Genomic DNA, 55525 nt, shown 5'->3' on the forward strand with positions numbered 1-55525 from the left:
GCGGTAGCCTTCACGCTGCACACGCGTGCGCACGCGTGCGGCGACCCCTTTCAAATGGTCTCACCGGCCCGCATCTGGAGGAGCCACGGCGATGGCGGAACACACCAGCTCGAGCATCACGATCGAGGCGGCCCCGGCCGACGTCATGGCGGTCATCGCCGACTTCGCCCGCTACCCGGACTGGACCGGCGAGGTGAAGGAGGCGGAGGTCCTGAAGGCCGACGCCCGGGGCCGCGCCGAGCAGGTCCGGCTGGTCATGGACGCCGGTGCGATCAAGGACGACCAGACGCTGGGGTACACCTGGACCGGCGACAACGAGGTCTCCTGGACGCTCGTGAAGTCCCAGATGCTGCGCTCCCTGGACGGCTCGTACCTGCTGAAGCCGGCGGGGGCGGGCGCGACCGAGGTCACCTACTCGCTGACGGTCGACGTCAAGATCCCCATGCTCGGGATGATCAAGCGCAAGGCCGAGAAGGTCATCATCGACCGGGCACTGGCGGGACTGAAGAAGCGGGTGGAGGCGGGCGCGTAGTCGTCCGGCCGCGGGTGGGCCAGGGCTCACCTGGACGTCCGTTACGGTTCACCCTCATGCGCACCCTCCTGATCACCGGCCCCGGCGGCAGCGGTCGTACGACCGTCGCCGCGGCGACCGCACTGCGCGCCGCGGGCGAGGGCATCCCGACCCTCGTGCTGAGCGCCGACCGCACGGACACCCTCGGCGCGGCCCTGGGTACGGCGACAGGACCGGTGCCGGCCCGCGTGACCGGCACCCTCACGGCCTGGCGGCCCGACGCGGCCGCCCGCTTCCGCGAGGACCTCACCGCCTTCCAGTCCCGCGCCGCGAACGTCCTCGACCTCCTCGGCGCCTCCCGCCTGGACGCCGAGGAGCTCACCCCCCTCCCCGGCGCCGAGGAACTCTCCCTGCTCCGCGCGCTGCGCGACGCAGCCCTCTCCGAGCGCTACGAACTGCTCGTCGTGGACCTCCCGCCGGTCTCCCAGGCCCTCGCCCTGCTCGCCCTCCCCGAGGAACTCCGCCGCTATCTGCGCCGGCTGCTCCCGCCCGAACGACAGGCAGCCCGCGCCCTGCGCCCCGTCCTCGGCAGGCTCGCCGGCGTGCCCATGCCCGCCGACTGGCTCTACGAGACGGCCGCCCGCTGGGACGTGGAGCTGGCCGCCGTCGAGGCCGTCCTCGCCGACCGTCGTACCGTCGTACGCCTGGTCGCCGAACCCGGTCCGGCCGGCGCCGACGCCGTGCGCACCGCCCGCCTCGGCCTCGCCCTGCGCGGACTGCGCACCGAGACCGTGGTCGCCAACCGGGTGCTGCCCGAGGCCACCCCGCTGCACGGTCTCGTCGCCCAGCAGCGCAAGACCCTCGCCGAGTGGGGCGAGGAGCAGGACGTCACGGCCGTCGCCCACCTCGGCCACGACCCGCGCGGCACCGACGACCTCGCCGCGCTCGCCGTGCCCGGGGCACCCGGCGTCAACACCGCGCCCGACCCGGTCGAGTGGCCCGTCGCCGACCTGGTCGAGGGGGACGGCGTCCTGGTCTGGCACATCCCGCTGCCCGGCGCGATACGGGACGACCTCGACCTCGTCCGGCGCGGCGACGAGGTGGTGATCACGGTGGGCGGCTTCCGCCGCATCGTCTCGCTGCCCTCGGCCCTGCGCCGCTGCACGGTCGCCGGGGCGGCGCTGCGCGACGGCGAGCTGAGGCTGCGCTTCGCGCCGGACCCGGATCTGTGGCCGCGCTGACGGTGAAACCGGTACGCCCGTTCGGGTAACGTCGTAGAGACGAACCGTAGTCAGGAGTCCGTCATGAGCGAAGAGCGCCCCACAGCTGACGCCTCCGAGGCCGCGGACGAGGTACGGGCGACGGACGACGACGCCTGGGCCACGGCCTGTGCCGAGGACCTCGCCGCGGAGAAGGCCCGCCGCCGCACCCAGTACGGCCCGCCCCCGGGCTCGGCCGCCGAGGAACTGCGCAAGCTCGTCGACACCGTCGCCGACAAGCTCTCCGGCCTGCAGACCCCGCTCCTCGGCGCGGTCGCCGGACCCGCCGCCCAGCAGGTGGTCCGGCAGGTCGTCCAGCAGGCGAAGAACGCGGTCGAGCCCGTCATAGAGCGCAACCCGGACGTCTTCGACCACCTGGCCGCCGCCGGCAGCGAGCTCCTCGCCGCCTACCGCTCCGCGGTCCAGGCCCAGGAGACCCGCTGGACCTCCGGCAGCCCCGACAAGGGCGAGGGCACCGGCCCGGGCGAGCGCATCGATCTCGACTGACAGCCCCCTCGGGTACGGTTGGCCGTAGCGGGGCTCGACCGAAACTGAGGGATTCATGGGACTCACCATCGGCGTCGACATCGGCGGCACGAAGATCGCGGCCGGCGTGGTCGATGAGGAAGGCAACATCCTCTCGACCCACAAGGTGCCGACCCCGGGTACGCCCGAGGGCATCGTGGACGCCATTGCTTCCGCCGTAGAGGGCGCCCGTGCCGGGCACGAGATCGTCGGCGTGGGCATCGGGGCGGCCGGTTACGTGAACCGGCAGCGCTCCACGGTCTACTTCGCGCCCAACATCGACTGGCGCCAGGAGCCGCTGAAGGAGAAGGTCGAGGCCCGCGTCGGCCTTCCCGTGGTCGTGGAGAACGACGCCAACGCGGCCGCCTGGGGCGAGTACAGGTTCGGCGCCGGCAAGGGCCACCGCAACGTCATCTGCATCACCCTCGGCACCGGCCTCGGTGGCGGCATCATCATCGGAAACAAGCTGCGCCGCGGCCACTTCGGGGTCGCCGCCGAGTTCGGTCACATCCGCATGGTCCCGGACGGCCTGCTCTGCGGCTGCGGCTCGCAGGGCTGCTGGGAGCAGTACGCCTCCGGCCGCGCCCTCGTCCGCTACGCCAAGCAGCGCGCCAACGCCACCCCGGAAGCCGCCGAGATCCTGCTCGGCCTCGGTGACGGCACCCCCGAGGGCATCGAGGGCAAGCACATCTCCATGGCCGCCCGCCAGGGCGACCTGGTCGCCGTCGACTCCTACCGCGAGCTCGCCCGCTGGGCCGGCGCAGGCCTCGCCGACCTCGCCTCCCTCTTCGACCCCTCCGCCTTCATCGTCGGCGGTGGCCTCTCGGACGAGGGCGAACTGGTCCTCGACCCGATCCGCAAGTCCTACAAGCGCTGGCTGGTAGGCGGCAACTGGCGCCCGGTCGCCGAGGTCATCGCCGCCCAACTGGGCAACGAGGCAGGCCTGGTCGGCGCCGCCGACCTGGCGAGAGAGCCCGACCCGATCATGTGATGCCCCGGACCCTTTGAGGTGCGGCAACTGCACTTCCCTAAGGGGCGCGGGGCTGTGTTTGATGTGCGGCTGCCGCCGCGTGGGCGCGACAAGCCACGACGCACCGGCAGCCGCGCACGCACCTCGCGCCCCACCCCATTGGGCGCACAGCTCCCGCACCCGGCGTAGATTGATCACATGGCGCCGCTCCCCAACTCCCACACAGAGCCCGACGGTTCCGCCGTCATCCGCGTCCTCAGCTACAACATTCGCTCCATGCGGGACGACACCGACGCCCTCGCCCGCGTCATCAAGGCCTGCGCCCCCGACCTGGTCCTCGTCCAGGAAGCCCCCCGCTTCTTCCGCTGGCGCAAGAAGCTCGCCCGGCTGGCCTCCGCCGCCGATCTGGTGATCCTCACCGGCGGGGCGACCGCGGCGGGCCCGGCGATCCTCTGCGACCTGCGCGCCACCGTCGAGCGCACCGAGGACGTCCTGCTCCCGCTCACCCCCGGCCTGCACCGCCGCGGCCTCGCGACCGCCGTCGTCCGCTTCGGTGCCGTCCGCCTGGGCGTCGCCAGCTTCCACCTCAGCCTTCAGCAGGACGAGCGCCACGAGCAGGGCGGCATGCTCCTCGACCGCCTCGCCGGCCTGGGCGTGGAACACGCCATCGCGGGCGGCGACCTCAACGACCGCCCCGACGGCCGCACCTTCCGCCGCCTGGCCGACACCCTCCAGGACTGCCGCACCACCGCACCCTGGGGCGGCGAGTTCACCTCCGACTCCACCGACCCGCACCAGCGCATCGACGCCATCTTCGCCACCAAGGGCATCGAGGTACTCGCCAGCGGCGTCCCGACAGCCCTCCCCGGCATCACCGACACAGACCTGAGGACGGCCACGGACCACCTCCCGGTCCTGGCCGCCCTCCGGATTCCCGCCGCGTAAAGACGGCTGTCAGACCACGGCACCCCGGCCCGGGTCGCCGTCCTCGTCGTCGTCCGTCTTCATGCGGGTCACCAGGGTGACGAAGCCGCCGAGGAAGCCGCCGATGCCCAGGGTCGCCAGCCACCAGGTCATGTCCCAGCCGAGCAGCACCGCGAGCAGCAGCAGGATCGGCCCGCCGACCACGCCCAGCCAGGCGAACCTGGCCGTCGTGTCGGCGGACGGCAGCGGCGGCGGCTCGGGCGGCACGAAGTGGCCCTCGTCGTCCTCGTCGAAGTCGTCCTCGGACGCCTCCGGCGCCGTGTAGTCACGCGGGCCCACCCCGGGCGCGAAGGAGACGGAACTGCCCAGCGGCTTCGCGGGCACCTGCCCCTCGGCCGCCCCGGAGTCCGGCTCGGCGTCGTCGTCCTCCTCCATCGCCGGCAGCGCGAGGTCCTCCACCGGCTTGAAGGGCTTCGCGCCCGGCGGGTCCGGTGGTTCGTCGCCGTACCCCGCGACGATCGCCGCCCAGGCGGCCGCCTCGTCGAAGGGCACCCCTTTCTCGTCCGGCTCGCGGTCCTCGCGGTCGGAGTCGTGCTCAGCCAACTGCGGCCGTCCCTTCCTTGCCGACACTGGGTGCGAGCCGGCCGATGAAGGCGAGGCTCTCCTCGAAGATCCGGTCCGCATCGTGGTCCAACGTCGCCACGTGGTAACTCTGTTCCAGCACGACCTCGGTTACGTCCGTGGAGGACACCCGGCTCAGGATCCGGGCGGAATCGGCCGGCGGCACCACATGGTCCTGGACGCTGTGCAGAAGCAGCAGCGGCTGGGTCACCTGCGGAAGCTCACCGTCCACCCGGCGGAAGAAGTTCCGCAGCGAGTGCGCGCTGTGCAGCGGCACCCGGTCGTACCCCACCTCCGCCGCACCCGGCTTGGCGATGTCGCTGGCGATGCCCGGCGTCGTCCGCACGAGATGGCGGGCCACCGGAAGGGCGTACGCCGACAGGCCGTGCACCTTGTTCGCCGGGTTGACGATCACCACGCCGTCCACACCCGTCCCGTTCTTGGCGGCCAGCCGCAGCGCCAGCGTGCCGCCCATCGACAGGCCCGCCACGAACACCTGGGAGCAGCGCTCGCGCAGCAGCCGCAGCTCGCGGTCCACCTCCGCGTACCAGTCCTGCCAGCCGGTGACCTGCATGTCCTCCCAGCGGGTGCCGTGCCCGGGCAGCAGGGGCAGGGACACGGTCAGGCCGTGTGCCGCGTGGTGCTCCGCCCAGGGGCGCAGCGACTGGGGCGAGCCGGTGAAACCATGACAGAGGAGGACGCCGACCTCCCCGCCGTCATGGCGGTACGGCTCGGCTCCGGGGAGAACCGGCACCTTCGGTCTCCAATTCATGAGTGGGGGCGGGAACTGCGCGGGGCCCGAACGACGACTTCGGATGTGCTTCACCGTACGCGACGGCACTGACACCGACCAGGGTCGTCGGGCCCATTCCCGGCGCTCCGGGTTAAGGTCTCATCGACAGAAACAGGAGGCACTGGGTTGTTGTACGGCGCGATGAAGGTCGCCATCGGGGGACCGCTGAAGGTCACCTTCAGGCCCTGGGTGGAGGGCCTGGAGAACATCCCGGCCGAGGGCGCGGCCATCCTGGCCAGTAACCACCTGTCCTTCTCGGACTCGTTCTTCCTGCCCGCGGTGCTGGACCGCAAGGTCACCTTCATCGCGAAGGCCGAGTACTTCACCACACCCGGGGTGAAGGGCCGGCTGACGGCCGCCTTCTTCAAGGGTGTCGGCCAGCTCCCGGTGGACCGTTCCGGCGCGCGCGGCGCCGGCGAGGCGGCGATCAGGAGCGGCCTGGAGGTGCTGGAGCGCGGCGAGTTGTTCGGCATCTACCCGGAGGGCACCCGCTCGCCCGACGGCCGTCTCTACCGGGGCAAGCCCGGCGGCCTCGCGCGCGTGGCGCTCGCGAGCGGCGCCCCGGTGATCCCGGTCGCCATGATCGACACCGAGAAGATCCAGCCGCCGGGGCAGGTGATGCCCAAGCTGATGCGTCCGGGCATCCGGATCGGCAGGCCGCTGGACTTCAGCCGCTACCAGGGCATGGAGCACGACCGGTTCGTGCTGCGCGCGGTGACCGACGAGGTCATGTACGAGATCATGAAGCTCTCGGGCCAGGAGTACGTCGACATCTACGCGACCGCCGCCAAGCGGCAGATCGCCGAGGCCGCCAAGGCCGGCAAGGACGCCGCGAAGGCGGAGAAGAAGGCCGCCGAGTCCTGACGGTGCGGCGCACGGGGGACCGAGGGGCCGGGGACCGAGGGCCCGGCCCGGGGATGGGGGACTGGGGGGCATGACCAAGCGGGAACGGGTCGTACGGATGTCGGTCGAGCAGCCGCTGTGGCGCGCGCTCACCGGCTACCGCGTGCTGACCCTGCTGTACGCGATAGGCCTGTTCGCCTCCGCCTACGAGGACTACGACCGGCCGGGCGTCGCCATCGGCTACTACGCCGTCCTGACCGTCTGGACCCTGGCGACCCTGCCCCGTGTGCAGAACGCGGCGGCCTGCACCAAGCGCTTCCTCGCCGTCGACCTCGCGATCGCGATCACCGGCATCGTGCTGACCCCCTGGGTGGTCACCCAGGGCCACATCGACCGCGGCGGCCCCACCCTGCCGTCGATATGGACCGCCGGCTCGGTCCTCGCCTTCGCCATCAAGGGCGGCTGGCGCTGGGCCGCGTTCGCCTCCACCCCGGTGGCCGCCGCCAACCTGATCGAGCGCGGCCACCCGGCCCGCGACACCGTCCACAGCGTGGTCCTGGTCTGGGTGGCGTCCATCGCCATCGGGTACGTCGTGGAGGTCGCCCGTGCCTCCGAGCGCACCCTCGCCCGCGCCCTGGAGATCGAGGCCGCCACCCGGGAACGCGAGCGGCTGGCCCGGGACATCCACGACAGCGTGCTCCAGGTGCTCGCCATGGTGCAGCGGCGCGGGGCGGTCCTCGGCGGCGAGGCGGCCGAACTCGGGCGGCTGGCCGGGGAGCAGGAGGTGGCCCTGCGCACGCTCGTCTCCGGCGGCCTGGTGCCGCTCTCGCGGGCCTCCGAGGACGCCGCCGACGGGGCGGTCGTACGCCTCGTCGAGGAACCGGACGACTCCGGTCCCGTCGATCTGCGGACGCTGCTCGCGCCGTACGCCGGGTCCCGGGTGAGCCTGGCCGAGCCCGGCGCTCCGGTGACGCTGGCGCCGCACGCGGCCCGTGAACTGGCCGCCGCCGTCGGCGCCGCCCTGGAGAACGTGCGCCGGCACGCGGGGGAGACGGCGCGGGCCTGGATCCTGGTCGAGGACGAGCCGGACGGGATCGTGGTGACCGTACGGGACGACGGCCCCGGCATCCCGGAGGGGCGGCTCGCCCAGGCCGAGGGGGAGGGGCGGCTCGGGGTGGCCCAGTCGATCCGCGGACGGCTGCGCGACCTCGGCGGCAGCGCCGAGCTGTTCTCGACTCCCGGGCAGGGCACGGAAGTGGAGCTGAAGGTACCGAAGGTCTCCCCGGGGAAGGCGGAGCGGCGATGAGCATCAAGGTGATGGTGGTCGACGACCACCCGATGTGGCGCGACGCGGTCGCCCGGGACCTGGCCGAGTCCGGGTTCGAGGTGGTCGCCACCGCCGGGGACGGCGACCAGGCGGTGCGCCGGGCCAAGGCCGCCGCGCCCGACGTCCTCGTCCTGGACCTCAACCTGCCCGCCAAGCCCGGCGTCCAGGTCTGCAAGGAACTCGTCGGGCACAACCCGGCGTTGCGGGTCCTGGTCCTCTCGGCCAGCGGGGAGCACGCCGACGTCCTGGAGGCGGTGAAGTCCGGCGCGACCGGCTATCTGCTGAAGTCGGCCTCGACCGAGGAACTCCTGGACGCGGTGCGCCGTACCGCCGTCGGCGACCCGGTGTTCACGCCCGGTCTCGCCGGGCTGGTCCTCGGCGAGTACCGCCGGCTCGCCTCCGAACCGGCCCCGGCCGCGGATGCCGAGCGGCCCGACGCGCCCCGGCTCACCGACCGCGAGACCGAGGTGCTGCGGCTGGTCGCCAAGGGCCTGAGCTACAAGCAGATCGCCGAGCGCCTGGTCATCTCGCACCGCACGGTGCAGAACCACGTCCAGAACACCCTCGGCAAACTCCAGCTGCACAACAGGGTGGAGCTGGTCCGTTATGCGATAGAGCGCGGCCTCGACGACGAATGATCCACAGGTGATGTGATCTTCGCCCTTGACGGCAAGTAAACCAACCGCCCACCGATTCACCGGAATTGCCCTTCCCGCCCATCCCTGTGTGACCTGGATCACCACTAGCGTGACCCTCACCAGGCAACCGCGGCGAAGGGACATTTCCATGCGGGTCGGAGTACTGACCGGAGGCGGCGACTGCCCCGGGCTCAACGCCGTCATCCGGGGCGTCGTCCGCAAGGGCGTGCAGGAGTACGGCTACGACTTCGTCGGTTTCCGGGACGGCTGGCGCGGACCCCTCGAAGGCGACACCGTCCGCCTCGACATCCCCGCCGTGCGCGGCATCCTGCCCCGCGGCGGCACCATCCTCGGCTCCTCGCGCACCAACCCCCTCAAGCAGGAGAACGGCATCCGCCGGATCAAGGACAACCTCGCCAAGCTGGAGGTCGAGGCGCTCATCGCGATCGGCGGCGAGGACACCCTCGGCGTCGCCGCCCGCCTCACCGACGAGTACGGCGTGCCCGTCGTCGGCGTCCCGAAGACCATCGACAACGACCTGTCCGCCACCGACTACACCTTCGGCTTCGACACCGCCGTCGGCATCGCGACGGAGGCCATCGACCGGCTGCACACCACCGCCGAGTCCCATATGCGGGTCCTGGTCTGCGAGGTGATGGGCCGGCACGCCGGGTGGATCGCCATCCACTCCGGCCTCGCCGGCGGCGCCAACGTCATCCTCATCCCCGAGCAGCGCTTCGACGTCGACCAGGTCTGCGCCTGGGTGACCTCGCGTTTCAAGGCGTCCTACGCCCCGATCGTGGTCGTCGCTGAGGGCGCCATGCCCAAGGACGGCGAGGCCGTCCTCAAGGACGGCACCCTCGACTCCTTCGGGCACGTCCGCCTCTCCGGGGTCGGCGAGTGGCTCGCCAAGGAGATCGAGAAGCGCACCGGCAAGGAGGCCCGCACCACGGTCCTCGGGCACATCCAGCGTGGCGGCACCCCGAGCGCCTTCGACCGCTGGCTCGCCACCCGCTTCGGCCTGCACGCCATCGAGGCCGTCCGCGACGGCGACTTCGGCAAGATGGTCGCCCTGCGCGGCACCGACATCGTCCGGGTACCGATCGCCGAGGCCACGGCCAAACTGAAGACCGTCGACCTGAAGCTCTACGAAGAGGTCGGGGTGTTCTTCGGCTGACCGGCGCGCCGGGCCGTGGGCCGGATCCCGCCCACGGCCCGGCGCGTCCGCCCGGTCACGGCCGGCGGAGAGGAGCTCCGCTCAGCAGTTCCGCCACGATCGTCTGGCCGTTCAGCGTCAGGATCGACTCCGGGTGGAACTGGACCGAGGTGAAGCGGGCGGCGCGCAGCGCGTGCACCTCGCCGTTCGCCGCCCGGCTCACCTCCACCCCGTGCGCCGCCAGCTCCCGTGCCGCCTCCTCGTCGCAGCGGGCCACGAAGCTGTTGTAGAAGCCGACGGTCTCCGGCCGCCCGAACAGGTCCACGGTCGTCTGCGCCCCCTGGTACGGCACCTCCTTGCGGACGATCTCCAGGCCCAGTTCCGCCGCGATCAGCTCGTGCCCGAGGCAGACGCCCAGCACCCCGTGCCGGTGCTCGCGAAGCACCGTCGCCGTCAGCTTCCGCAGGAACCGCATCTTCGGATCGTCCAGGTCGGACGGGTCACCGGGGCCCGGGCCCAGCACCACCGGACCCTCGTGCGCGCGCACCGCGTCCCGCAGCCCGGGCTCGTCGTACCGCCGGACGGTGACGTCCAGCCCCCCGGCCCGCAGCACATGCGCGAGCATCGCCGTGAACGTGTCCTCGGCGTCCACCACGAGCGCGTGCCCGGCCAGTTCCTTCGTCCGCTCCCGCATCCGCAGCCAGAACGGCGCCAGCGCGGCCCGGCGCCCGTCCAGCGCGGCCCGCACCCGGGGGTCGTCGGCGAGCCGGGGGCGCGCACCCTCCGTGCGCGGCCGGGCCGGTCGTACACCCAGGGCGGCCAGCACGCCCGCGGCCTTCGCGTGGGTCTCCGCGACCTCGCCCGCCGGGTCCGAGCCGCGCACCAGCGTGGCGCCGACGGGCACCCGCAGCCGCCCCCGCGCGTCGATGTCGGCGGTACGGATGAGGATGGGCGAGTCCAGGGTCTGGGCGCCCCCGGAGTCCCGGCCGAGCAGGGCCAGCGCACCGGCGTAGTAGCCGCGCCCCCCGACCTCGTGGCGCTCGATCACCCGGCAGGCGTTCTGCACCGGCGAGCCGGTGACCGTCGCCGCGAACATGGTCTCCCGCAGGACCTCCCGTACGTCCAGCGAGGACCTGCCGCGCAGCTCGTACTCGGTGTGCGCGAGGTGCGCCATCTCCTTCAGCCGGGGCCCGACGACGACCCCGCCCATGTCGCCGACGGTGCACATCATCTTGAGCTCCTCGTCGACGACCATCGACAGCTCCTCGATCTCCTTGCCGTCGGCGAGGAAATCGAGCAGGTGCTCGGGCGTGGGGCCCTCGGCGGGATAGCGGTAGGTGCCGCTGATCGGGTTCATGACGACCGTGCCGCCGGACATCCGGACATGCACCTCCGGGCTGGCCCCGACCAGCGTGCGGTCCCCGGTGTGCACGACGAACGTCCAGTACGCGCCCCGCTCGCCCTCCAGGAGCCGCCGGAACAGCGCCAGCGCGTCGGCGCGGCCGAAGCCGGGGATCTCGCCCTGGTACGTCCGCCGGATCACGAAGTTCGCCCCCTCGCCCCGGCCGATCTCCTCGCGCAGCACCCGGCCGACGATCTCCGCGTACGCGTCGTCGTCGACGTCGAAGGCGCCGGCGGCTACGTGGACGTCGTGGGAGGGGAGGGCGGCGAGGGCCTCGTCGAGTGGAATGTGACATACCACCGAAGGCGACAGCACCAGCAGCGGCGTCCCGTCGTCCCGCACATCGAACCCCCGCTCCCGGATCTGCCGGTACGGCACGAGGGCGAGCCCCTCCTCGGGCAGGTCGGCGAGCCGGTCGTGGGCGGTGACCGGGCCGACCAGGACCTCCACCGTGTTCTCGTCGTGGCCGGGCGTGCGCCGGCGGAGCAGGGCGAAGGGGCGGTCGTCGTGGAGCAACTGGGTCAGGTCCATGGTTCCTCTGCCTGGTGGGGCTGGTGGGTGAGAGGAACGACCCCGGAAAACACCGAAGGCCGCCCCTCGGGCGGCCTTCGCGAAGTCTTGCGTACGCGCAATCAGTGGGCCGCCGGAGAAGCGGTCCACCACCAGTTCTGGGTCGAATGCGCGAACATGCGAAAAACCCTACCCCACTCCGCGCCCTGTCCACAGGACAATCGCTCTGTCTCACCAGTCGAGCGGGAGGAAAACATGGCGACACGACCCCGTAATGTTTACGAGGTGACCGTGAACGCTAAGACCAGCCTCGGTGCTGGCAACACCTGGCGAAACCTGCCCGCGGCGCAGCAGCCCGAGTACCCCGACCCCGAGGCTCTGCGCGCAGTCGTTGCGGAGCTGGAGTCGTATCCGCCGCTCGTCTTCGCGGGCGAGTGCGACCAGCTGCGCGCCCGGATGGCGGCCGTCGCCAAGGGAGAGGCGTTCCTCCTCCAGGGCGGCGACTGCGCCGAGGCCTTCGACGCCGTGTCGGCCGACCACATCCGCAACAAGCTCAAGACCCTCCTCCAGATGGGTGCCGTGCTGACGTACGCGGCGTCGGTGCCCGTGGTGAAGGTGGGCCGGATCGCCGGCCAGTACTCCAAGCCGCGCTCCAAGGGGACCGAGACCCGCGACGGCGTGACCCTGCCGACGTACCGCGGCGACTCGGTCAACGGCTTCGACTTCGACGAGAAGGCCCGTATCCCGGACCCCGAGCGGCTGAAGCGGATGTACAACGCGTCCGCCTCCACGCTGAACCTGGTGCGTGCCTTCACCACCGGCGGCTACGCCGACCTGCGCCAGGTGCACGCCTGGAACCAGGACTTCGTCAAGTCCTCCCCGTCGGGCCAGCGCTACGAGCAGCTCGCGCGCGAGATCGACAACGCGCTGAACTTCATGCGGGCCTGCGGCGCGGAGCCCGAGGAGTTCAAGACGGTCGAGTTCTTCTCCTCGCACGAGGCGCTGCTCCTCGACTACGAGTCCGCCCTGACCCGGGTCGACTCCCGCACCGGCAAGCTGTACGACGTCTCGGCGCACATGGTGTGGATCGGCGAGCGCACCCGGCAGCTGGACGGGGCGCACATCGAGTTCGCCTCGAAGATCCGCAACCCGCTCGGCCTCAAGCTCGGCCCGACCACGACGGCCGAGGAGGCGCTGCGCTACATCGACCGCCTCGACCCGGACCGCGAGCCGGGCCGGCTGACCTTCGTCGTCCGGATGGGCGCGGACAAGGTCCGTGACAAGCTCCCCGAGCTGGTCGAGAAGGTCACCGCGTCGGGCGCCACCGTGGCCTGGGTGACCGACCCGATGCACGGCAACACCTTCGAGGCGGCCTCGGGCCACAAGACCCGCCGCTTCGACGACGTGCTCGACGAGGTCAAGGGCTTCTTCGAGGTCCACAAGACCCTCGGCACCCACCCGGGCGGCATCCATGTCGAGCTCACCGGTGACGACGTCACCGAGTGCGTGGGCGGCGGCGACGAGATCTTCGTCGACGACCTGCACCAGCGCTACGAGACGGCCTGCGACCCCCGCCTGAACCGCAGCCAGTCCCTGGACCTGGCGTTCCTCGTGGCGGAGATGTACCGGGACCAGTAACCGGTCGACCATGGGGTGGGGCGCGGATCACATACGATCCGCGCCCCACCGCACTTTTGCGGGCCGGGCGCGCCGGGTAAGGTTAGGTTGACCTTATCGATCCCGGCGGGAGGTGAATCCGCGTGTACGTCTGCAGCTGTTTCGGGGTGACCGAGGCACAGGTCAAGCAGCACGCGGAGGACGGCGCCTGTACCCCTCGCCAGATAGCGTCCGCCTGCAAGGCGGGCACGGACTGCGGTTCGTGCGTCCGCCGCATCCAGGCGATCCTGGGCCGGGGCGCCTGCCCCCGCCGCGAGCTGGCCGACCAGGGCCGCCCGGTGCTCTCCGAGATCGACGGCGGGCTCGACGGACTGGACGAAGCCGCCTAGGCCGAGCCGCCCGGGTCAGCTCTCCGGCTGCTCGATCAGCTGGGCGATGTAGAGCGCCTCGCCGAGCTTCTCCACCAGCTCCAGCTGGGTGTCGAGGTAGTCGATGTGGTGCTCCTCGTCCTTGAGGATGTCCTCGAAGATGTTCGCGGACGTGACGTCGCCCTTCTCGCGCATCACCTTGATCCCGCGCTTGAGCCGGTCGATCGCCTCCACCTCGATCTGCCGGTCGGCCTCGAACATCTCCTTCACGGTCTGCCCCACGCGGACGTGGAACAGCCGCTGGTAGTTGGGCAGCCCCTCCAGGAACAGGATCCGGTCGGTGAGCACCTCGGCGTGCTTCATCTCGTCGAACGACTCGTGCCGGGTGTACTTCGCGAGCTTGAACCAGCCGAAGTTCTCCTGCATCTTCGCGTGCAGGAAGTACTGGTTGATCGCGGTGAGCTCACCGGTGAGCTGCTCGTTGAGGAATTCGATGACCTCGGGGTCGCCCTGCATCGCAGAGGCTCCTTCCACGCACGGGTGTGTTTGCGGCGCATGATTGCACTGGCGTAGAAGATCGTCCAGTAAGTGCGGACTTAGTAAGTAAGTCCATGATTGGTGGCAGTTGACCGATTTGATGACCGGTGAGCGGTCTGGCTGGTCGGGTGCACCGCCCGCGGTCTGTCAGGATGGAAGGCATGGGTCATCCGGTGGAGCGTGCGTCTCGAGAAGCCGCGGGGTCCGAGCTTCCGCCGGGGCAGCGACTGCAGCGCGGCTGGCCGGTCACCCACTACGGTCCGGTACCCAAGTTCCGGCCGGAGCGCTGGGAGTTCAGGGTCTTCGGCGCCACCGCCGACGGGGGTGTGCGCACCTGGAGCCACGAGCAGTTCACCGCCCTGCCGTACGCCACCGTGGTCGCCGATCTGCACTGCGTGACGAAGTTCAGCATGCTCGGCGCGGAGTGGGGCGGGATCCCCGCGTGGACCGTCCTGGAGCTCGCGCCGCCCGCCCCCGATGTCACCCATGTGATGGTCTGGGCCGAGTACGGCTTCAGCTCCAATCTGCGCCTCCTGGACTTCGCCGCCGAGCGCACGATCTTCGCCACCCACAAGGACGGTGAACTCCTCACCGCCGAGCACGGCTTCCCGGTGCGCCTGGTCGTACCCCATCTGTACGCCTGGAAGGGGCCCAAGTGGGTCCGTGGCATCGAGTACATGACCGCCGACCGCCGGGGCTTCTGGGAGGAGCGCGGCTACCACAACATCGGCGACCCCTGGCAGGAGCAGCGCTACTCCTACCAGGAGGGGCCGGGGGACGGTCCGGAGCTCTGAGGCCGGGCGGGCTCAGTGGTGGTACCGGTGCACCACCGCGTGCCCCTTGCCCCGCCCGATCGTCCACTTGTTGACCGGTGTGGTCACGAGGAACGCCAGCACCAGCGAGATCGCCAGCGAGATCCAGAACAGCGCGTCGCCCAGCTGGGCGTCCATCGCGGCCGGCCAGACCAGGATCGTGCCGTTGTCGATCAGCTCCATCACCGCGATCGACAGGGTGTCCGCGGCCAGCGCCACCCGCAGCGCGGTGCGCAGGTCGACGCCCGCCTTCAGGACCCCGCGCATGGTGAGCGCGTAGCCGAAGAAGAACGCCAGCACGATCGCCAGCAGGGTGGTCGGCAGGTTCCCCCAGCCGAAGGCCGTGCCGACCACCATGCCCAGCACCTCGCCGATGGCGCAGCCGGTGAGGCAGTGCAGGGTGGCCTGGGCGGCCATGGTCCAGGAGGCGCCGGCGCCGCCGTGCGACCCGTGCTGTTCGTGCGTGTGGGCGGTGTGCTCGTGCGTGGCGTGTTCGTGGTCCATGACCGACCCCCGGTGTCCGATGCGGATCCTTCCGTGACGCCAACATATATACCCCCCTGGGGTATTCCCGTGAAGGGTTGGGGCTCGTTCCGGTAACGGACGGCACTTTCCGTGCCCAGAGCGCTACGCTGAGATCCTTGCCTGGCGGGAGACTTGCCGGGCAGAGACGGATCCAAGGGGCCCTTGGGGTTCCGCTTGTGGTCCGGTTCGGGGGCGAGCGGTCGGGGGACGACGGTGGGGCTGTTCGGAGAGCGGCATACCTTCATGGGGGGCCTCGGTCCGGGGGACCGGGAAGCGCTGGCGGGTTTGGGTACCCGGCACGAGTACCCGCCGTACGACACGGTCGTCGCGGAGGGTGATCGCACCACGTTCGCGGTGGTCCTGCTCAGCGGCTGGTGCACGGTGTGGACCCCGACCGAACGCGGCGGCCGGCTGATCCTGGCCCTGCGCCGGGCCGGCGAGGTCGTCGGCGACATGGCGGCGCTCGACGGCCGCCCGCGCAGCGCCTCGGTGAGCACCCTGGGCCCGGTGACCGGCCTGGTCGTGTCCGGTGAGCGGTTCCGCCGGTTCCTGGCCTCGCGGCCGCACGCCAACGCGCTGATGATGAGCCAGCTCGCCGAGCGGCTGCGCAGCGCGGACCACGAGCGCCGGGCCCTGGCCTCCATGACCGTGCTGCAGCGGCTCGCCGAGCGCCTGGTCGAACTGGCCGACCGCACCGGCCGGCTGGAGAACGAGGCCGTGACGATACGGCTGCCCCTCGCGCAGCACGAACTGGCCGCGTCCGTGGGCTCCACCCGCGAGGCCGTCGCCAAGGCCCTGCGCCTCTTACGCGAACAAGGGCTGGTCCGCACCGGTCCCGGCACGTTGGCCGTGGCCGATCTGGACCCGCTCCGCCTGCTCGCCGCCGGACAACCGCACGAGACCTAGAAGAACCGAGTCCCGTGCTGTGTAAACGGCTACAGCGGCGACCGGCCGGCTCCGCGAGCATCGCACCTCAGGCGCCGGTGGCCCGGCGGGACGGCAGGGAGGAGAAAGCGATGGAGGGGGAAGCCGCGTACGGCTTCATCGTCAACGTGGACGCGATGGGCTCGGGCCTGCTGTCCGACACCGAGAAACCCGAGATGCGGCGCAGACTCTACGAGGTCATGGGCACCGCCTTCGAACAGGCCGGCATCCGCCCGCCACGGCTCTACCAGGAGGACCGCGGCGACGGCATCCTCAGCGTGCTGGCGCCGGACGTGCCGCCCCGGCGGGTGATGGGGGAGTGGCTGGAGTACCTCCACCAGAACCTCCGCGAGACCAACCGAAGCCTGCGCACCCCGCTGCGCCTGCGCGCCGGACTGCACATCGGCCCGGTCACCGCCGACGCGCACGGCCGTTCCGGACGCGCCGTCGACCTCGCCTGCCGGCTCGGCGACTGCGACATCGCCAAGGCGCTCCTCAAGGCCGCGGCCGACGCGCCCCTGGTGGTGGCCGCCTCCGACCAGCTCTACGAGGACGTCGTCCGCCCCGGCGGCCGCTGGGTGGAACCCCGGCACTACCGCCGGCACGACGTAGAGCTCAAGGAAGGCCGCAAGACCGCCTGGTTCATGGTCCCGGGCCTGCCCCAGCCCCCCGAACTGCCCGAGGAGTCGGGCCCCGACGGAGGGGACGGCCCGTCCGGGCCGGGCGGCTCCGGCGGACCCGGCGGCGGCACCCCGCCCGGGCCGCCGGCGCCCCAGGGGCCCAGGGACACCTACGTCCAGAACAACACCCAGAACGGCAGCGGCGACCTCATCGCCGCCCAGCACATCGGCACCATCAACATCAAGTCCCGCGGCGGTGACCGGTGAACGCGCAGAACCCCCCGCCGCCCCAGGGCAACCCGAAACCGCAGCCGCAACCCCAGCCCCAGCAGAAGGCCGAGCCGGACAAACCGCAGGGCGCCGAGTCCGGCGGCGCGCCCGAACCGGAGAAGTCCGACCTCATCGGCGGTTCCGCCGCCGACCCGCTCGGCGAGGAGGCGCTCCCCGGAGCGGCCGCCGCCGCCTCCCGGATCTACCGCTCCACCGTCAGCCAGCACGGCACCGGCACCCTGATCAGCTCCGGCTCCGTCACCACGATGAACGTCTACGGCCGGCAGCCGACCGAACGCCTGCTCGCCGGCCCGCTCCCGGCCGACGAACTGCGCAGACTGCGCCGGGTCTTCCAGGAGCCCGCGGACTACGACGACTACCGCGAGCAGCTGAGCGGCGGACGCCTCCTGGTCCTGTACGGCCAGCCCGGCACCGGCCGCGCCTACACCGCGCTGTCCCTCCTCGACGACCTGACCCGCGGCCAGGTCTCCCGCCTCGACCCGCGCACCGACCTGGACAACCTGGACGACCAGCAGATCGACGACGGCCACGGCTACGCCCTGGAACCCAGCGCCACCGGGTTACCGGACGAGACCGGCCTCGACCGGCTCTGCGAACTGCTGCGCACCAAGGAGGCGTTCGCGGTCCTGCTCGCCACCCCGGAACCCGGTGACGTGCTCTCCCGCAGCGGCCGCTACTACCGCGCCCACACCCCGGCCGCCCAGACCTCCGTACTCGAAGGCCATCTCGCCGTCGAACTGGAGGACCAGGCCCCCGAGCTGTACGAGCGGGCCCGGGCCACCGCCCTGGACCCCGACGTCCTGGAGGCGCGGGGCCTGGACGAACTGCGGCCGGCCGAGGCGGCCCTCTTCGCGACACTGCTGGCCCAGCACACCCGGGACGAGCTCACCCACGACGGACTCCTCGACAAATGCCGTGAGTTCGCCGAGAACCAGGCCGCCGAGTGGTTCGCCGGCGGGGTCCGCTCCGAGACCCCGGAGCGGCTGCGGGACGCCGCCTACCGGATCGCCGTCGCCGTCCTGGAAGGGGCCTCGCTGAGCTCCGTCGCCGAGGCCGCCGAGGTGCTCGCCTGGGAACTGGCCGTCACCGTCGACCCGGAGGCCACCCCCGGCCGCCCGCTCTTCAGCGACGGCGTCGACGCCCGGCTGGTCTCCGCCCGCGCGGTCGCCGAACTCGGCACCGAGGAGGTCGTCGGCAGCGAGGAGGTGCCGGTGCGCACCGTGCGGTTCGGCGGCGAGGCCCTCGCCCCGGCCGTCCTCGGCCACCTCTGGCAGCACCGGCACAACGCGCGCGGGCCCGTACTGCGCTGGCTGGCCGGACTGAGCGAGGACACCCGGCCCCAGGTCTGGGTGCGGGCCGCCGTCGCCGCCGGACAGCTGTGCCGGCTCGACCTCTCCCACACCGTGCACGAACTGGTCCAGCCCATGGCCCAGGCCGAACAGGCGCGCCGCCGGCTGTTCGCCGCGACCGTCCTCGACGTGGCCCTGCGCTCCCAGGAGGTCGGCACCGCCGTCCGCGCCCTGGTCACCTCCTGGGCCCGGCACGGCGACGAACAGCGCCGCTGGACCGCGGGCGCGGTGCTCGGCCGGGGCCGGGCCACCGACACCGTCCGCGAGTCCCTCGACCTGCTCGGCGGGATCGGCGTCTGGGACGAAGGCAGGCTGCGGGCCGACGCCTCCGTCCAGGTCGCCCACTTCGCCGGCGCCCACCCCGAGGCCCAGACCCTGCGCCGGATCCGCGCCTGGCTCTCCGACGAACGCCGGCCCCAGCAGGACCTCGGCCTGCAGAGCACCGTCTATCTCGCCGCCGTCCCCGTCACCGACCTCTGGAACCAGCACGAGGACCTGGAGGGCTACGGCGACTGGCCGCTGATGCTGGCCCTGGCCGCCGTCCGGCCCGCCCTCGCCCCGGAACTCGCCGGTCTCCTGTGGACGGCGCTGCAGACCCCGCGGTCGTACGAGGCGGCGATCGAGTCCCTGACCGACTGGCTGCGCGGCTCGGCCGACCAGCCCTGGGCCGGCGCGCTGGAGCGGTTCCTGCCGTTCCTCGTCCACAGCCACGACGACCGCAACCGACTGCTGGGCCTGATCAAGGAACTGACCGAAGACCCCGACCAACCACTGAACGAACAGCAGGTCCGCCGCCTGTGGGGGGCGGTCCAGGGAGCGAGTACACGATGAGCAACAACCAGTGGGGGCAGCCGTGGCCGCCCCAGGACCAGGAGTTCGTCCTTCCGCACGACCTCAGAGGCCCCTTCGTCCGCGAGTTCGCCCCGCAGGCGGCGTACCGGCACCGCAACAGCCAGGTGGCCTCGGTGCTCTACTACAAGAACGGCGGGCACAGCATCATCACCGTGCGCGGCGCCGAGCACGTCAACAAGCCGCTGATGGGCAAGCCCACCTCGGTGTGCTGGATCGCCCGCGGCCAGCACCAGGTCTCCTTCCAGCTGGAGCTGCCCACCCTCGGCGACCGGGCCCAGTTCCGGGCCGGTGCCGACGTCAACTGGGAGGTGCGGGACTTCTACCAGGCCGCCGAGAAGCGGGTGGTCGACGTGGAACGGATGCTGCGGCCCTCGCTGGAGGCCCGGCTGCGCGGGCTCAGCCGCCGCTACAGCCTGGACTCGGCCCAGCAGGTCGACGAGGCCATCCAGGACGAGCTGGCCAGCGGCCGGTGGGGCGAATTCGGCGCCGAACTGGGCCTGGCCACCCAGGTGTTCGTCCGTATCGACCTCGGCCAGGCGGCCGCTGACCACCAGGCCCAGATGGTCGCGGTGGAGAAGGGCAGTATGGTCCAGGAGGCCATCGACACCGCCAACAAGGCGCGGATCGCCGCCAACATCGACGACGCGCAGAAGCTGATCGGCGCGGGCGAGACCGCCCAGTACGCCCACATGCTGGCCGCCGACCCGAGCCGCGCCCACGAGATCCTCGGTGTGCTCCAGCAGCAGGCCCGCGAACAGCGCCAGGGCGCCCTGGACTACCTGACCAACCTGATCAACCAGGGCGTGGTGCAGCGCCACCAGATCGACGACCAGGTCCAGGCCCTCATCGACTTCAGCCGCACGGTCTCCACCGGGGTCTTTCCCAACGGCCTGCCGCAGGCTCCGACCTCGCTGCCGATCCCGCCGATGCCGCCCGCGCCCCCGCTGCTCCCGGCCGACGCGCCCCCGCCCATCCCGCCGGCCCCGCCGGCGGACACCATCCCCGGAGAGGGGACGGGGGTGGAGGACGACTCCAGCCCCGAGGCACGCCGATGACCGCAGGCGACCCGGACGCCGCCGCGCACTACGTGGCCGAACGGCTGCTGCTGACCGTGCGGGAGGACCTGGGCAGGGCGGACGTCAAGGCGTCCGTCCTGCTCTCGGGGGCGGTCGCGGTGCCCGCGCTGGCCCTCGGCAGAGGGGCGCCGTCCGGCGCCTCCGGCGTCGCCCTGGCCTTCCTCGTGATCGGCGGGGCGCTGTGGGCGGCCGGCACCCTGCTGCTGCTCGCGGTGATCGTGCCCCGCACCCGCACGGTCCGCTCGGCACCCGGCCCGACCTTCTACGCCGACGCCCTCACCGCCGGCGACCCGGAGGCACTGCGCCGCGCCGCCGCCGAGGCCGGGGCGGATCCGGTGGGCTGGCTGCTGACCCAGTTCCAGGACGTCAGCGTGATCCTGTCGGCCAAGTACCGCTGGCTGCGCCGGTCGATGGCGCTGCTGGCGGCGGGGCTGCTGCTGGCGGCGGTGCCGCTGGCGGCCGGCTGATCAGCCCTTCCGCAGCCGCTTGAGCCGCTCGACGTCGGCCGCGTGCCCCTCCTTGCCGCCGGGCGTCTCGATGATCAGCGGTACGCCCGCGGTCGCCGGGTGGGTCATCAGCGCGCGGAACGGATCCTCGCCGATGTGCCCGGCGCCGATGTTCTCGTGCCGGTCCTTGTGCGCGCCGACGACGTCCTTGGAGTCGTTGGCGTGGATCAGCTTCAGCCGCCCCTCGCCGACGGTGTCCACCAGCAGGTCCAGCGTCCGGTGCATCCCGCTCGGCCCGGTCAGGTCGTGCCCGGCGGCGAAGATGTGGCAGGTGTCCAGGCAGACGCCCAGCTTCGGATGGGCGTCCAGCGCCTCGAAGTACGGCCCGAAGTCCCAGGTCCGGGAGCAGAGCGAGAAGCCCTGACCGGCGGTGGACTCCAGGAGCAGGAACGGGTCGTCGTCATGGGTCAGCTCGTCCAGCAGCGGCAGCAGGTGCGCCCGCACCTGCTTCAGGGCGACCTCCCGGGCCCGGCCGCCGGTCGCGCTCCCGGTGTGCACGACCACGCCCAGCGCGCCGATCTCCCGCCCGCGCCGCAGCGAGTGCCGCAGCGACTCCACCGACTTCTCCACGGTCGCCTCGGTGTGCGAGCCGAAGTTGATCAGGTAGGGCGCGTGCACGTACGCCGGGATCGCCCCCTCCGCGCAGGCCGCGCGGAAGTCCTCGTCCTGCTTCGGGTTGCCCGCCGGGGTGGCCCAGCCGCGCGGGTTGGCGACGAAGACCTGCACGGTCTCGGCCCGCAGCTCACGGGCGTACGACAGCCCCACGGAGTGCAGGCCGCCGGCCACGGGGACATGCCCGCCGACGGGGTTGCGGAGGGGACCGGTGTGCTGACTCTTCACCCGTCAAGGGTGTCACGCCGGGGCCGGGCCCCGGTCACCGGATGGTGATCGTGATCGTCGACCCCTTGGGCGCCTGTTCCCCGGCGTCCACCGACTGCTGCTTCACCGTGTTGCCGAACAGCCCGAGCAGCCCGCGGTCCTCCTTGACCTGGAAGCCCGACTGCTCCAGCAGCTTGGTCGCGTCGTCGACCGTGGCCCCGACCACGTCGGGCACCTCGACCATCTCGGGGCCCTTGGACAGGGTCAGCGTCACCGTGTCGCCCTCGGCGGCCCGGGCGTCGCCCGCCGGGGTCTGCTGGGCGACCTGCCCCTGGTCGTACTCGGAGTTGACCTCGGTGGCGGAGACCGTCACCTTCAGCCCGGCCTCCTGGAGCTCCTGCCGGGCGTCGTCCAGATCCTCACCGGTGACGTCCGGGACGTCGACCGGCGAGCCCTTGCTGACGACGAGCGCGATCGCGCTCCCCGTGTGCCGCTTCGTCCCTATGCCCGGGTCGGTGCTGATCACCGACCCCTTGGGCACGCTGTCGCTGAACTCCCGGGTCACCATGCCCGGTGCGAGCCCGTCGGCCTTGAGCAGCGCCCTGGCCCTGGCCAGGGTCCGCCCCTGTACGTCCGGCACGTTCACGGTCTCGGGGCCGTCCGAGATCGTGAGCGTCACCGAGTCGTTGCTGCGGATGCGCCGGCCGGCCGCCGGGTCGGTGCTGATCACCGTGCCCCGCTTCACCGTGTCGCTGTAGGCGTGCTCGACCGTCCTGACGTCGAGCCCGGCCTCCTTCAGCCGTGCGGTGGCCTGGGCCTCCGTCTTCGCCAGCAGCGGCGGGACCTTGGTGAACTGCCCGGAGTTGATGTACCAGACCCCGGTGCCGGCACCGAGGACCACGAGCAGCGCCGCCAGCAGGGTGATGAGCCCCCGCCGGGAGCCGGACCGGCGCCGCCGCTCCGGGGCCGGGGGCGCCTCGAACCGGCTGGTCCGCAGGACGCCTTCGTCCACCTCGTTGACGGGCAGCGGCCGGGGCACGGTCAGCGACCGCGGAAGGACGCTCGTCCGGTTCTCGGCCGTCTCGTGCCCGGTCGCCGCCAGCGCCTGCGGCGGTACGGCGTCCAACTGCTCGTCGCGGAGCGCGGCCCGGGCCTCCCGCACCCGGGCCAGCAGCGCGACGGCGTCGTAGGGCCGGACCTCGGGGTTGCGGGCGGTGCCGAGGGCGACCAGTTCGTCCAGCTCGTAGGCGAGCCCCGGCACGGCGGCGGATGGCGGCGGCACGTCCTCGTGGAGGTGTTTGTAGAGGATCACCGCGGGCGAGTCGCTGTCGTGCGGCTTCTGCCCGGTGAGCATCTCGTAGAGCACGACACCGCACGCGTAGACGTCGACGCGCGGATCGGCGGCCCCGTTCTCGACCTGCTCGGGCGCGAGATAGGACACGGTTCCGAGGACGGCCCCCGTCGTGCTGGTGACGCTGTTCACGGACCGCACCAGACCGAAGTCGGCGACCTTGACCCGCCCGTCGTCCCCTATCAGCACGTTCTCGGGCTTCATGTCCCGGTGCACGAACCCGGCGCGGTGCGCGGCGCCCAGCGCGGCCAGCACCGGCTCCAGGATGTCCAGCGCGGCCCGCGGCTGCAGCGCACCGCGCTCGCGCACCACGTCACGCAGGGTGCACCCGGCGATGTACTCCATCGCGAGATACACGTACGTCCCGTCGGTCCCCTGGTCGAAGACCTGGACCACGTTCGGGTGGGCCAGCCGGGCGACGGACTTGGCCTCCCTGATGAACCGCTCGACGAAGGACCCGTCCACGGCGAGGGCCGGGTGCATCACCTTCAGGGCGAGCACACGGTCCAGCCGGACGTCCAGGGCCCGGTACACCGTGGCCATCCCGCCGACGGCGATCCGCGCGTCGACGCGATAACGGCCGTCGAGCACCTGCCCGACGAGAGGGTCCTGAAGGGTCATATCCACGCAGGCGAGTGTACGAGCCCGGACTGACAGTCCCACAGGTAAGACCGCTCACTCCCCGGACTGCAGCGGAGCTGTGACGCTCGACACCAGAAAGTAGTAGCCATGTACATAATATCCATGTACTGTATTTCTCGTGAGCGAAGCAGCTGAGAACGCGACGGCGGGATACCTGGTCTGGCGCCTGTCGACGAAGTGGCGGGTGGCCGTCGACCGGGCGGTCGCACCGCTGGGCCTGACCCACGCCCAGTACGCGGTGATGGCGTCGCTGTACGGCATGGGACGCACCGGACTGCGGCCCAGCCAGCGCGAGCTCGCCGACCACACCGGCCTGGAACCGCTCTACGTCTCCAAGCTCGCCCGCGCCCTGGAGACCGCCGGACTCGTCGCCCGCACCCGCGACCCGGACGACCCGCGCGCCATCCGGCTGACGCTCACCGACCAGGGGCGCGACATCACCCGCCGGGCGATCGGGGTGGTCCAGGGCCTGCTGGACCAGCTGCTGGCGCCCCTCGGGGGACAGCGCGGCCCTCGCGCCCGCGAGTTCACCCGCGAACTCGCCATCCTGCTCGACGCACCTCTTGACCCGTACACCGAGACCGAGATCGAGATCGAGACCGAGAACGAGAAGGAGCAGTCATGACCACTGCCACCGCCACCGCCACCGCCACCGCACCCGCTACCACCACCGCACCCGCCGTCAACGCCCGGATCATCGGCCTGGCCCACCACGCCCCGCGCGCCCTCCTGGAGCGCGTGCTCGACCGCCACGGCGTCACCTTCCACCAGAACGTGACGCTCCGGCTCGTCGCGATCGCCGCCGAGCCCGTCGGCCGCGACGAACTCGTCGGCGAGGTCAGCGGCGCGCTGAAGACCGACGACTCGTTCGTGCACGGCGTGATCGAGGAACTGCTGACCGCGAAGCTGCTGGAGGCCGACCCGGCCGACCCGTCCCGGCTGCGCCCCACCGGCACCGGACGGGACCTGTACGAGCGCGTCGCCGCCGAGAGCGGCGCGATAGCCGCCCGCCTGTACGCCGGCATCCCGGCGGCGGACCTCGCGGTCGCGGGCCGCGTACTGACCCTGATCACGGACCGCGCGAACACCGAGCTGACCAGCGCCTGAGGCCGCCGACGGCGCTCGACCCCCACGGGAGGGGGCCACCTCTTCGGCGAACCGTCCCGGGCGGTGCGTGGGTGGGAGAGGAAGGCGGGAGCGGACCGGCGGTCAGAAGGCGGGGCGCTCGGGATCCAGCACGGCCAGGCCCTCCGCAGGAGACGACGCCTCCGCGAGGTACCGCCGCGGAATCCGCCCCGCCAGCCGGGCCAACCGCCCCGCCTCCACCCCGGCCCGCATGGCGTGAGCCATCCGCTCGGGATCCTGCGCCCGCGTCACCGCCGACGCCAGCATCACCCCCGCACACCCCAGCTCCATCGCCAGCGCCACGTCCGACGCCGTACCGGCCCCCGCGTCCAGGATCACCGGCACGCGCGCGTGCTCGACGATCAGCTGGAAGTTGTGCGGGTTGCGGATCCCGAGCCCCGACCCGATCGGCGACCCCAGCGGCATCACCGCCGCGCACCCGACGTCCTCCAGCTTCCTGGCCAGCACGGGGTCGTCGTTGGTGTATGGCAGCACTGTGAACCCGTCGTCGACCAGCGTTTCCGCCGCGTCCAGCAGCTCGACCGGATCCGGCAGCAGGGTGCGCTCGTCGGCGATGACCTCCAGCTTGACCAGCGAGGTCCCCAGCGCCTCCCGCGCCAGCCGGGCCGTCAGCACCGCCTCACCCGCCGTGAAACAGCCGGCGGTGTTCGGCAGCACCCGGATCCCCAGCCGTTCGAGGACCGACAGCACGGAACCCCGTACCCCCGGGTCCACCCGCCGCATCGCGACCGTGGTCAGCTCGGTCCCGGACGCGACCAGCGCCCGCTCCAGCACCTCCAGGCTCGGTGCGCCCCCGGTCCCCATGATCAGACGGGAGGAGAACGTCGTACCCCCGAGCACGAACGGATCGTCTGCCATGGCTCAGCCTCCCTGCACGGCGGTGAGGACTTCCACGCGGTCGCCCTCGGCGAGCGCCGTGCCCGGCCACTCGCCGCGCGGTACGACGGTCTCGTTGACCGCCGCGGCCACCCCGGAGGGCGCGGGCGTGAGGGACCGTACGAGCGTGTCGAGCGCGGTGCCCGGGGCGATCTCCCGGCGCTCGCCGTTGACGGAGATGGTGACGGAGAGGTTCATGCGGTCTGCTCCACGAGTACGGTGCCGAATCGCCTCGGCGTGAACGGACGGGCCTCCTCGGGCAGCTCCCCGCCGGCCAGCAGCTCCGCCATCACGTCCCCCGTGACCGGCGTGAGCAGCACCCCGTTGCGGTAGTGCCCGGTGGCCAGCAGCAGGCCGTCGAGGCGGGTCGGCCCGAGCAGCGGCGCGTTGTCGGGGGAGCCGGGGCGCAGCCCGGCCCGGGTCTCGGTGAGCGGCAGCTCGGTGATCCCGGGGACCAGTTCGTGCGCGTCGCGCAGCAGCTCGTACACGCCGCCCGCGGTGACCGTCGTGTCCCAGCCCAGCTCCTCGCTGGTCGCGCCGACCACCAGCTCGCCGTTCTCCCGCGGCACCAGGTAGACCTGGCTGCCGCGCACCACGGCCCGTACGGTCCGGCTGAGGAACGGCGCGTACCGCTTCGGCACGGTCAGCCGCAGCACCTGCCCCTTCACCGGCCGCACCGGCGGCAGCACGTCGTCGGGCACGCCCGCGAGCCGGCCGCTCAGGCTCCCGCCGGCGAGCACCAGCTGCCGCGCGCCGCAGGTGTCACCCGCGCGGGTGAGGACGCCGGTGGCGCGCTCCCGTACCACCTCCAGGCGCTCCGCCCAGTCCCGGTGGAACACCACCCCGGCCCGCTCGCACGCGGCCACCAGGGCGGCCGCCAGCCGGCGCGGGTCGATCTGGTGGTCGCCGTCGACCCGCAGCCCGCCGCGCACACCCGGCGCGAGCATCGGCTCCAGGCGCCGGCACTCCCGTCCCGACAGCCACTCCGACTCCAGGCCCGACTGCCGCTGGAGGGTGTGCAGCTCCCGCAGATGGGCCCGGTCGTCGGCGTCCAGGGCGACCGCGAGGGTGCCGCAGCGCCGGTAGCCGAGGTCCTGGCCGGTGAGCTCGGTCAGTTCGGCGGCGAAGTCGGGATAGCGGCGGGCGGAGGCCAGGTTGAGCCCCAGCAGGGTCTGCTCGCCGTAGTGCAGTTCGGTGACCGCGGCCAGCATCCCGGCCGCCACCTGCGCGGCCCCGCCGCCGGGATCGGGATCGACCACGGCGGTGGCGAGCCCGCGCTGGGCCGCCCGCCAGGCCGTGACCAGGCCGATGACTCCGCCCCCGATGACGAGGACGTCGGACGTATGTGAGGACATGGGCGTCCAGCCCCTCCCTTCGCCGGCATGACCCGGATCAGGTTCGTACGGTCGGAGGCCGCCAGCCTCCCTCTCAGCCCGGTGCGTCCGGGCTCCCGCGTGTGCTTCCCCGCCACCCTAGCCCGCGGGGCTCCGCCCCGGTAAGACGGCCTGGGCCGGTGCCGCGGAAGGTCTTGTGCAAAGTTCTGTGCAGGGTCCTGTGCAAGGGCCTGTGCAAGTCCTTGTGCAAGAGGTCACCCAGCACGCCCCCTGACTGACTCTCTGTCAGTTGTCTATCGTTCGTGTCTATGGTGATCAGGTGAGCGAGCAGACGCAGCAGCAGGGCACGTCACAGGCGCGACGCGTGGTCGTCGTGGGCGCGGGCATGGCCGGGGTACAGACCGCCGTGGCCCTGCGCGAACAGGGGTTCACCGGCCCCGTCACCCTGATCGGCGCCGAACCGCACCAGCCGTACGACCGGCCGCCGCTCTCCAAGGCCGTGCTGCTCGGCAAGGCCGAGAACTCCGCCTTCGAGGTCGACTTCGAGGCCCTCGACATCGAGCTGGCGCTCGGCCGCGAGGCGCTGGGCGTGCGCCCCGCCGACCGCGAGCTGGACACCGAGACCGGACCGGTGCCGTACGACGTGCTGGTCCTCGCCACCGGAGCCGAGCCGATCACGCTGCCCGGCACCGAGGGCGTGCCCGGCGTCCATTTGCTGCGCACCCTCGACGACGCCGAACGGCTGCGGCCCGTGCTCGTCCGGCAGCACGACGTCGTGGTCGTCGGCGCGGGCTGGATCGGCGCCGAGTTCGCCACCGCGGCCCGCGAGGCCGGCTGCGCGGTCACCGTCGTGGAGGCCGCCGACCGTCCGCTCGCCGGGGCGCTGCCCGCCGAGGTGGCCGTGCCGATGGCCGCCTGGTACGCCGACAGCGGCGCCGACCTGCGCACCCACGCGCGCGTGGCACGCGTCGAGCCCGGCGCGGTGGTGCTCGACGACGGCTCACAGGTGCCCGCGGGCGCCGTCGTGGTCGGCATCGGCGCCCGCCCCGCCACCGCCTGGCTGACCGGCTCCGGCATCGAGCTGGGCCCCCACGGCGAGGTGCTCGCCGACGACCGGCTGCGCACCAGCGTCCCGGACGTCTACGCGGTCGGCGACTGCGCCTCCTTCCCGTCCGGCCGCTACGGCGAGCGCCTGCTCATCCACCACTGGGACAACGCCCTCCAGGGCCCGCGCACCGTCGCCGCCAACATCCTCGGCGAGACCGACGCCGTCTACGACCCCGTGCCGTACTTCTGGTCGGAGCAGTTCGGCCGCTTCGTCCAGTACGCCGGCCACCACGCGGCGGACGACCGCATGGTGTGGCGCGGCGACCCGTCCGGCCCGTCCTGGAGCGTCTGCTGGCTGCGCGAGGACCGCCTGGTAGCCCTCCTGGCGGTCGGTCGCCCGCGTGATCTGGCACAGGGACGACGACTGATCCAGGCGGGGCAGGAAATGGACGCGGATGCCCTCGCGGATCCGGCCCGCCCCTTGAAGAACGCGACTGCGGCGCCCCGATAGGGGCGCGGGGCTGTGGCATATGCGGCTCCGCCGCGTGGGCGCGACCAGCCCCCACCCCGCCGCACCCGAACACCCACCCATCGCGCCCGAACCACCACAACGCCTACCCTTGACCTCGTGACCGAGATTGACGCAAACATCGATGCTCTCGTCCCCGCATGGCTCAACCTCCCCGACATCGCAGAGATGCTCGACGTCGAGGTGACGCGTGTGCGGCAGCTGGTCAAGGAGGGCCAGCTCATTGCCGTACGGCGTGGCGAGAACCGCGCGCTGCACGTCCCCGCCGCCTTCATCGACGGCGACAAGGTCGTCAAGGGCCTGTCCGGGACCCTGACGCTCCTGCGGGACGACGGCTTCAGTGACGAAGAGATGCTGGAATGGCTCTTCACCCCCGACGAGACCCTGCCCGGCACCCCCGCGCAGGCGCTGAGTGAGAATCGCGGTACGGAGGTGAAGCGCCGCGCCCAGGCGCTCGCCGTCTGAGGCAGCCAGTACCGACTCAACGGGGGACCAAGACGATGACCGACACCGCCCGCGCCCAGCTGGCCGACGCCCGTCTCTACCTCTGCACGGGCGCCCGAAAGGAGCAGGGCGACCTCGCCGAGTTCCTGGACGCGGTCCTGGCGGGCGGTGTCGACATCGTGCAGCTGCGCGACAAGGGCATGGAGGCGGGCGAGGAGCTGGAGCACCTCGCCGTGTTCGCCGACGCCTGCGCCCGGCACGGCAAGCTGCTCGCGGTCAACGACCGCGCGGACGTGGCCCACGCGGCCGGCGCCGACGTGCTCCACCTCGGCCAGGGCGACCTGCCGGTACCCGCCGCCCGCGCGATCCTCGGCCCGGACGTCCTGATCGGCCGCTCCACGCACGCCGAGTCCGAGGCCGCCGCGGCCGCCGTCCAGGACGGGGTGGACTACTTCTGCACCGGCCCCTGCTGGCCCACCCCCACCAAGCCCGGCCGCCACGCCCCCGGCCTCGACCTGGTGCGGTACACCGCCGCCCTGGGCACCGACCGCCCCTGGTTCGCCATCGGCGGCATCGACCTGGGCAACCTCGACCAGGTCCTGGAGGCGGGCGCCCGCCGGGCGGTCGTCGTCCGCGCGCTCACCGACGCCGACGACCCGGGCGCGGCGGCGGCCGAGTTCGCGAAGCGGCTGCGGTCGGCGTAACGCACCGTCCGTACCGTCCGTACCGGCTGTCCGGAAACATGTCCAGTATCCGGACAGGAGGCCGACAAACCAGGCAAATTTCCCGAGCGCGGTTGGGCCGCCGTCCGCCCCTGGCTAACCTGCGGAGTATGGCCCTAGGAACCGCATCCACCAGGACTGACCGCGCACGCACCGTGCGTGACATGCTCGCCTCCGGCAAGACCACGTACTCCTTCGAGTTCTCGGCGCCGAAGACCCCCAAGGGCGAGCGGAACCTGTGGAGCGCGCTCCGGCGGGTCGAGGCGGTCGCCCCCGACTTCGTCTCCGTGACCTACGGCGCCGGCGGTTCCACCCGCGCGGGCACGGTCAAGGAGACCGAGCAGATCGTCGCCGACACCACGCTCACCCCGGTCGCCCACCTCACCGCGGTCGACCACTCGCTGGCCGAACTGCGCAACATCATCGGCCAGTACGCGGACGCCGGGATCCGCAACATGCTCGCGGTGCGCGGCGACCCGCCCGGCGACCCGATGGGCGACTGGGTGGCGCATCCGCAGGGCCTGACCTACGCGGCCGAACTCGTCCGGCTGATCAAGGAGTCGGGCGACTTCTGCGTGGGCGTCGCCGCCTTCCCGGAGATGCACCCGCGCTCCGCCGACTGGGACGCCGACGTACGGCACTTCGTCGACAAGTGCCGCGCGGGCGCCGACTACGCCATCACGCAGATGTTCTTCCAGCCCGAGTCGTACCTTCGCCTTCGTGACTCGGTCGCGGCGGCCGGCTGTGAGACGCCGGTGATTCCGGAAATTCTTCCGGTCACCAGTGTGAAGATGCTGGAACGGTTGCCCAAACTCAGCAACGCGGTCTTCCCGGACGTCCTGAAAGAGCGGATCCTCACAGCGAAAGACGATCCGGCGGCGGTACGCTCCATTGGCATCGAATTCGCCACGGAGTTCTGCGCGCGGCTGCTGGCCGAGGGAGTGCCCGGACTGCACTTCATCACGCTCAACAACTCCACGGCGACGCTGGAAATCTACGAAAACCTGGGCCTGCACCATCCCCCGCGGGCCTAGACCGGCCGCACCGGAGTACGACACACTGCGTAGCGGTCACTGGGAGAGGGGCGTACATGGGCTGGACGGTCCTCTACGTAGCGTTCGGCATCGTCGCGCTGTGGTTGCTCGGCGAGGTACTGCTGCAGTACAAGGCGCGGCTGCGCTGGCGGCTGCTCGCCTTCGTCGGCTTCCTCGGGGTCGTCTTCGGTGTCCTGATCCCGTCCGTCATCGTCATCGGCGTGGGCGCGATCGCCTTCGCGGTCGGCCAGACCTACGTCACGCTGTCCTTCCGCCGCGGCTTCGAGGCCGGCTGGGCGGTCAAGCGTCCGGGCACGGAGGGTGACGAAGGCGGCTTGATCAAGCGCCGTCGCGGCGAGCCCGGCGAGGACCCGGGCCTGGAGGCCACCGACCCGGACGCGGCCGACGCCGCCTACGCCGGCCAGCAGGCCGTCTACTCCACGGGCAGCACCCCCGTCTACGGCGGCGACGACGACTACGACCGCGACGACGTCTTCACCCCGAACGCCGCCCGGCCCGGCGAGCAGCCCACCGCCGCCGAGTCCACGACGGTGTACGAGCCGCAGCCGATGCCCGACGACACCGGCTCCTACGGCGTCTACCGCGACGGCTACGCGGCCACCGGCGACCAGCAGGCCGCCTACGCCGCCGCCGGCCAGGACCCGTCGTACGCCACCCAGGGCACCGACCAGAACTACGCCTACGACTACTCCGGCTACGGCCAGCAGCAGTACGGCTACGACGCGAACGGCCAGCAGCAGTACGCCAACTACTCCGACCCGTACATCGGCAACCAGACCTACGGCTCCACCGGGTACGACCAGTCGTACGGCACCCAGCAGTACGACCAGCAGGGCTACGCCCAGGGGCAGTACGGCACCGGCGGCTACGAGACCCCGGCCGACGGCGTCTGGGTCCCGCAGCAGCGCGCCGACGAGACCTACGGCGGCGAACTCCCGCAGGAGCAGCCGTACCCCTACCAGGGCGACGGGCAGCAGCAGGGCCAGGGTCAGGGCCACCAGGGCAACGGGTACGACGAGCAGTACCGTTTCTGAAGCTTCCGCGAAGCCTTCACGCCTGGCCGCCTGGCCCGCCGGCTCACTGCGAGCCGCGGAACTCCGGCCCCTCCACGATCAGTCCGGCCACCAGCGCCCCCGACATGCCCGCGTGCGGCAGTCCGCCGCCCGGGTGGGACCAGCCTCCGGCGGCGAACAGGCCCGGCAGGCCGGTGATGCTGGACGGGTACAGCAGGTCTCCTGCCCCCGCCGCGAGCGCCGGCGGCGGTACCGCGCCGCCTGCCGCGCCGGTCTCCTCCGCGATGTCCGCGGGAGTGCGCACCTGCTGCCAGCGGATCCGGTCTCGCAGTCCGGGGACGGCCCGCTCGGCGGCGGTGATCATCTGCTCGGTCCGGACGGGATCGTCGGCGGTTCCGGCGGGCACCGTCGAGACCAGTGCGACGGCTTCGTGGTCGTTGTCGGGGACCAGGGCCGGGTCGTCGGGCCGCAGGACGGTGACGGTCCCCGGCGCCGCCGGGCCGGAGCCGAACAGGGCGTCCAGCTCCGCGGACCGGTCCGGGGCGTGCACCACGGTCCGGTGCGCGGTCCCCTCCGGCTGCCCGCCGCGCAGCGCCAGCAGCACCGTCAGCCGGCTCGGCAGCCCCCGCCGGGGCGTCGGCCCGCCCTCCACCGCGGGACGGCCCAGCGCGTCCGGCGCCACGCCCGCCACCACGAAGTCCGCGTCGGCCACCGCACCGCCGGCCAGCTCCACGCCCGCCGCCCGGCCGTCCTTCTCCACGACCCCGGTGACCTCGGCGCCGAACACGAACGCGACCCGCCGCTTCACACACCGCTCGTACACCGCGCGCGCCAACTCCCGCATGCCACCGCGCACATACCAGGTGCCGAAGGCATGCTCCAGATACGGCAGCACGGCGGCGCTCGCCGGTGCGGTGCGCGGGTCGAGACCGTAGGCGAGCGCGTGGCTCTCCAGGAGCGCGGCGAGGCGCTCGTCGCGCAGCTCCCAGGCGCCGACCTCGGCGAGCGTGCCCGCCCGGCGGGTGCGCAGCAGCTTCTTGTGCGGGACGGACGGGTACGGCTCGCGCTCGGCCAGCACCTGCCAGTTCGGCCACAGCGGCTCCTCCAGGAGGGGCCGCCGGGTGCGGTCCCAGGCCTCGCGGGCCCGCACCAGGAAGTCGCCCCAGCGCTGCCCGGCGCCCGGCCCGAGGGCCTCGTCCAGGGCGGTGACGACGCCCGCGCGGGACGCGTTCGGCAGCGACAGAGCCGTGCCGTCCGCGAAGACATGCCGGGCCGACGGGTCGACCTGGACCAGCTCGACGCAGTCCTCCAGCGGCTCCTTGCCGGTCTTGACGAACAGGTCGCGGTACACGGCGGGCAGCGGCAGCAGCCCCGGGCCGGTGTCGAAGGCGAACCCGTCGCGCTCGAAGCGGCGCACCGCACCGCCGTACGTCTCCGTACGCTCGTACACCGTCACCCGGTGGCCCGCGACGGCCAGCCGGGCGGCCGCCGCCATGGCGCCCAGCCCGGCGCCGATCACCGCAATCCGTCCCATGCCCGCGACTTTATCGACCGCCACCGACAGTCCCGTCCGGCGGGCCGTCAGCCCGGGGGCCGCCCCGGGTGCGCCGCCAGCCGCCGTTCCTCCCGGCGCTGGGCGCGGCGGCGCCAGAACCGCCGGATCCGGGAGACCAGGAACACCAGCACGACCAGTCCGCCGGCCAGCAGCACCGCCGCGATGATCGCCGCCGCCAGCGGATGGAACATGGCGAACGACACGATCCCGGCGACCCCGAGATCCTCCGCGAAGCTCAGCACGATGTTGCTGAACGGCTCCGGGGAGGTGTTGACCGCCATCCGGGTCCCGGCCTTGACGGTGTGGCTGGCCAGCGCCGTCGAACCGCCGACCAGCCCGGCCACCACGTCGTTGAGCGAGCCGCTCTGCCCGGCGAGCAGCGCGCCGACCCAGGCGCCCGCGAGCGGGCGGACCACGGTGTGCACGGAGTCCCACACCGAGTCGACGTACGGGATCTTGTCCGCGACCGCCTCGCACAGGAACAGCACGCCCGCGACGATCAGCACCTCGGGGCGCTGCAGCGTCTCGGGGACGTCGTCGCTCAGACCGGTGGCGCCGAAGAAGCCGAGCAGCAGCACCACCGCGTAGGCGTTGATTCCGCTGGCCCAGCCGCTGGTGAAGACCAAGGGGAGTACCGACACGGACGCGATCGTAACCAGTCGGCGGCCACGCGTGCTGGGCGTGCGTACGCAGACCTGAGTACGTCTACCCAGGGGACGAGTTGAGTACGCGCGCGGATGGGCCGCGACCTGCGTGAACGAGAGAGTGGAGACACGGGAAGGGGCGCGCGGCCCGGCACCGCCGACACGGGGCGGCGGAACGGCAGAGGCGCCCTCGACCGCTCCTTCCGCCGATGTACGTCGGCGGAAGCGAGACACGGGGGAGAGGGGACCCGGGGGAACGACCGGAAACCGGGGGAGTACGGGGGAGCACGGAAGGCGCCGGTTTTCCGGTGGCCCGCGGGGGACGCGGCCACCGGAGGACCGGCGCCTTCGCACGTCCGGCGCTCAGCCCTTCCCGCTCACCCGTCCCTGCAGCAGCCGTGACAGGGCCGCGTGGACGTCGTCCAGGGAGCGTTCCGGCTGGAAGGACTTCCAGTCCAGGGCCGCCACCAGCACCATCCCCACCAGCGCGGCCGCCGTCAGCTGGACGTCGATCTCGTCGCTGAACTCGCCGTTCTCCACGCCCTCGCGCAGCACGCCCTCGACGACCGCGACGGCCTGCTGCCGGACCACCATGAGCGTGGACTGCCAGGCCCGGTTGGTGCGCCACAGCTCGGCCACGTAGAGCTGGGTGAAGGCCGGGTAGCGGTCGATGAAGACGAGGCCCGCGCGGACCATCGCGTCCAGGGCGTCGACCCGGCTGCCGCCCTCCCGCGCGGTCCGCTCGGCGGCCTCCCGCAGGGACGCGGTGAGGAGGCCCACGCCGTGCCGCAGCAGCTCCTCGAAGAGGACCGACTTGCTCGCGAAGTTGTAGTAGACCGTGCCCTTCGCGACCCCGGCCCGTTCGGCGATCTCGTCCACCGTGGTGGCGGAGAACCCCTGCTCGGCGATGAGGGTGACGGCCGCCTCGTAGAGCTTCTGCCGGGTGGCCTCTCGGCGCGTGCTGCCGCCCGTGGTGCTGCTGCTTTCCATGGTCCTGATTCTCACAGGAACGGCGGCCCGCGCGGGCACGGAAGGGGAGGTCATGCAGGCCTCACAGGCTCAGTTCAGGATGCAGCCGGTCCAGCGTCCACACCTGGCGGCGCCGGGCCGACAGCGCGGTGAGCGCCAGGGCGCCCGCCGTGAACGCCGTCAGGACCGCGCAGGCCTGCCACACCGGGCCCAGGCCGCCGCCCGTGATCAGCCTCCTGAGCGCCGCCACGACGTAGCTCATCGGCAGGAACGGGTGGATCGCGTTGAAGAAGCCCGGACTGGTCTGCACGGGATAGGTGCCGCCCGCCGAGGTCAGCTGGAGCATCAGCAGGGCGAGGACGAGGATCCGCCCCGCCGCCCCGAAGCGCGCGTTCAGCCACTGCACGAGCGCCGCGAAGCACGCCGTCACCAGGAACAGGAACCCGACCGTGCCGGCCGCGCGGGCCATCTGCAGCCCGATCGCCCAGTGCAGTACGGCCATCAGGGCGGCCGTCTGCAGCACCCCGACCGCGACCACCGGGAGCCAGCCCGCCAGCGCGATCCGCCAGGCCGCGGAACCGGCCGCCAGGGCGCGCCGGTTGAGCGGCTGGATCAGCATGTAGGCGACCATCGCGCCGACCCACAGGGACAGCGGGATGAAGTACGGGGCGAACCCGGTGCCGTAGTTGGGCGCCTTGTGCAGGTCCTGGGAGGCCAGCTGGACCGGGTCGGCCATGACGCCGGTGCGCTGCTCGCGGTCCTTCGTGCCGTAGTCGGGGATCTTGTCGGCGCCGTCGTGCAGACCGCCCGCCAGCCGGCCCGAGCCGTCGACGAGCTTGTACATCCCGCCGCTGAGGTCGTAGGCGCCGGTCCTGAGCTTCCCGACGCCCGTGTCGAGGCCGGTCGCGCCGGCGCTGGCCGTGCCGAGGCCGGTGTGCAGCTTCGCGGCGCCCGCGGCGACCCGGGCCGCGCCGGCGTTCAGCCTGTCGATCTTCTTGACGGCGTCGGCGACGTCCTCGGAGAGGTGCGGGGCGCGGTCGGCGAGGGCCTGGGCCTGCTGCTGGAGGGTGGCGAGGTTGCCGTCGAGCGTCTTCAGGTCGCCGTTCTGGTCGGCGATCAGCGTGTCGAGGTCGTCGGCCACGGCCGCCACGTCGTCGGCCGCGTCCCTGGCCTTCTTCAGATCGGGGCAGACCGGGTCGGCCAGCAGGTCCGCCGAGCAGCGCGCGCGGTAGACCTCGTCCAGCGTGTCGGCCGCGGTGCGGGCGGTCTTCGCTGCCGCCGGGGCGGTCTTCACCAGGACGCCCAGGTTGTCGCGGACGGTCCGCGCCGAGTCGGCGACCAGCCGCGCCGTGTCGCCGATGGTCTTCTCGTTCTTCGCCAGATACGGGCCGACCTCGCCGTAGACGGCGTCGACCTTGTCCGCGAGCTCCTGGGTGCCGTCCGCGACCTGCCGCGAACCGTCCGCGAGCGTCCCGGCGCCCGCGTCCAGCCTCTTGACGCCCTTGGCGAGCTTCGCGCTGCCGGTCTTGGCGTCCTTCAGCCCGTCCGCGAGGTCCTTGGACCCCTTCTCGGCCTTCCCGATGCCACCGGTGAGCGTGTCGGCGCCCTCGGCGGCCTTCACGGTCTGCCCGTGGATGTCGGAGAACGAGATGAAGATCCGGTCCAGGAAGGACCGGGAGGCCTTGGTGGACGCGGCCGACCGCACCTCGTTGAAGACCGTCCGGGAGATCTGCCCGACGATGTAGTTGTTCGCGTCGTTCGTGCGCACCTGGAGCGCGCCGGTCTCCGGGGAGTCGCCCGCACTGGAGGCGATGCGCTCACTGAAGTCGGCGGGCATGGTCAGCGACAGGTAGTAGGTGCCGTTCTCGACGCCCCGCCGGGCCTCGGCGGCGCTCACCTCGTGCCAGTCGAAGGTGTCGCTGTCGCGCAGCCCGGTGACGATGTCGTCGCCGGCGCTGATCCTCCGGCCGCTCGCGGTCGCCCCCTGGTCGTCGTTGACGAGCGCCACCGGGATGCGGTCCAGCCGGCCGTACGGATCCCAGAACGACCACAGGTACAGCGCCCCGTACAGCAGCGGCAGCACCAGCAGGGCCACCAGGGCCGCCCGCGGCAGCTTCCCCCGTCCGAAACGCCTGAGCTCAAGCGCGGCCAGTCGCGGCGAACGCATCGCGGGCCTCCTTCTTCTGCGGTGCTTCGGATGCGTCCTTCTGCGGTGCTTCGGGTGCGTCGGGTGCTTCGGTTACCTCCGATGCCCCGGCGGTCTCCGATGCCTCGGGCGTCTCCGATGCCTCGGGTGTCCCGGTGCCGTCGGTGTGTACGACGACGGCCCCCGCCATCGCCTCCCCGCACACCGCCACCACCGTCGTCCCGGACGCGGCGATCGACGCCAACAGCGCCCGTACCTCGGCCCGTTCGGCCTCCGACAGCTTCAGGTCCGCGTCGTCCACGGCCAGCAGCCGGGGCTTTCCGACCATGGCCAGCGCCACGGACAGCCGCAGCGCCTCGATCCGCTCCAGATCCCGTACGGCGGTCCGGGCGCCCTTCGGCAGCGACTCCGGGTCGAGCCCGGCGGCGGCCAGGGCGTCGTCGATCCGGTGCTGGGCCCGTGCCTTCCGCTGGGCCCGCGGCCGCACCAGATCCCGTACGGAGTCGCCGAACCGGCGCTGCAGCAGGGCCCGTTCGCGCAGATGCTCGCCGACGGTCAGGGCGGGTTCGAGGTCGGTGACCCCGGCGACGTTGGCGACCGCGCTGATCCGGCGCGCGGCCGCCAGCTGCTTGGGCAGCCGGGTGGTGCCGACGCTCGCGGTGCCCTCGGTGGCCTTCATCCGGCCGGTGAGCGCGAGCAGCAGACAGGTGCGGCCGGAGCCGGACGGCCCCTCCACCGCGATCAGCGCGCCGGGCCCGGCGTCCAGGGAGATCCCCCGGAACGCCCAGCCCCGCGGGCCCCTGAGCCCCAGGCCCTCGGCCGTGACAGGTACGCCGTGCACTGGTCCCCCTCTTCCACGTCCGCCCCGTTTTTGAACTGACTGGTCAGTGCAAAAACTAGTCCGAACTCCCGATCGAAGCAAAAGGCCAGGTCAGAACGGATTGTCAGTGGCATACCGCACGATGGGCACATACGGCACCCCGTGTGAGGGAGCCGTCACCCAGACGACAGGAGGTTCGTCATGGCCAACTCGTCAGCGGCCGCCGCCCACCGGCGCCGCGCCACCGGCCCTGCCCCCTCACTGACCGGCCCGGCGAGCGATGTGCACCCCGTGCTCCGCCGGGCCACGGCCCCGCCCGCCGCCCTCGACCTGCTCACCCAGGCCCGTGCCGCCCTCGACGAGGCCGAGCTGCTGGACACTCCGAACGAGCGCTATGCGACCGCCCACCTGGCCGCCCTGCGCACCGCGGCCGCCGTGCTCGCCGCCCGTGCCCGCCCCGAGACCTCGCCCCGGCGCCGGGCGCGGATCCGCAGCGCCTGGGAGGTGCTCCCCGAGGTCACACCCGAGCTGACCGAGTGGAGCGCCCTGTTCGCCTCCGGCGCCGGCCGCCGGGCCCGCGCCGTGGCGGGCATCCAGGGCGCGGCCACCCGCCGAGACGCCGACGACCTGATACGCGACGTCGCGATGTTCCTGCGCATCGTCGAGCGGATGCTCGTCCTCCAGCCGGTGCTGCCGCAGCCACGCCGCCAGGACGCCGATCGGCAGCCGGACGGCGACCCGGGGAGAGGGCTGCCCGACGCGGGATGACCGGGGGGAGGGGGCCTGGACCTTCGGGGGGCCGGGGAGAGGGATCCCGGACCTGCGAGACCGGGAAGCGGGATCCCGGACGTGCGGGGGCCGGGAAGGGGGATCCCGGACGTGCGGGGACCGGGTGAGGCGGCGGAGGCAATAGGGTGGAGAACGCCTGAAGCCTCCCCTCCTCCCGCACCCGGGCCGGGGAGGCACCGAGTTCGCGCCGCCGGGCAACAGGCGGTGCCGCGCCGAGGAGTCAACTGCCGTGCCGGACCCCACACGACCCCGCGCCTCTCTCCGTACCGCCGTGGTCTGGGAGGTCCTCCAGGACGCTCTGGACCGCCGGGTCAAGGCCACCGGCAGGGACGCGCTGGACGTCCTCGACACCGGTGGCGGCAGCGGCAACTTCGCCGTCCCGCTCGCCCGCCTCGGCCACCGCGTCACCGTCGTCGACCCCAGCCCGAACGCGCTGTTCGCGCTGGAGCGCCGCGCCGCCGAGGCCGGCGTCGCCGACCGGGTCAAGGGCGTCCAGGGCGACGTCCTCGGCCTGTTCGACGTGGTCGAGCGCGGCAGCCACGACGTGGTGCTGTGCCACGGCGTCCTGGAGTACGTCGACGACCCGGCCGAGGGGGTACGCAACACGGTGGCCGCCCTGCGCCCCGAGGGTGTCCTCAGCCTGCTCGCCGCCGGGGTCGGCGGCGCCGTGATCGCCCGCGCCCTCGCCGGGCACTTCACGGAGGCCCGGCAGGCCCTCGCCGACCCCGACGGCCGCTGGGGCACCGGCGACCCCGTGCCCCGCCGCTTCACCGCCGAGCAGCTCACCGGCCTGGTCGAGGGCGCGGGCCTGGCCGTCGCCGCCGTGCACGGGGTCCGGGTCTTCGCCGACCTGGTCCCCGGCGTCCTCGTGGACACCGAGCCCGGCGCCCTCGACGCCCTGCTCAAGCTGGAGGCCGCCGCGGCCGAGCTGCCGGCGTTCCATGCCGTGGCCACCCAGTTGCATGTGCTCGGCGAGACCGTGGGTGCCGCCGGGGCCTGAGATCCTCCTGGGACGAGCCCGCTGATCAGGGGCTCGACAGCGGATGGAGTACGCCACAGGCCCCCCGATCGAGGGGTTTGCGCCGTATGATCGAGGGAGACCGCCCGGCATGACGGACCGGCCGCTGGGGAATGGAAGCTTCAGCGAGTCGGAACGGCCATGGCGGGTTCCGGTTGGCCAATTGGCCTAGAGGGGCGGGTTTCACGGGGGCGATTCCCTGCCTATCCTGAAGGGACCCCCCGGGTCGCCCCGGCGACTGCACGATGAGGAGGACGCCGTGCCGCTCTCGGAGCACGAGCAGCGAATGCTTGAGCAGATGGAGCGAGCGCTGTACGCCGAAGACCCCAAGTTCGCGACAGCGCTTGAGGGAAGCGGCCTGCGGACGTACACCCGGCGACGGGTCTACCAGGCGGTGGCCGGCTTCCTCGTGGGTATCGCGCTCCTCATCGCCGGAATGGTCACGCTGCAGATCTGGGTCAGCGTGGTGGGCTTCCTCGTCATGCTGGGCTGCGCGGTGCTCGCCGTCACCGGCTGGCGCAAGGCCCCCAAGCCCGGCGAGCAGCCCGCGGGAGGCCCGCAGGCCCGCCGTCAGAACCGGCCGAAGCGCTCCATGATGGACCGCATCGAGGAGCGCTGGCAGCGCCGCCGCGACGAGCAGGGCCACTGACGGCTCCGCCGAACAGAGCGTGACTGAGGGGTGACCGCCACCGGGCGGTCACCCCTCAGTCGTTTCAGTCGTGGCTGCCGTCGGACCGGTCGGCCCGACGGCAGCCCTCCTCCGTCAGCCTCGCTGCCCCGACGGCCTGCGCGGGGCCGGCCGGGCCGACGCCGCGCGCTCCCGCAGCCGGGCCCATCCGGCCGAGGCCGCCCACACCACGCGCACCAGCGACCGCGGGGCGAGCGTCGCCCTGAGAAAGACCGGGGTACCGACCGTGACTCGCAGGGTGGTCACCACCCGGCGGACGTCCTCGGCGAGCCCGGCCGTCGGCTGTGGCCGCGGCGCGTACAGCACCTGCTCGACCGCGTCCGCCACCCGGTGCACCGAGGCTTCCGTGACCGGGTCGAGGTGCCCGAGCCGGACGATCCGCGCGGCCGCGTTGCGCGGGGTGAGCGACTCGTCCGGCAGGATGCCGAAGTCCCAGGCCGTGTCGATCAGTTCCTGCCAGACCGCCAGCGTGTGCGCGGCCACGCCCTCCGGGGTACGGGCGTACCCGCCGAGCCGTCTCGCGCGCAGCACGCGCCGCCACAGCATCGGTGACAGGGGCAGCGCCAGCACGGCGAGGGCGCCGCAAACCAGAAACGGCAACGTCAGCTGCGTCAGCAGCCGCCGCAGCCAGTCGCCGTCATCGCGGGCCGCCGCGGTGGCCGACGAGGGGCTCTCGCAGGCGTTCTGCCTGCGCAGCTGGGGCGTGCAGCTCGCGCTCTCCGAGGCCGAGGGCGACGGTACCGCCGAGGCGCCCTTGGACGGCAGGGCCTCGTTCGGCACGGAGGAGCCGGGGGTGTCCGACACCGTGTACGAGGGCGTCGTGCCCCGGGTGGGGGTCGGCTCGAAGCGGGTCCAGCCCACGCCCTCGAAGTACAGCTCCGGCCAGGCGTGCGCGTCCTTCAGGCCCACCGAGACCGTGCCGTCGGCCTGCGGGGTGCCGGGCGCGAAGCCCACCGCGACCCGGGCCGGGATGCCCAGCGTGCGGGCCATCGCGGCCATCGCGAAGGAGAAGTGCACACAGAAGCCGCGCTTCTGCTTCAGGAAGTTCGCGATCGCGCCCTCGCCCCGGCCCACCTGCACCTGGGTGTCGTACTGGAAGCCGCCGGTCACCGCGAAGTAGTCCTGGAGCTTGACCGCCTCCTCGTAGTGGTTCGCCGAGCCCGCGGTGACCTCCTTAGCCGTCTGCGCCACCACCGAGGGCAGCGAGGAGGGCACCTTGGTGTAGTCCCGCTTCATGGCCGCCGTCGGCTCCGGCGCCGCGGCCAGCTGCTCCGCGGTCGGCCGCACGTCCAGGCTGGTGACCTGGTAGGTCTCACCGCGCGTGTTCTGCCCGTGGTCGCCGACCAGGGTCATCCCGACCGGCTCGTACCGCCAGGTGCCGGCCACCTTCACCCCGCTCGGCGGGTACGGCATCGGCAGCCAGTCCTGGGCGTACCAGTCGGCGGCCGAGATCGTCGTGCGCACCGTGGTCCGCTTGATGTCGCCGCCGAGGCCGGCCGGGGTCGGGAACGTGTTCGGGACGTTCGTGATGTGCCGCTGGGCCGGCTTCCAGGTGGTGCCGTCGAAGTCGTCCAGGGAGACGATCCGCAGATACAGGTCGGAGACGTCGTCGGTGGAGGTCCGCACGGACAGCACCTGGCGGTCCTCGTCCACGTTGAGGCTGTCCCGCAGCGACACCAGCGGGTTGACCGCGGAGATCGTGCCGCCGTTCCCGTTGCCCACCCCGACCCCGGCCCCGGTGCCGTCCAGCAGGCCGCCCTGGATCGAGGGCATCGCGAAGTACGGAACCAGCACGGCGATGCCGAGCACGGCGACGCTGATGCGACCGCCGTAACGTGCCGGGGCCGCGCCGCTGTCCGGCGCGCCGGGGGTCCGTGACACCCCGCCGAACACCCGGCCCCACTGCGAGAGCCGGTCCCGGCCCTCGGCGAGCAGCAGCATCAGGTAACCGGCCGCCGCGATCAGGAACAGCAGCCATTCGGCGGGGTTGTCGGTCAGGCCGGCCGCCACCGAGTACAGCGCGAGCAGCGGCAGCCCGGCCGGGGCCGCGCTGCGGAAGGTCACCGCGAGGATGTCCACCAGCAGTCCGACGATCAGCACCCCGCCGAGCAGCATCAGCCGGATGCCGTCCGTCAGCGGTGCGGGTATCGCGTACTGGCTGACGTCCTCGGAGCCCTGCTGGAGCAGGTCGGCGAAGTACCGGAAGGCGTCCGGGCCGGGCACCAGCCCGAGGATCGCGTGCTCCCGGGCGAAGACCAGGGTCAGCATCAGCAGTGTCACCAGGGCCTGCGCGGCCACGGTCAGCGACCGGGCCAGCGGCACCCGGCGGGCCGCCGCGCCCACACCGGTCTGGATCGCCACCAGGAAGATCGCCTGGAACATCCAGGTCCACGGGGCGACCAGGGGCAGCAGGGCGCAGGACGCCAGCAGCGTCGCCGCCGCCGCGGTCAGGGCCAGCCGGGCTCGTCCGCTCATCGCCGTGTCTCCCCGCCCGCCGCGGCCAGCGAGGTGCGCTCGCGGTCGGCCTGCCGCCACAGCTCGGTCAGCGAGGCGCCGCGCGGTACGCCGAGCACCGTCCAGCCGGCCTCGCGCAGCATCCGCAGCCGCTCCTCGTGCGGGTTGCCCGGCGCGGGCACGTCGGTGGGCTCCCGCACCCAGGTGTCCGGGTCCAGCACGAACGCCACGGCACCGCCGCTGCGCTGGCGCATCTTCGCGGCCACCGCCGCCTGTTCCTCGTCGAGGTCGCCCAGGAAGGCCACCAGCAGCCCCTCGTTCCCGCCGCGCAGCACGTCGTAGGCCCGGGACAGGCCGGTGCCGTCCGAGTGGTCGATCACGGCGAGGGTGTCCATCATCAGCCCGGCCGCGTCCGCCGACTCCTGGCCGGAGCCGGTGAAACCGTCGGCGCCCTCGCCGGGCACCGAACTGCCGGAGTCCGTCAGCAGCCGGACCGAGAAGTTGCGTTCGAGCATGTGCACCAGGACCGAGGCGGCGCCGGACACCGCCCACTCGAACGCGGAGTCGGGACCCGCGCCCTCGTAGGCGCCGCCCCGGGTGTCGAGGAGCACCGTGCAGCGGGCGCGTTGCGGCTGCTCCTCGCGGCGCACCATCAGCTCGCCGTAGCGGGCGGTGGAGCGCCAGTGCACCCGGCGCAGGTCGTCGCCGTAGCGGTAGCCGCGCGGGATCACGTCGTCCTCGCCGGCCAGGGCCAGCGAGCGCTGCCGCCCGTCGCCGTATCCCCTGGCCTCGCCGCTGAGCCGGATCGGCGGCAGCGGCTCGACCTTCGGGATGACGGTCAGGGTGTCGAACGTCGAGAAGGAACGGGTCAGTTCGCACATGCCGAACGGGTCGGTCAGGCGCAGCTGGAGCGGGCCCAGCGGATAGCGGCCGCGCAGGTCCGAGCGGACCCGGTAGGACACCTCGCGACGGCCGCCGGGCTCCACCCGGTCCAGGACGAAGCGGGGTCGCGGGCCGAGGACGTAGGGCACCCGGTCCTGGAGCATCAGCAGGCCGGTGGGCAGCCGCGAGACGTTGTCCATCCGCAGATGCACCCGGGCCTCGCTGCCGGCCGGCACCCGCGCGGGGGAGAGCCGGCGGCTGCCGGCCACCCGGTAGCGGGTGCGGTAGAGCACGGCCGCGCAGATCAGCGGCAGCACGGCGAGCAGCAGCCCGACCGGGCGCAGATCCTGCTGGCCGAGTATGTACGCGCAGATCACCGCCGCGACACCGGCCGCCAGGAAGGAGCGGCCACGGGTGGTCAGCCCGGCCAGGGCCGTGCGCATCCCGCCGGTCTCCCCGCGGTCCGCCTCCGCCGGGGTGCCCATCACAGACTCCGCGGGGGCTGCTGGGGATAGGCCGGCACGCCCCGGCCCAGACCGCCGAAGCCGGTCTGCTGCTGGGTGGCCGCCGGCACCGGGGTGGACTGCAGGATCTCCTGGACGACCTGCTCGGAGGTGCGCCGGTTGAGCTGGGCCTGGGCGGTGGGCAGCAGCCGGTGGGCGAGGACCGCCACGGCGAGCGCCTGCACGTCGTCCGGCAGCGCGTACTCCCGGCCGCTCAGGGCGGCGGACGCCTTCGCCGCGCGCAGCAGGTGCAGCGTCGCGCGCGGGGAGGCGCCGAGTCTGAGGTCGGGGTGGCTGCGGGTGGCGGAGACCAGGTCCACCGCGTACCGCCGGACCGGCTCGGCCACGTGGACACCGCGCACGGCGTCGATCAGCTTCACCACGTCATGGGCGTGGGCCACCGGCTGGAGGTCGTCCAGGGGGTTGACCGCGCCGTGGATGTCGAGCATCTGCAACTCGGCCTCCACGCTGGGGTAGCCGACCGAGACCCGGGCCATGAAGCGGTCGCGCTGGGCCTCGGGCAGCGGGTAGGTGCCCTCCATCTCGACCGGGTTCTGGGTCGCCACCACCATGAAGGGGCTGGGCAGTTCATAGGTCTGCCCGTCGATGGTGACCTGCCGCTCCTCCATCGACTCCAGCAGCGCGGACTGGGTCTTCGGCGAGGCGCGGTTGATCTCGTCGCCGATCACGATCTGGGCGAAGATGGCACCCGGTTTGAACTCGAAGTCCCGACGCTGCTGGTCCCAGATGGACACGCCGGTGATGTCCGACGGCAGCAGGTCGGGCGTGAACTGGATACGCCGCACGGTGCAGTCGATGGACCGTGCCAGCGCCTTCGCCAGCATCGTCTTGCCCACGCCCGGGACATCCTCGATCAGAAGATGTCCCTCGGCGAGCAGCACGGTCAGCGAAAGCCGTACGACCTCGGGCTTGCCCTCGATCACACCCTCCACCGAACTGCGGACCCGCTCCACAGTGGCAGTCAGATCAGTGAGGCTCGCTCGATCGTCATAGGTCGTCACCCGGCCCTCCTCGGCCCGTTATTGCCCGGACCGGCGCATCGTCTCGCACAACCGGCCCACCCCGAATCACGGACACCACGCGGGAATGGTTCCGCGCGACGTCTCACACCGCATTCTTGCTGCCGTTACCGATTCGTGTCACTCGCCTGTGGACAACTGCCCGCAGTATGTCGGTCTTACGGCCTTTCGGTGGCCTATTCGACAGCCGGCCGACAGCTTTCCACGACGGGGATCCGGGGCGCGCGTCCTGCTGCGCGAGGTCGGGGGAGGGGACGGGCGGCGGGTCAGGCCGGGTCGACCTCGCGCAGCAGGCCGGTGCGGACGTCGAAGACGAAACCGCGGACGTCGTCGGCGTGGAGCAGGAACGGCGAGGTGCGCACCCGCTGCATGGACTGCCGTACGTCCTGGTCGACGTCGCGGAAGGACTCCACCGCCCAGGCCGGGCGCTGGCCGACCTCCATCTCCAGCTCGGTGCGGAAGTCCTCGGTGAGGGCCTCCAGGCCGCAGCCGGTGTGGTGGATGAGGACGATGCTGCGGGTGCCGAGCTTGCGCTGGCTGATGGTCAGGGAGCGGATCACGTCATCGGTGACCACACCGCCCGCGTTGCGGATGGTGTGGCAGTCGCCGAGCTGCAGGCCCAGCGCCTTGTGCAGGTCCAGACGTGCGTCCATGCAGGCCACCACGGCCACGTGCAGCACGGGCCGGGCGTCCATTCCGGGGTCGGTGAAGGCATCGGCATAGGTGCGGTTGGCGTCGACCAGGCGATCCGTCACGGTGCCGTCCGTGGTTATGGCGCCTTCGGATCCAGTGGGAACTGCTGCGGAAGTCGTCATAGCCATGACGTTACTGGTCACGGCCGGTCACGGCCTCCTGTGAGAGGGGACAAAGAACGTCATCGTGGCTTGTTGTGAGCTAACCCACACGGAGGGCAAAGCGGGGCTGTACGGATGATTCCTTTCCAATTGCCGCCCCCGACGCGATGCCGTACGCGACGCGCAGGCCGGTTGATTGACCGCGCGACACGGTGGACTAAAGTGACGCGAAGCGGGAGGCGAGGCTCTCCCCGCTGGTGAAATCCCCTGGAGACCCCGGCACGGCGCCCGGGCCGTCTCCCCACGTGCGCGGCGCGCGTACCGAGCGGGCGGGGACCCGGCGGTGCGTCCCCCCGTGCCGGAACTGAGAGGCCCCCTTGAGCCAGAGTCGACACGTCCCGGTGATGCTCCAGCGGTGCCTGGATCTGCTGGCACCCGCCCTGGAGGCGCCCGGAAGCGTGGTCGTCGACTGCACCCTCGGTCTCGGCGGCCACAGCGAGGCGCTGCTGACCCGCTTCCCCGAGGCCCGCCTGGTCGCCCTGGACCGCGACAAGGAGGCCCTGCGCCTGTCCGGCGAGCGGCTCGCCCCCTTCGGTGACCGCGCCACCCTGGTGCACGCCGTCTACGACGAGCTCCCCGAGGTACTCGAACGCCTCGGCATCGCGCGCGTGCAGGGCGTGTTGTTCGACCTCGGGGTCTCCTCCATGCAGCTCGACGAGGCCGACCGCGGCTTCGCCTACGCCCAGGACGCGCCCCTGGACATGCGCATGGACCAGACGACCGGCATCAGCGCCGCCGAGGTCCTCAACACCTACCCGGCCGGCGACCTCGTCCGCATCCTGTACGCGTACGGCGAGGAGAAGCAGGCCAAGCGGATCGTCTCGGCGATCGTCCGGGAGCGCGCCAAGGAGCCGTTCACCAACAGCGCCCGGCTCGTCGAGCTGATCCGGGACTCGCTGCCGCAGGCCGCCAAGCGCACCGGCGGCAACCCCGCCAAGCGCACCTTCCAGGCCCTGCGCATCGAGGTCAACGGCGAACTCTCGGTCCTGGAAAGGGCGATCCCGGCCGCCGTGCAGGCCCTCGCGGTCGGCGGACGGATCGCGGTGCTGTCGTACCACTCGCTCGAAGACCGTCTGGTGAAGCAGGTGTTCGCGGCCGGTGCCGCCACCACCGCGCCGCCCGGGCTGCCGGTCGTGCCCGAGCAGTACCAGCCGCGGCTCAAGCTGCTCACGCGCGGTGCCGAACTTCCCACCGAGGAAGAGGTCGCCGAGAACCGCCGCGCCGCTCCGGCGCGTCTTCGTGGGGCCCAGCGGATCAGGGAGTCCATTGAATGAGCCGTGTGAGCGAGGGGACGCTGGGCACCCACCGGAGGACACGTGAGTAGGAAACCCGAGCTGAAGGGACGGGCCGCCCGGCTCGCCCGGCTCTTTCCGGCCGGCCGTGCCCGCCAGGCCGCCCGCACCCCGTTCGTCCTGCTCGTCGTGGTGCTCCTCGGCGGCGGCCTGATCGGCCTGCTGGTGCTGAACTCGGCGCTCAGCGAGGGCTCGTTCAGACTCGACGACCTGCAGAAGCAGACCAAGAACCTCACCGACGAGGAGCAGGCCCTGCAGCGGGACATCGACGCCTACTCCGCCCCTGACGCCCTCCAGCGCCGGGCCCGCGAGCTCGGCATGGTCCCCGGCGGCGACCCGGCCTTCCTCGGCCCCGACGGCACCGTGAAGGGCGTCCCCAGCCCGGCCGCCCTCCGGCAGACCACCGTGCCGCCCGCCCCCGAGGTCATCGGCACGCGGTCCACGGCCGCGCCCGCCCCGACGCCCACCGCCTCCGCGCCGGGGACGCCGGTGACGGTCCCCGCGCCGACGCCCACCCCGGCCCTCACGCCCGTGACATCCCCGACCCCGACCCCCGGCAGGTGACGGAAGTGCCCGACACTTCTGGAGACAGGCAGCCGCCGCGCCGCCGCGTGCCCGGCCCCGCCAAGCCGCCCCGCCCCCGGGACCCCAGGGGTACCGTCCGCAGCCGCTCCGGCCCCGGGCCCGGCGCCCGCCCGGTCCGCCGCCCGAGCACCCCGCGCTCCCCGGCCGCGCCCGCCCTGCGGCTCGGCAGCCCCCGCCCCCGGCTGCGCATGGTCGGCCTCGCCCTGACCCTCGTCCTGCTGGTCTTCGTCGGACGCCTCCTCCAGGTCCAGGCCGTCGACGCCGGCGCCTACGCGGCGAAGGCCGAGCTGAACCGGTACGTCGTGCACACCCTGGCCGCCGAGCGCGGCGGGATCACCGACCGCAACGGCGTGGCGCTGGCGATCAGCGAGGACGCGTACGACATCACGGCCGACCCCACGATGTTCACCAGCAAGCAGCTCAAGGTGGGCGACGGCCCCGAGCAGGCCGCCGCGCTGCTCGCCCCCATCCTCGGCAAGGACCAGGCCACCCTCGTCAAGCTGCTGCGGCCCGCGAACAAGGACCTGCGCTACGTCCGGCTCGCGACCCGGCAGACCCCGCAGGTCTGGAAGCAGATCAAGGACCTGAAGGCCGCGCTCACCGCCAAGGCCGGGACCGACAGCAACACCGTCAACGTGCTGGCCGGCGTCTTCGCCGACCCCAGCAGCCAGCGCGTGTACCCGAACGGCGACCTGGCCGCCGGGATACTGGGCTGGGTCAACGCCGAGGGCAAGGGCGGCGGCGGGATCGAGCAGCAGCTCGACAAGCAGCTGACCGGCAAGGACGGCAAGATCCGCTACGCCCAGTCCGGCGGCCGCGAGGTGCCCACCGCGGGCTCCACCGAGACCCCGGCCGTGCCCGGCTCCGACGTCGAGCTCACCATCGACCGCGACGTCCAGTGGGCCGCGCAGAACGCCATCACCGAGCAGGTCAAGAAGTCCAAGGCGGACCGCGGCTACGTGGTCGTCCAGGACACCAGGACCGGGCAGATCCTGGCGATGGCCAACTCGCCCGGCTTCGACCCGAACGACCTGTCGACGGCCGACTCCGCCGACATGGGCAACGCGGCCCTCCAGGACGCCTACGAGCCCGGCTCCACGGCCAAGGTGATGTCCATGGCGGCCGTACTGGAGGAGAACGCCGCCACCCCGCTCACCCACGTGGTGGTGCCCAACCGGCTGCACCGCGGCGACCGGCTCTTCAAGGACGACGTCGACCACGCGACCTGGTACCTCACGCTCAACGGCGTGCTCGCCAAGTCCAGCAACATCGGCACCATCCTCGCCACCGGCCAGCTCGGCAAGACCCAGGAACAGGCCAACCAGGTCCTCTACTCGTATCTGCGCAAGTTCGGCATCGGCAGCTACTCCGGGCTCGACTTCCCCGGTGAGACCAGGGGCATCCTGGCCGCGCCGAACAAGTGGTCGACCTCGCAGCAGTACACGATTCCTTTCGGCCAGGGCTTCTCCATCAACGCCATGCAGGCGGCCTCCGTCTACTCGACGATCGCCAACGGCGGGGTCCGCGTCGACCCGACCCTGGTGCGCGGCACCAAGGGCGCCGACGGCAACTTCACCCCGGCCGCACAGCCCCAGAAGACCCGCGTGATCAGTGCGAAGACGGCCAAGACCCTGGCCGAGATGCTGGAGTCCGTGGTGGACGACGAACAGGGCACCGGCGCCAAGGCGGCCATCCCCGGCTACAACGTCGCGGGCAAGACCGGCACCGCCAACCGAGTGGATCCGGCCACCGGCAAGTACCGCGGCTACACCTCGTCGTTCGCCGGCTTCGCGCCCGCGGACAACCCCCGCATCACCGTCTACTGCGCCATCCAGAACGCCACCTCCGGCAGCTACTTCGGCGGCCAGATCTGCGGCCCGATCTACAAGCAGGTGATGGAGTTCGCCCTCAAGACCCTCCAGATCCCGCCGACCGGTGCCAAGGCGGCGGACCTGCCCGTCGACTACAAGCCCTGACACAAGCCCCGACACAAGTCCTGATCAGCACCGCAGCGCTCTCGCACAGACCACCAGGAACGAGCTCGTGACAACGATCACCCCCGATCCCGGGAACCACGGCGCCCCGCGCCCCTCACTTCGCTCCCCGGCGGGTGCGCCCGGTACGCTCACCGCCGTGCCACATGCTGATCAGTCCCAAACCACCCAGGAGGGCGCTTCCGTGACATATCCGGGGCCGCCCAGGCCGGTTCAGATCTCCGCCACACCCCTCGCGGAGCTCGCCGACCAGCTGGGTGCCGCCGAGCCGGCCACCGCGGGCGACACCGCCGAGGTCACGGGCATCACCCATGACTCGCGCGCGGTCCGCCCCGGCGACCTGTACGCCGCCCTGCCGGGCGCCCGGCTGCACGGCGCCGACTTCGTCGCCCAGGCCGCCGGCCTCGGCGCGGTCGCCGTGCTGACCGACCCGACGGGCGCCGAGCGCGCCGCCGCGACCGGCCTGCCGGTCCTGGTCGTGGACGACCCGCGGGCGCGGATGGGCGAACTCGCGGCCACCATCTACGGCCGTCCCGGCAGCGACCTGCTCCAGCTCGGCATCACCGGCACGTCCGGCAAGACCACCACGGCCTACCTGGTCGAGGGTGGCCTGAAGTCGACCCGGAACACGGGGCTCATCGGCACGGTCGAGACGCGCATCGGCGACGAGCGCATCAAGTCCGAGCGCACCACCCCCGAGGCCACCGACCTCCAGGCGCTGTTCGCCGTCATGCGCGAGCGCGGCGTCGAGGCGGTCGCCATGGAGGTCTCCAGCCACGCCCTGGTCCTCGGCCGGGTCGACGGCTGTGTCTTCGACATCGCCGTCTTCACCAACCTCAGCCCGGAACACATGGAGTTCCACTCCGACATGGAGGACTACTACCGGGCCAAGGCGCAGCTGTTCACCCCGAAACGCAGCAGACGGGGTGTGGTCAACGTCGACGACGAGTACGGCCGCCGGCTCGCCCGGGAGGCCTCCGTCCCGGTCGTCACCTACTCCGCCGAGGGCCACCCCGACGCCGACTGGCGCGCCACCGACGTCCACATCGGCCCGATGGACTCGACGTTCACCGTCGTCGGGCCCGAGGACGTCCGGATCGCCGCCAAGTCGCCGCTGCCGGGTCCCTTCAACGTGGCGAACACCCTCGCCGCGATCGTCGCCCTCGCCGCCGCCGGCCTCGACCCGCAGACCGCCGCCGACGGCATCGCCGCCGTGCCGGGCGTGCCGGGCCGCCTGGAGCGCGTGGACGCCGGACAGCCCTACCTCGCGGTCGTCGACTACGCCCACAAGACGGACGCCGTCGAGTCGGTCCTGCGCGCCCTGCGCAAGGTCACCAAGGGCCGGCTGCTGATCGTCCTCGGCTGCGGCGGCGACCGTGACCGCACCAAGCGGGCCCCGATGGGCGCCGCGGCGGCCCGGCTCGCCGACACGGCCGTACTCACCTCCGACAACCCCCGCTCCGAGGACCCCCTCGCCATCCTCGCGACCATGCTCGAAGGCGCCGCCTCGGTGCCCGCCCACGAGCGCGGCGAGGTGCTCCTCTTCGAGGACCGGGCCGCCGCGATCCGAGCCGCCGTCGCCCGCGCGCACCCCGGCGACACGGTGCTGGTCGCCGGCAAGGGCCATGAGCAGGGCCAGGACATCGCCGGCGTGATCCGCCCCTTCGACGACCGCCAGGTCCTCCGCGAAGCCATCCAGAAGACCCAGGGATGAAAATCCAGAAGACCCAGGGGATGAACTTGTGATCGCCCTCTCTCTCGCCGAGATCGCAGAAGTCGTCGGCGGGCAGACGCACGACATACCGGATCCGTCCGTCCAGGTCACCGGGGAGGTCGTCCGGGACTCCCGCGAGGCGGGACCGGGCAGCCTGTTCGCCGCCTTCGTGGGCGAGCGGGTCGACGGCCACGACTACGCGGCCCAGGTCGTCGGGCAGGGCGCGGTCGCCGTACTGGCGTCGCGCCCCGTCGGCGTGCCCGCGATCGTCGTGGACGACGTCCAGAGGGCCCTCGGCGCCCTGGCCCGTCATGTCGTACGACGGCTCGGCGCGACCCTCGTCGCCCTCACCGGCTCGGCCGGCAAGACCAGTACCAAGGACCTCGTCGCCCAGGTGCTGCGCACCAAGGCGCCGACCGTGTTCACGCCCGGCTCGTTCAACAACGAGATCGGGCTGCCGCTGACCGCCCTGTCCGCCACCGAGGAGACGAAGTTCCTGGTGCTGGAGATGGGGGCCCGCGGCATCGGCCACATCCGGTACCTGACGGATCTGACGCCCCCGAAGATCGGCCTGGTCCTCAACGTGGGCACCGCCCACATCGGCGAGTTCGGCGGCCGGGAGCAGATCGCCCAGGCGAAGGGCGAGTTGGTGGAGGCGCTGCCGGCCGCCGAGCACGGCGGGGTCGCGATCCTCAACGCCGACGACCCGCTGGTGCGGGCCATGGCCTCCCGTACCCAGGCGAAGGTGGTCCTTTTCGGAGAGTCGGCCGAAGCGGACGTACGGGCCGAGAACGTACGACTCACGGACACGGGACAGCCCGCGTTCAGCCTTCACACACCCTCCGGTGCAAGCGATGTGACCATGCGCCTGTACGGTGAGCACCACGTGTCGAACGCGCTCGCCGCGGCCGCCGTCGCCCATGAGCTGGGCATGTCCGCGGAAGAGATCGCCACCGCGCTCTCCGAGGCTGGCTCCCTCTCCCGCTGGCGTATGGAGGTCACCGAGCGCCCGGACGGCGTGACCATCGTCAACGACGCCTACAACGCCAACCCCGAGTCCATGCGAGCCGCGCTGCGCGCGCTCGCGGCCATGGGCACAGCCTCACAGGCCAAGGGGGGACGCACGTGGGCGGTGCTCGGCAAGATGGCCGAGCTCGGGGACGAGGCGCTCGCCGAGCACGACGCGGTCGGACGGCTCGCCGTCCGGCTCAATGTCGGCAAGCTCGTCGCCGTCGGGGGGGTGGAAGCCTCCTGGCTGCAACTGGGCGCATATAACGAGGGTTCGTGGGGTGAGGAGTCGGTGCACGTGTCCGACGCACAGGCGGCGGTCGACCTGTTGCGCAGCGAGTTGCGCCCGGGGGATGTCGTCCTCGTGAAGGCGTCACGTTCGGTGGGCCTGGAGAGCGTTGCGCAGGCGCTCCTGGAGGCCGGTGCCGAGGGTGTTGATGCCCGATGATGAAGCAGATCCTGTTCTCGGGTGTCATCGGTCTCTTCCTGACGCTGATCGGCACCCCGCTGCTGATCAAGCTCCTCGCCCGCAAGGGCTACGGGCAGTACATCCGTGACGACGGCCCGCGCGAGCACGCCAGCAAGCGCGGTACGCCGACGATGGGCGGTATCGCCTTCATCCTGTCGACGGTCGCCGCCTACTTCCTGTCCAAGGTGATCACCGGCTACACCCCGACGTACTCGGGTGTGCTGGTGCTCGGCCTGATGTGCGGGATGGGCCTGGTCGGCTTCCTGGACGACTACATCAAGATCGTCAAGCGGCGTTCGCTGGGCCTCAGGGCCAAGGCGAAGATGGCCGGCCAGCTGATCGTCGGCATCTCCTTCGCGGTGCTCTCGCTGCAGTTCGCCGACGCCCGCGGCAACACCCCGGCGTCCACGAAGCTGTCGTTCATCACGGACTTCGGCTGGTCCATCGGCCCGGTGCTGTTCGTGGTCTGGGCGCTGTTCATGATCCTGGCGATGTCGAACGGCGTGAACCTGACGGACGGTCTGGACGGCCTGGCCACCGGCGCCTCGGTGCTCGTCTTCGGCGCCTACACGTTCATCGGCGTCTGGCAGTTCCAGGAGTCCTGCGCCAACGCGACGACCCTGACCAACCCCAACGCCTGCTACGAGGTGCGCGATCCGCTGGACCTCGCGGTCATCGCCTCCGCGCTGATGGGTTCCTGCCTCGGCTTCCTGTGGTGGAACACCTCGCCGGCCAAGATCTTCATGGGCGACACCGGTTCGCTGGCGCTCGGCGGTGTCCTCACGGGCCTGGCGATCCTGTCCCGTACGGAAATCCTCGTGGCCATCATGGGCGGTCTGTTCGTCCTCATCACCATGTCGGTCGTCATCCAGGTCGGCTCCTTCAAGCTCACCGGCAAGCGTGTCTTCCGGATGGCACCACTCCAGCACCACTTCGAACTCAAGGGCTGGTCCGAGGTACTTGTGGTGGTCCGCTTCTGGATCATTCAAGGTATCTGTGTGATTGTCGGACTTGGCCTCTTCTATGCGGGATGGGCAGCGGACAAGTGACCTCCTCGGTGTCCCCGGAACTCCAGGGCAAGCACGTCACCGTCGCCGGGCTGGGCGTCTCCGGCGTCCCGGCCGCGAAGGTGCTGCACGCGCGCGGCGCGATCGTCACGGTCGTCAACGACGGCGACGACGCACGCGCGCGTGAACAGGCCGCGGAGCTGGAGGCGCTCGGCATCACCGTGCGCCTCGGTGACGGCGCCACCCTGCCCGAGGGCACCGAGCTGATCGTCACCGCGCCCGGCTGGAAGCCGGACAAGCCGCTGTTCACGGCGGCCCGCGCGGCCGGCGTCGACATCTGGGGGGATGTCGAGCTGGCCTGGCGGCTCCGCGGCCCCGACGCCGCTCCCTGGCTGGCCGTCACCGGCACCAACGGCAAGACCACCACCGTCCAGATGCTGGCGTCGATCCTGAAGGCCGCCGGCCTGCGCACGGCCGCCGTCGGCAACATCGGCGTCTCGCTGCTCGACGCGGTCCTCGGCGACGAGGAGTACGACGTCCTGGCGGTGGAGCTGTCGAGCTACCAGCTGCACTGGGCGCCCTCGCTGCGCGCCCACTCGGCGGCCGTGCTCAACCTCGCCCCGGACCACCTGGACTGGCACGGCTCCATGGAGGCGTACGCCAAGGACAAGGGCCGTATCTACGAGGGCAACCGGGTCGCCTGCGTCTACAACGTCGCCGACAAGCTCACCGAGGAGCTGGTCCGGGAGGCCGACGTGGAGGAGGGGTGCCGGGCCATCGGCTTCACCCTCGGCACCCCGGGGCCGTCCCAACTCGGTGTCGTGGACGGCATCCTGGTCGACCGGGCCTTCGTCGAGAACCGGCACAAGAACGCCCAGGAGCTGGCCGAGGTCTCCGACGTCAACCCGCCGGCCCCGCACAACATCGCCAACGCCCTGGCGGCGGCGGCCCTCGCGCGGGCCTTCGGGGTGCCTCCGACGGCCGTACGGGACGGGCTGCGCGCCTTCACCCCGGACGCCCACCGCATCGCGCACGTGGCCGACGTGGACGGGGTCGCCTACATCGACGACTCCAAGGCCACCAACACGCACGCGGCGGAGGCCTCGTTGGCGTCGTACGAGTCGATCGTGTGGATCGCGGGCGGTCTGGCGAAGGGCGCG

54 protein-coding genes and 1 riboswitch (1 of these 55 only partly in view) are annotated in these 55525 nt (G+C 72.2%); of the genes, 34 read left to right on the forward strand and 20 right to left on the reverse strand.

The window, feature by feature from the left end; genetic code table 11:
* The first annotated feature begins 91 nt into the window (after positions 1-91).
* The 5 genes from ACGFZS_RS04075 to ACGFZS_RS04095 all read left to right on the forward strand — a co-directional run bounded on the left by ACGFZS_RS04075 (position 92) and on the right by ACGFZS_RS04095 (position 4210).
* On the forward strand, positions 92-532 hold the full coding sequence (locus tag ACGFZS_RS04075) for an SRPBCC family protein (protein WP_365680284.1): 441 nt from the start codon (positions 92-94) through the stop codon (positions 530-532).
* Between the two features lie 56 nt (positions 533-588).
* Positions 589-1752 carry an ArsA family ATPase gene (locus ACGFZS_RS04080; protein ID WP_393793790.1) on the forward strand — a complete coding sequence of 388 codons (1164 nt, stop codon included), beginning with the start codon at positions 589-591 and terminating at the stop codon, positions 1750-1752.
* Between the two features lie 63 nt (positions 1753-1815).
* Complete coding sequence (locus ACGFZS_RS04085) at positions 1816-2277, forward strand: DUF5304 domain-containing protein (protein ID WP_393793791.1); 462 nt, start codon at positions 1816-1818, stop codon at positions 2275-2277.
* Between the two features lie 55 nt (positions 2278-2332).
* Complete coding sequence (locus tag ACGFZS_RS04090) at positions 2333-3286, forward strand: ROK family glucokinase (protein WP_393793792.1); 954 nt, start codon at positions 2333-2335, stop codon at positions 3284-3286.
* Positions 3287-3463: 177 nt separating this feature from the next.
* Complete coding sequence (locus ACGFZS_RS04095; protein WP_393793793.1) at positions 3464-4210, forward strand: endonuclease/exonuclease/phosphatase family protein; 747 nt, start codon at positions 3464-3466, stop codon at positions 4208-4210.
* 9 nt (positions 4211-4219) lie between these two features.
* On the opposite strand, the gene ACGFZS_RS04100 is transcribed toward ACGFZS_RS04095, so the two are convergent.
* Positions 4220-4792: a hypothetical protein gene (locus tag ACGFZS_RS04100; protein ID WP_393655262.1), complete on the reverse strand. Its 573-nt coding sequence runs from the start codon at positions 4790-4792 to the stop codon at positions 4220-4222.
* The gene (locus ACGFZS_RS04105; RefSeq protein ID WP_355723320.1) at positions 4785-5564 is read right to left on the reverse strand and encodes an alpha/beta fold hydrolase; all 780 of its coding nucleotides are present in this window, start codon (positions 5562-5564) and stop codon (positions 4785-4787) included. The genes ACGFZS_RS04100 and ACGFZS_RS04105 overlap by 8 nt, the downstream gene beginning before the upstream one ends.
* A 165-nt stretch (positions 5565-5729) precedes the next feature.
* Here ACGFZS_RS04105 and ACGFZS_RS04110 point away from each other — a divergent pair, with 165 nt between their 5' ends.
* The 4 genes from ACGFZS_RS04110 (at position 5730) to ACGFZS_RS04125 (ending at position 9588) form a co-directional block, all read left to right on the forward strand.
* Positions 5730-6467 (forward strand): lysophospholipid acyltransferase family protein, encoded by a 738-nt coding sequence (locus ACGFZS_RS04110; protein ID WP_365680292.1) that lies wholly within the window; start codon positions 5730-5732, stop codon positions 6465-6467.
* 70 nt (positions 6468-6537) lie between these two features.
* Positions 6538-7752: a MacS family sensor histidine kinase gene (gene macS, locus ACGFZS_RS04115; RefSeq protein WP_365680294.1), complete on the forward strand. Its 1215-nt coding sequence runs from the start codon at positions 6538-6540 to the stop codon at positions 7750-7752.
* Positions 7749-8411, forward strand: coding sequence for a response regulator transcription factor (locus ACGFZS_RS04120; protein ID WP_355723312.1), 663 nt, complete (start codon positions 7749-7751; stop codon positions 8409-8411). The genes macS and ACGFZS_RS04120 overlap by 4 nt, the downstream gene beginning before the upstream one ends.
* Before the next feature lie 148 nt (positions 8412-8559).
* Complete coding sequence (locus ACGFZS_RS04125; RefSeq protein WP_393793794.1) at positions 8560-9588, forward strand: 6-phosphofructokinase; 1029 nt, start codon at positions 8560-8562, stop codon at positions 9586-9588.
* Between the two features lie 55 nt (positions 9589-9643).
* Here the strand turns inward: ACGFZS_RS04125 and ACGFZS_RS04130 are convergent, their stop codons facing one another.
* Positions 9644-11500: an anthranilate synthase family protein gene (locus tag ACGFZS_RS04130; RefSeq protein WP_393793795.1), complete on the reverse strand. Its 1857-nt coding sequence runs from the start codon at positions 11498-11500 to the stop codon at positions 9644-9646.
* Positions 11501-11601: 101 nt separating this feature from the next.
* Positions 11602-11736: a trp operon leader peptide gene (locus ACGFZS_RS04135; RefSeq protein WP_189260691.1), complete on the reverse strand. Its 135-nt coding sequence runs from the start codon at positions 11734-11736 to the stop codon at positions 11602-11604.
* A 28-nt stretch (positions 11737-11764) separates the two neighbouring features.
* Between ACGFZS_RS04135 and ACGFZS_RS04140 the strand changes: the two genes are divergently transcribed.
* Both ACGFZS_RS04140 and ACGFZS_RS04145 read left to right on the forward strand, forming a co-directional pair.
* A complete protein-coding gene (locus tag ACGFZS_RS04140; RefSeq protein ID WP_355723304.1) occupies positions 11765-13117 on the forward strand; it encodes a class II 3-deoxy-7-phosphoheptulonate synthase in 1353 nt (450 codons plus the stop codon).
* A gap of 122 nt (positions 13118-13239) precedes the next feature.
* A complete protein-coding gene (locus ACGFZS_RS04145; protein WP_393793796.1) occupies positions 13240-13485 on the forward strand; it encodes a bacterioferritin-associated ferredoxin in 246 nt (81 codons plus the stop codon).
* Positions 13486-13500: 15 nt separating this feature from the next.
* On the opposite strand, the gene bfr is transcribed toward ACGFZS_RS04145, so the two are convergent.
* Positions 13501-13980 carry a bacterioferritin gene (gene bfr / locus ACGFZS_RS04150; protein ID WP_393655271.1) on the reverse strand — a complete coding sequence of 160 codons (480 nt, stop codon included), beginning with the start codon at positions 13978-13980 and terminating at the stop codon, positions 13501-13503.
* 182 nt (positions 13981-14162) lie between these two features.
* Here bfr and ACGFZS_RS04155 point away from each other — a divergent pair, with 182 nt between their 5' ends.
* Entirely contained in the window at positions 14163-14795 is a 633-nt protein-coding gene (locus tag ACGFZS_RS04155) for a sulfite oxidase-like oxidoreductase (protein ID WP_393793797.1), read from the forward strand.
* Positions 14796-14807: 12 nt separating this feature from the next.
* Here the strand turns inward: ACGFZS_RS04155 and ACGFZS_RS04160 are convergent, their stop codons facing one another.
* On the reverse strand, positions 14808-15317 hold the full coding sequence (locus tag ACGFZS_RS04160; protein WP_393793798.1) for a DUF4396 domain-containing protein: 510 nt from the start codon (positions 15315-15317) through the stop codon (positions 14808-14810).
* Positions 15318-15551: 234 nt separating this feature from the next.
* On the opposite strand from ACGFZS_RS04160, the gene ACGFZS_RS04165 reads away from it, so the two are divergent.
* From ACGFZS_RS04165 to ACGFZS_RS04185, 5 genes are all read left to right on the forward strand, one after another.
* Positions 15552-16244 carry a Crp/Fnr family transcriptional regulator gene (locus ACGFZS_RS04165; RefSeq protein ID WP_393655277.1) on the forward strand — a complete coding sequence of 231 codons (693 nt, stop codon included), beginning with the start codon at positions 15552-15554 and terminating at the stop codon, positions 16242-16244.
* Positions 16245-16354: 110 nt separating this feature from the next.
* On the forward strand, positions 16355-17149 hold the full coding sequence (locus tag ACGFZS_RS04170) for a hypothetical protein (protein ID WP_393793799.1): 795 nt from the start codon (positions 16355-16357) through the stop codon (positions 17147-17149).
* Positions 17146-19353 (forward strand): hypothetical protein, encoded by a 2208-nt coding sequence (locus tag ACGFZS_RS04175; RefSeq protein ID WP_393793800.1) that lies wholly within the window; start codon positions 17146-17148, stop codon positions 19351-19353. Before ACGFZS_RS04170 ends, ACGFZS_RS04175 begins: the two co-directional genes overlap by 4 nt.
* Positions 19350-20429, forward strand: coding sequence for a hypothetical protein (locus ACGFZS_RS04180; RefSeq protein ID WP_393793801.1), 1080 nt, complete (start codon positions 19350-19352; stop codon positions 20427-20429). The genes ACGFZS_RS04175 and ACGFZS_RS04180 overlap by 4 nt, the downstream gene beginning before the upstream one ends.
* Positions 20426-20917 carry a Pycsar system effector family protein gene (locus ACGFZS_RS04185; RefSeq protein WP_365680309.1) on the forward strand — a complete coding sequence of 164 codons (492 nt, stop codon included), beginning with the start codon at positions 20426-20428 and terminating at the stop codon, positions 20915-20917. Before ACGFZS_RS04180 ends, ACGFZS_RS04185 begins: the two co-directional genes overlap by 4 nt.
* Here the strand turns inward: ACGFZS_RS04185 and ACGFZS_RS04190 are convergent, their stop codons facing one another.
* Together ACGFZS_RS04190 and pknB are read right to left on the reverse strand one after the other, a co-directional pair.
* A complete protein-coding gene (locus tag ACGFZS_RS04190) occupies positions 20918-21796 on the reverse strand; it encodes a deoxyribonuclease IV (protein WP_393793802.1) in 879 nt (292 codons plus the stop codon).
* Positions 21797-21830: 34 nt separating this feature from the next.
* Entirely contained in the window at positions 21831-23747 is a 1917-nt protein-coding gene (gene pknB, locus ACGFZS_RS04195; RefSeq protein ID WP_393794115.1) for a Stk1 family PASTA domain-containing Ser/Thr kinase, read from the reverse strand.
* Positions 23748-23886: 139 nt separating this feature from the next.
* Between pknB and ACGFZS_RS04200 the strand changes: the two genes are divergently transcribed.
* Entirely contained in the window at positions 23887-24393 is a 507-nt protein-coding gene (locus ACGFZS_RS04200; RefSeq protein ID WP_393793803.1) for a MarR family winged helix-turn-helix transcriptional regulator, read from the forward strand.
* The gene (locus ACGFZS_RS04205; protein ID WP_393793804.1) at positions 24390-24875 is read left to right on the forward strand and encodes a MarR family transcriptional regulator; all 486 of its coding nucleotides are present in this window, start codon (positions 24390-24392) and stop codon (positions 24873-24875) included. The genes ACGFZS_RS04200 and ACGFZS_RS04205 overlap by 4 nt, the downstream gene beginning before the upstream one ends.
* 102 nt (positions 24876-24977) lie before the next feature.
* On the opposite strand, the gene ACGFZS_RS04210 is transcribed toward ACGFZS_RS04205, so the two are convergent.
* The 3 genes from ACGFZS_RS04210 to thiO form a co-directional block, all read right to left on the reverse strand.
* Positions 24978-25772, reverse strand: a complete 795-nt coding sequence (locus ACGFZS_RS04210) for a thiazole synthase (RefSeq protein ID WP_393793805.1) — start codon at positions 25770-25772, stop codon at positions 24978-24980.
* A 3-nt stretch (positions 25773-25775) separates the two neighbouring features.
* Entirely contained in the window at positions 25776-25988 is a 213-nt protein-coding gene (gene thiS / locus ACGFZS_RS04215; RefSeq protein ID WP_355707857.1) for a sulfur carrier protein ThiS, read from the reverse strand.
* Positions 25985-27145: a glycine oxidase ThiO gene (gene thiO / locus ACGFZS_RS04220; protein WP_393793806.1), complete on the reverse strand. Its 1161-nt coding sequence runs from the start codon at positions 27143-27145 to the stop codon at positions 25985-25987. The genes thiS and thiO overlap by 4 nt, the downstream gene beginning before the upstream one ends.
* Positions 27143-27254, reverse strand: a riboswitch (TPP riboswitch). Its footprint overlaps the gene before it by 3 nt.
* Before the next feature lie 189 nt (positions 27255-27443).
* On the opposite strand from thiO, the gene ACGFZS_RS04225 reads away from it, so the two are divergent.
* From ACGFZS_RS04225 to ACGFZS_RS04245, 5 genes are all read left to right on the forward strand, one after another.
* On the forward strand, positions 27444-28682 hold the full coding sequence (locus ACGFZS_RS04225; RefSeq protein ID WP_393793807.1) for an NAD(P)/FAD-dependent oxidoreductase: 1239 nt from the start codon (positions 27444-27446) through the stop codon (positions 28680-28682).
* Between the two features lie 117 nt (positions 28683-28799).
* Positions 28800-29165 carry an Rv2175c family DNA-binding protein gene (locus tag ACGFZS_RS04230; protein ID WP_365680321.1) on the forward strand — a complete coding sequence of 122 codons (366 nt, stop codon included), beginning with the start codon at positions 28800-28802 and terminating at the stop codon, positions 29163-29165.
* A gap of 35 nt (positions 29166-29200) precedes the next feature.
* On the forward strand, positions 29201-29848 hold the full coding sequence (gene thiE / locus ACGFZS_RS04235) for a thiamine phosphate synthase (protein WP_393537298.1): 648 nt from the start codon (positions 29201-29203) through the stop codon (positions 29846-29848).
* 128 nt (positions 29849-29976) lie between these two features.
* Positions 29977-30900: a methylenetetrahydrofolate reductase [NAD(P)H] gene (gene metF / locus ACGFZS_RS04240; protein WP_393793808.1), complete on the forward strand. Its 924-nt coding sequence runs from the start codon at positions 29977-29979 to the stop codon at positions 30898-30900.
* Between the two features lie 56 nt (positions 30901-30956).
* Positions 30957-31955, forward strand: a complete 999-nt coding sequence (locus ACGFZS_RS04245; RefSeq protein WP_393793809.1) for a hypothetical protein — start codon at positions 30957-30959, stop codon at positions 31953-31955.
* Between the two features lie 43 nt (positions 31956-31998).
* Here the strand turns inward: ACGFZS_RS04245 and ACGFZS_RS04250 are convergent, their stop codons facing one another.
* The 5 genes from ACGFZS_RS04250 to ACGFZS_RS04270 form a co-directional block, all read right to left on the reverse strand.
* Positions 31999-33468, reverse strand: coding sequence for a phytoene desaturase family protein (locus ACGFZS_RS04250; protein WP_393793810.1), 1470 nt, complete (start codon positions 33466-33468; stop codon positions 31999-32001).
* A 47-nt stretch (positions 33469-33515) separates the two neighbouring features.
* Positions 33516-34130: a DUF4126 domain-containing protein gene (locus tag ACGFZS_RS04255; protein WP_393793811.1), complete on the reverse strand. Its 615-nt coding sequence runs from the start codon at positions 34128-34130 to the stop codon at positions 33516-33518.
* Positions 34131-34496: 366 nt separating this feature from the next.
* Entirely contained in the window at positions 34497-35123 is a 627-nt protein-coding gene (locus tag ACGFZS_RS04260) for a TetR/AcrR family transcriptional regulator (RefSeq protein ID WP_355707872.1), read from the reverse strand.
* Between the two features lie 61 nt (positions 35124-35184).
* Positions 35185-37269 carry a YhgE/Pip family protein gene (locus tag ACGFZS_RS04265; RefSeq protein ID WP_393793812.1) on the reverse strand — a complete coding sequence of 695 codons (2085 nt, stop codon included), beginning with the start codon at positions 37267-37269 and terminating at the stop codon, positions 35185-35187.
* Positions 37241-38089 carry an ATP-binding cassette domain-containing protein gene (locus ACGFZS_RS04270; protein ID WP_393793813.1) on the reverse strand — a complete coding sequence of 283 codons (849 nt, stop codon included), beginning with the start codon at positions 38087-38089 and terminating at the stop codon, positions 37241-37243. The genes ACGFZS_RS04265 and ACGFZS_RS04270 overlap by 29 nt, the downstream gene beginning before the upstream one ends.
* Positions 38090-38269: 180 nt before the next feature.
* Between ACGFZS_RS04270 and ACGFZS_RS04275 the strand changes: the two genes are divergently transcribed.
* From ACGFZS_RS04275 to ACGFZS_RS04285, 3 genes are all read left to right on the forward strand, one after another.
* A complete protein-coding gene (locus tag ACGFZS_RS04275) occupies positions 38270-38836 on the forward strand; it encodes an SAV_6107 family HEPN domain-containing protein (protein WP_393793814.1) in 567 nt (188 codons plus the stop codon).
* A 250-nt stretch (positions 38837-39086) separates the two neighbouring features.
* On the forward strand, positions 39087-39857 hold the full coding sequence (locus tag ACGFZS_RS04280; RefSeq protein WP_393793815.1) for a methyltransferase: 771 nt from the start codon (positions 39087-39089) through the stop codon (positions 39855-39857).
* 277 nt (positions 39858-40134) lie between these two features.
* Positions 40135-40524 carry a DUF3040 domain-containing protein gene (locus ACGFZS_RS04285; RefSeq protein ID WP_393793816.1) on the forward strand — a complete coding sequence of 130 codons (390 nt, stop codon included), beginning with the start codon at positions 40135-40137 and terminating at the stop codon, positions 40522-40524.
* 114 nt (positions 40525-40638) lie between these two features.
* On the opposite strand, the gene ACGFZS_RS04290 is transcribed toward ACGFZS_RS04285, so the two are convergent.
* The 4 genes from ACGFZS_RS04290 to ACGFZS_RS04305 form a co-directional block, all read right to left on the reverse strand.
* Positions 40639-43038, reverse strand: a complete 2400-nt coding sequence (locus ACGFZS_RS04290; RefSeq protein WP_393793817.1) for a DUF3488 and DUF4129 domain-containing transglutaminase family protein — start codon at positions 43036-43038, stop codon at positions 40639-40641.
* A complete protein-coding gene (locus tag ACGFZS_RS04295) occupies positions 43035-44384 on the reverse strand; it encodes a DUF58 domain-containing protein (protein ID WP_393793818.1) in 1350 nt (449 codons plus the stop codon). Before ACGFZS_RS04295 ends, ACGFZS_RS04290 begins: the two co-directional genes overlap by 4 nt.
* Positions 44384-45424 (reverse strand): AAA family ATPase, encoded by a 1041-nt coding sequence (locus tag ACGFZS_RS04300; protein WP_393655322.1) that lies wholly within the window; start codon positions 45422-45424, stop codon positions 44384-44386. Before ACGFZS_RS04300 ends, ACGFZS_RS04295 begins: the two co-directional genes overlap by 1 nt.
* Before the next feature lie 284 nt (positions 45425-45708).
* A complete protein-coding gene (locus ACGFZS_RS04305; RefSeq protein ID WP_365680351.1) occupies positions 45709-46257 on the reverse strand; it encodes a carbonic anhydrase in 549 nt (182 codons plus the stop codon).
* A gap of 356 nt (positions 46258-46613) precedes the next feature.
* Here ACGFZS_RS04305 and rsmH point away from each other — a divergent pair, with 356 nt between their 5' ends.
* The 7 genes from rsmH to murD form a co-directional block, all read left to right on the forward strand.
* A complete protein-coding gene (gene rsmH / locus ACGFZS_RS04310; protein WP_365680353.1) occupies positions 46614-47570 on the forward strand; it encodes a 16S rRNA (cytosine(1402)-N(4))-methyltransferase RsmH in 957 nt (318 codons plus the stop codon).
* Between the two features lie 42 nt (positions 47571-47612).
* On the forward strand, positions 47613-48152 hold the full coding sequence (locus ACGFZS_RS04315; protein WP_393793819.1) for a septum formation initiator family protein: 540 nt from the start codon (positions 47613-47615) through the stop codon (positions 48150-48152).
* 5 nt (positions 48153-48157) lie between these two features.
* Positions 48158-50149 (forward strand): penicillin-binding transpeptidase domain-containing protein, encoded by a 1992-nt coding sequence (locus tag ACGFZS_RS04320; RefSeq protein ID WP_393793820.1) that lies wholly within the window; start codon positions 48158-48160, stop codon positions 50147-50149.
* A gap of 67 nt (positions 50150-50216) precedes the next feature.
* Entirely contained in the window at positions 50217-51881 is a 1665-nt protein-coding gene (locus ACGFZS_RS04325; protein ID WP_393793821.1) for a UDP-N-acetylmuramoyl-L-alanyl-D-glutamate--2,6-diaminopimelate ligase, read from the forward strand.
* Between the two features lie 28 nt (positions 51882-51909).
* Positions 51910-53337 carry a UDP-N-acetylmuramoyl-tripeptide--D-alanyl-D-alanine ligase gene (murF, locus tag ACGFZS_RS04330; RefSeq protein WP_393793822.1) on the forward strand — a complete coding sequence of 476 codons (1428 nt, stop codon included), beginning with the start codon at positions 51910-51912 and terminating at the stop codon, positions 53335-53337.
* Positions 53337-54407, forward strand: a complete 1071-nt coding sequence (gene mraY / locus ACGFZS_RS04335) for a phospho-N-acetylmuramoyl-pentapeptide-transferase (RefSeq protein WP_355708256.1) — start codon at positions 53337-53339, stop codon at positions 54405-54407. The genes murF and mraY overlap by 1 nt, the downstream gene beginning before the upstream one ends.
* Positions 54389-55525, forward strand: partial view of a UDP-N-acetylmuramoyl-L-alanine--D-glutamate ligase gene (gene murD, locus ACGFZS_RS04340; protein WP_393793823.1) — the 5' portion only. The gene runs 297 nt beyond the window's last position; the window shows 1137 of its 1434 coding nt (coding positions 1-1137); the start codon lies at positions 54389-54391; its stop codon lies off the right edge, out of view. Before mraY ends, murD begins: the two co-directional genes overlap by 19 nt.

This window comes from Streptomyces sp. NPDC048288, assembly GCF_043201555.1.
Classification (GTDB): domain Bacteria; phylum Actinomycetota; class Actinomycetes; order Streptomycetales; family Streptomycetaceae; genus Streptomyces.

Excerpts from the sequence above, each read along its gene's own strand:
- ACGFZS_RS04120 (WP_355723312.1), top strand. The coding sequence starts at position 7,749 with ATGAGCATCAAGGTGATGGTGGTCGACGACCACCCGATGTGGCGCGAC.
- ACGFZS_RS04250 (WP_393793810.1), bottom strand. The coding sequence starts at position 33,468 with ATGGGACGGATTGCGGTGATCGGCGCCGGGCTGGGCGCCATGGCGGCG.
- ACGFZS_RS04090 (WP_393793792.1), top strand. The coding sequence starts at position 2,333 with ATGGGACTCACCATCGGCGTCGACATCGGCGGCACGAAGATCGCGGCC.
- ACGFZS_RS04095 (WP_393793793.1), top strand. The coding sequence starts at position 3,464 with ATGGCGCCGCTCCCCAACTCCCACACAGAGCCCGACGGTTCCGCCGTC.
- ACGFZS_RS04170 (WP_393793799.1), top strand. The coding sequence starts at position 16,355 with ATGGAGGGGGAAGCCGCGTACGGCTTCATCGTCAACGTGGACGCGATG.
- macS (WP_365680294.1), top strand. The coding sequence starts at position 6,538 with ATGACCAAGCGGGAACGGGTCGTACGGATGTCGGTCGAGCAGCCGCTG.
- ACGFZS_RS04180 (WP_393793801.1), top strand. The coding sequence starts at position 19,350 with ATGAGCAACAACCAGTGGGGGCAGCCGTGGCCGCCCCAGGACCAGGAG.
- ACGFZS_RS04205 (WP_393793804.1), top strand. The coding sequence starts at position 24,390 with ATGACCACTGCCACCGCCACCGCCACCGCCACCGCACCCGCTACCACC.
- mraY (WP_355708256.1), top strand. The coding sequence starts at position 53,337 with ATGAAGCAGATCCTGTTCTCGGGTGTCATCGGTCTCTTCCTGACGCTG.
- ACGFZS_RS04305 (WP_365680351.1), bottom strand. The coding sequence starts at position 46,257 with ATGACGACTTCCGCAGCAGTTCCCACTGGATCCGAAGGCGCCATAACC.
- ACGFZS_RS04075 (WP_365680284.1), top strand. The coding sequence starts at position 92 with ATGGCGGAACACACCAGCTCGAGCATCACGATCGAGGCGGCCCCGGCC.
- ACGFZS_RS04080 (WP_393793790.1), top strand. The coding sequence starts at position 589 with ATGCGCACCCTCCTGATCACCGGCCCCGGCGGCAGCGGTCGTACGACC.
- metF (WP_393793808.1), top strand. The coding sequence starts at position 29,977 with ATGGCCCTAGGAACCGCATCCACCAGGACTGACCGCGCACGCACCGTG.
- ACGFZS_RS04130 (WP_393793795.1), bottom strand. The coding sequence starts at position 11,500 with ATGGACCTGACCCAGTTGCTCCACGACGACCGCCCCTTCGCCCTGCTC.
- ACGFZS_RS04210 (WP_393793805.1), bottom strand. The coding sequence starts at position 25,772 with ATGGCAGACGATCCGTTCGTGCTCGGGGGTACGACGTTCTCCTCCCGT.
- ACGFZS_RS04085 (WP_393793791.1), top strand. The coding sequence starts at position 1,816 with ATGAGCGAAGAGCGCCCCACAGCTGACGCCTCCGAGGCCGCGGACGAG.
- ACGFZS_RS04295 (WP_393793818.1), bottom strand. The coding sequence starts at position 44,384 with ATGGGCACCCCGGCGGAGGCGGACCGCGGGGAGACCGGCGGGATGCGC.
- ACGFZS_RS04290 (WP_393793817.1), bottom strand. The coding sequence starts at position 43,038 with ATGAGCGGACGAGCCCGGCTGGCCCTGACCGCGGCGGCGGCGACGCTG.
- ACGFZS_RS04275 (WP_393793814.1), top strand. The coding sequence starts at position 38,270 with ATGGCCAACTCGTCAGCGGCCGCCGCCCACCGGCGCCGCGCCACCGGC.
- ACGFZS_RS04155 (WP_393793797.1), top strand. The coding sequence starts at position 14,163 with ATGGGTCATCCGGTGGAGCGTGCGTCTCGAGAAGCCGCGGGGTCCGAG.
- thiE (WP_393537298.1), top strand. The coding sequence starts at position 29,201 with ATGACCGACACCGCCCGCGCCCAGCTGGCCGACGCCCGTCTCTACCTC.
- ACGFZS_RS04265 (WP_393793812.1), bottom strand. The coding sequence starts at position 37,269 with ATGCGTTCGCCGCGACTGGCCGCGCTTGAGCTCAGGCGTTTCGGACGG.
- thiO (WP_393793806.1), bottom strand. The coding sequence starts at position 27,145 with ATGTCCTCACATACGTCCGACGTCCTCGTCATCGGGGGCGGAGTCATC.
- ACGFZS_RS04125 (WP_393793794.1), top strand. The coding sequence starts at position 8,560 with ATGCGGGTCGGAGTACTGACCGGAGGCGGCGACTGCCCCGGGCTCAAC.
- ACGFZS_RS04160 (WP_393793798.1), bottom strand. The coding sequence starts at position 15,317 with ATGGACCACGAACACGCCACGCACGAGCACACCGCCCACACGCACGAA.
- ACGFZS_RS04245 (WP_393793809.1), top strand. The coding sequence starts at position 30,957 with ATGGGCTGGACGGTCCTCTACGTAGCGTTCGGCATCGTCGCGCTGTGG.
- ACGFZS_RS04135 (WP_189260691.1), bottom strand. The coding sequence starts at position 11,736 with ATGTTTTCCTCCCGCTCGACTGGTGAGACAGAGCGATTGTCCTGTGGA.
- ACGFZS_RS04260 (WP_355707872.1), bottom strand. The coding sequence starts at position 35,123 with ATGGAAAGCAGCAGCACCACGGGCGGCAGCACGCGCCGAGAGGCCACC.
- bfr (WP_393655271.1), bottom strand. The coding sequence starts at position 13,980 with ATGCAGGGCGACCCCGAGGTCATCGAATTCCTCAACGAGCAGCTCACC.
- ACGFZS_RS04185 (WP_365680309.1), top strand. The coding sequence starts at position 20,426 with ATGACCGCAGGCGACCCGGACGCCGCCGCGCACTACGTGGCCGAACGG.
- pknB (WP_393794115.1), bottom strand. The coding sequence starts at position 23,747 with ATGACCCTTCAGGACCCTCTCGTCGGGCAGGTGCTCGACGGCCGTTAT.
- thiS (WP_355707857.1), bottom strand. The coding sequence starts at position 25,988 with ATGAACCTCTCCGTCACCATCTCCGTCAACGGCGAGCGCCGGGAGATC.